The organism is Pseudomonas sp. NPDC077649, assembly GCF_044542855.1.
GTDB lineage: Bacteria > Pseudomonadota > Gammaproteobacteria > Pseudomonadales > Pseudomonadaceae > Aquipseudomonas.
This window is the reverse complement of sequence record NZ_JBITVF010000002.1, coordinates 357176-414846: the sequence shown is the minus strand read 5'-3', so window position 1 is coordinate 414846 and position 57671 is coordinate 357176. Positions and strand designations below refer to the sequence as shown.

The 57671-nt window shown below is 62.6% G+C and carries 33 protein-coding genes and 4 pseudogenes (1 of these 37 cut by a window edge); 16 read left to right on the top strand and 21 right to left on the bottom strand.

Annotated elements, in window-relative coordinates:
* On the top strand, nucleotides 1–9870 hold the 3' portion of the coding sequence (locus ACIGFL_RS08910; RefSeq protein ID WP_397496912.1) for a peroxidase family protein. It extends 771 nt beyond the left edge of the window; only the last 9870 of its 10641 coding nucleotides appear in the window; its start codon lies off the left edge, out of view; the stop codon is at nucleotides 9868–9870.
* 81 nt (nucleotides 9871–9951) lie between these two features.
* On the top strand, nucleotides 9952–10620 hold the full coding sequence (locus tag ACIGFL_RS08905) for a response regulator (RefSeq protein WP_397496911.1): 669 nt from the start codon (nucleotides 9952–9954) through the stop codon (nucleotides 10618–10620).
* A gap of 11 nt (nucleotides 10621–10631) precedes the next feature.
* On the opposite strand, the gene ACIGFL_RS08900 is transcribed toward ACIGFL_RS08905, so the two are convergent.
* Complete coding sequence (locus tag ACIGFL_RS08900; protein WP_397496910.1) at nucleotides 10632–12095, bottom strand: sensor histidine kinase; 1464 nt, start codon at nucleotides 12093–12095, stop codon at nucleotides 10632–10634.
* A gap of 566 nt (nucleotides 12096–12661) precedes the next feature.
* Here ACIGFL_RS08900 and ACIGFL_RS08895 point away from each other — a divergent pair.
* Complete coding sequence (locus tag ACIGFL_RS08895) at nucleotides 12662–19360, top strand: peroxidase family protein (protein WP_397496909.1); 6699 nt, start codon at nucleotides 12662–12664, stop codon at nucleotides 19358–19360.
* A 176-nt stretch (nucleotides 19361–19536) separates the two neighbouring features.
* Here the strand turns inward: ACIGFL_RS08895 and ACIGFL_RS08890 are convergent, their stop codons facing one another.
* Both ACIGFL_RS08890 and ACIGFL_RS08885 read right to left on the bottom strand, forming a co-directional pair.
* Nucleotides 19537–20715: a VWA domain-containing protein gene (locus ACIGFL_RS08890; RefSeq protein ID WP_021444878.1), complete on the bottom strand. Its 1179-nt coding sequence runs from the start codon at nucleotides 20713–20715 to the stop codon at nucleotides 19537–19539.
* Nucleotides 20716–20903: 188 nt separating this feature from the next.
* Nucleotides 20904–21749, bottom strand: a complete 846-nt coding sequence (locus tag ACIGFL_RS08885) for a MoxR family ATPase (protein ID WP_122108554.1) — start codon at nucleotides 21747–21749, stop codon at nucleotides 20904–20906.
* A 208-nt stretch (nucleotides 21750–21957) separates the two neighbouring features.
* Between ACIGFL_RS08885 and cysK the strand changes: the two genes are divergently transcribed.
* Nucleotides 21958–22932, top strand: coding sequence for a cysteine synthase A (gene cysK / locus ACIGFL_RS08880; protein WP_021444876.1), 975 nt, complete (start codon nucleotides 21958–21960; stop codon nucleotides 22930–22932).
* A gap of 66 nt (nucleotides 22933–22998) precedes the next feature.
* Here the strand turns inward: cysK and ACIGFL_RS08875 are convergent.
* A pseudogene (locus ACIGFL_RS08875) lies at nucleotides 22999–23586 on the bottom strand (DMT family transporter); the annotation flags it as partial.
* 723 nt (nucleotides 23587–24309) lie between these two features.
* Between ACIGFL_RS08875 and ACIGFL_RS08870 the strand changes: the two are divergent.
* A complete protein-coding gene (locus tag ACIGFL_RS08870) occupies nucleotides 24310–24528 on the top strand; it encodes a hypothetical protein (RefSeq protein ID WP_397496908.1) in 219 nt (72 codons plus the stop codon).
* 86 nt (nucleotides 24529–24614) lie between these two features.
* Entirely contained in the window at nucleotides 24615–25316 is a 702-nt protein-coding gene (locus ACIGFL_RS08865; RefSeq protein ID WP_397496907.1) for a hypothetical protein, read from the top strand.
* Between the two features lie 508 nt (nucleotides 25317–25824).
* Here ACIGFL_RS08865 and ACIGFL_RS08860 read toward each other — a convergent pair.
* Complete coding sequence (locus ACIGFL_RS08860) at nucleotides 25825–26364, bottom strand: recombinase family protein (protein WP_397496906.1); 540 nt, start codon at nucleotides 26362–26364, stop codon at nucleotides 25825–25827.
* 157 nt (nucleotides 26365–26521) lie between these two features.
* Here ACIGFL_RS08860 and ACIGFL_RS08855 point away from each other — a divergent pair, with 157 nt between their 5' ends.
* Nucleotides 26522–26806 carry a hypothetical protein gene (locus tag ACIGFL_RS08855; protein WP_397496905.1) on the top strand — a complete coding sequence of 95 codons (285 nt, stop codon included), beginning with the start codon at nucleotides 26522–26524 and terminating at the stop codon, nucleotides 26804–26806.
* Nucleotides 26807–27547: 741 nt separating this feature from the next.
* On the opposite strand, the gene ACIGFL_RS08850 is transcribed toward ACIGFL_RS08855, so the two are convergent.
* The 7 genes from ACIGFL_RS08850 to ACIGFL_RS08820 all read right to left on the bottom strand — a co-directional run bounded on the left by ACIGFL_RS08850 (nucleotide 27548) and on the right by ACIGFL_RS08820 (nucleotide 32968).
* Entirely contained in the window at nucleotides 27548–27835 is a 288-nt protein-coding gene (locus tag ACIGFL_RS08850; protein WP_397496904.1) for a hypothetical protein, read from the bottom strand.
* A complete protein-coding gene (locus tag ACIGFL_RS08845; protein WP_397496903.1) occupies nucleotides 27832–29979 on the bottom strand; it encodes a tape measure protein in 2148 nt (715 codons plus the stop codon). The genes ACIGFL_RS08850 and ACIGFL_RS08845 overlap by 4 nt, the downstream gene beginning before the upstream one ends.
* Entirely contained in the window at nucleotides 29976–30251 is a 276-nt protein-coding gene (locus ACIGFL_RS08840) for a hypothetical protein (protein ID WP_397496902.1), read from the bottom strand. The genes ACIGFL_RS08845 and ACIGFL_RS08840 overlap by 4 nt, the downstream gene beginning before the upstream one ends.
* Before the next feature lie 707 nt (nucleotides 30252–30958).
* Entirely contained in the window at nucleotides 30959–31288 is a 330-nt protein-coding gene (locus ACIGFL_RS08835; RefSeq protein ID WP_397496901.1) for a hypothetical protein, read from the bottom strand.
* 713 nt (nucleotides 31289–32001) lie between these two features.
* Nucleotides 32002–32490 carry a hypothetical protein gene (locus tag ACIGFL_RS08830; protein WP_397496900.1) on the bottom strand — a complete coding sequence of 163 codons (489 nt, stop codon included), beginning with the start codon at nucleotides 32488–32490 and terminating at the stop codon, nucleotides 32002–32004.
* Nucleotides 32490–32723 (bottom strand): hypothetical protein, encoded by a 234-nt coding sequence (locus ACIGFL_RS08825; RefSeq protein ID WP_397496899.1) that lies wholly within the window; start codon nucleotides 32721–32723, stop codon nucleotides 32490–32492. The genes ACIGFL_RS08830 and ACIGFL_RS08825 overlap by 1 nt, the downstream gene beginning before the upstream one ends.
* Complete coding sequence (locus tag ACIGFL_RS08820; RefSeq protein WP_397496898.1) at nucleotides 32720–32968, bottom strand: DUF2116 family Zn-ribbon domain-containing protein; 249 nt, start codon at nucleotides 32966–32968, stop codon at nucleotides 32720–32722. Before ACIGFL_RS08820 ends, ACIGFL_RS08825 begins: the two co-directional genes overlap by 4 nt.
* Before the next feature lie 531 nt (nucleotides 32969–33499).
* On the opposite strand from ACIGFL_RS08820, the gene ACIGFL_RS08815 reads away from it, so the two are divergent.
* Nucleotides 33500–33838 (top strand): hypothetical protein, encoded by a 339-nt coding sequence (locus tag ACIGFL_RS08815; protein WP_397496897.1) that lies wholly within the window; start codon nucleotides 33500–33502, stop codon nucleotides 33836–33838.
* Nucleotides 33839–33893: 55 nt separating this feature from the next.
* Here the strand turns inward: ACIGFL_RS08815 and ACIGFL_RS08810 are convergent, their stop codons facing one another.
* Together ACIGFL_RS08810 and ACIGFL_RS08805 are read right to left on the bottom strand one after the other, a co-directional pair.
* On the bottom strand, nucleotides 33894–35507 hold the full coding sequence (locus ACIGFL_RS08810; protein ID WP_397496896.1) for a recombinase family protein: 1614 nt from the start codon (nucleotides 35505–35507) through the stop codon (nucleotides 33894–33896).
* Nucleotides 35508–35560: 53 nt separating this feature from the next.
* Nucleotides 35561–35866, bottom strand: a pseudogene (locus tag ACIGFL_RS08805) (EamA family transporter); the annotation flags it as partial.
* A 211-nt stretch (nucleotides 35867–36077) separates the two neighbouring features.
* Between ACIGFL_RS08805 and aceK the strand changes: the two are divergent.
* Both aceK and ACIGFL_RS08795 read left to right on the top strand, forming a co-directional pair.
* Nucleotides 36078–37796: a bifunctional isocitrate dehydrogenase kinase/phosphatase gene (gene aceK, locus ACIGFL_RS08800; protein WP_397496895.1), complete on the top strand. Its 1719-nt coding sequence runs from the start codon at nucleotides 36078–36080 to the stop codon at nucleotides 37794–37796.
* A gap of 92 nt (nucleotides 37797–37888) precedes the next feature.
* Complete coding sequence (locus ACIGFL_RS08795; RefSeq protein WP_021444873.1) at nucleotides 37889–38023, top strand: hypothetical protein; 135 nt, start codon at nucleotides 37889–37891, stop codon at nucleotides 38021–38023.
* A gap of 39 nt (nucleotides 38024–38062) precedes the next feature.
* Here the strand turns inward: ACIGFL_RS08795 and ACIGFL_RS08790 are convergent, their stop codons facing one another.
* From ACIGFL_RS08790 to speB, 4 genes are all read right to left on the bottom strand, one after another.
* Nucleotides 38063–38791: an MBL fold metallo-hydrolase gene (locus tag ACIGFL_RS08790; RefSeq protein WP_397496894.1), complete on the bottom strand. Its 729-nt coding sequence runs from the start codon at nucleotides 38789–38791 to the stop codon at nucleotides 38063–38065.
* Nucleotides 38792–39212: 421 nt separating this feature from the next.
* A complete protein-coding gene (locus ACIGFL_RS08785; protein ID WP_397496893.1) occupies nucleotides 39213–40814 on the bottom strand; it encodes a 5-guanidino-2-oxopentanoate decarboxylase in 1602 nt (533 codons plus the stop codon).
* Between the two features lie 117 nt (nucleotides 40815–40931).
* A complete protein-coding gene (locus ACIGFL_RS08780) occupies nucleotides 40932–42326 on the bottom strand; it encodes a YjiH family protein (RefSeq protein ID WP_397496892.1) in 1395 nt (464 codons plus the stop codon).
* Between the two features lie 78 nt (nucleotides 42327–42404).
* Nucleotides 42405–43364 carry an agmatinase gene (gene speB, locus ACIGFL_RS08775; RefSeq protein ID WP_021442114.1) on the bottom strand — a complete coding sequence of 320 codons (960 nt, stop codon included), beginning with the start codon at nucleotides 43362–43364 and terminating at the stop codon, nucleotides 42405–42407.
* A 241-nt stretch (nucleotides 43365–43605) separates the two neighbouring features.
* Between speB and ACIGFL_RS08770 the strand changes: the two genes are divergently transcribed.
* The 5 genes and pseudogenes from ACIGFL_RS08770 to ACIGFL_RS08750 all read left to right on the top strand — a co-directional run bounded on the left by ACIGFL_RS08770 (nucleotide 43606) and on the right by ACIGFL_RS08750 (nucleotide 48545).
* Nucleotides 43606–45168, top strand: coding sequence for an EAL domain-containing protein (locus tag ACIGFL_RS08770; RefSeq protein WP_397496891.1), 1563 nt, complete (start codon nucleotides 43606–43608; stop codon nucleotides 45166–45168).
* A 10-nt stretch (nucleotides 45169–45178) separates the two neighbouring features.
* Nucleotides 45179–46078, top strand: a complete 900-nt coding sequence (locus tag ACIGFL_RS08765) for a LysR family transcriptional regulator (protein WP_397496890.1) — start codon at nucleotides 45179–45181, stop codon at nucleotides 46076–46078.
* An 84-nt stretch (nucleotides 46079–46162) separates the two neighbouring features.
* Nucleotides 46163–46474 (top strand): annotated as a pseudogene (locus tag ACIGFL_RS08760) (PAS domain-containing protein); the annotation flags it as partial.
* Nucleotides 46475–46786: 312 nt separating this feature from the next.
* A pseudogene (locus tag ACIGFL_RS08755) lies at nucleotides 46787–47761 on the top strand (methyl-accepting chemotaxis protein); the annotation flags it as partial.
* Nucleotides 47762–47936: 175 nt separating this feature from the next.
* Complete coding sequence (locus tag ACIGFL_RS08750; protein WP_397496889.1) at nucleotides 47937–48545, top strand: tRNA-uridine aminocarboxypropyltransferase; 609 nt, start codon at nucleotides 47937–47939, stop codon at nucleotides 48543–48545.
* Between the two features lie 136 nt (nucleotides 48546–48681).
* Here ACIGFL_RS08750 and ACIGFL_RS08745 read toward each other — a convergent pair whose 3' ends face one another.
* The 3 genes from ACIGFL_RS08745 to ACIGFL_RS08735 are packed head-to-tail and all read right to left on the bottom strand — an operon-like array spanning nucleotide 48682 to nucleotide 53582.
* Complete coding sequence (locus ACIGFL_RS08745) at nucleotides 48682–50034, bottom strand: HlyD family type I secretion periplasmic adaptor subunit (protein ID WP_021442109.1); 1353 nt, start codon at nucleotides 50032–50034, stop codon at nucleotides 48682–48684.
* A gap of 9 nt (nucleotides 50035–50043) precedes the next feature.
* Complete coding sequence (locus ACIGFL_RS08740) at nucleotides 50044–52194, bottom strand: type I secretion system permease/ATPase (protein WP_397497104.1); 2151 nt, start codon at nucleotides 52192–52194, stop codon at nucleotides 50044–50046.
* A 32-nt stretch (nucleotides 52195–52226) separates the two neighbouring features.
* A complete protein-coding gene (locus tag ACIGFL_RS08735; protein ID WP_397496888.1) occupies nucleotides 52227–53582 on the bottom strand; it encodes a TolC family outer membrane protein in 1356 nt (451 codons plus the stop codon).
* A 445-nt stretch (nucleotides 53583–54027) separates the two neighbouring features.
* On the opposite strand from ACIGFL_RS08735, the gene ACIGFL_RS08730 reads away from it, so the two are divergent.
* The coding region (locus ACIGFL_RS08730; RefSeq protein WP_397496887.1) for a retention module-containing protein at nucleotides 54028–57671 on the top strand (3644 nt) is incomplete at its 3' end.

Below are 57671 nucleotides of genomic sequence, written 5' to 3'. Positions count from 1 at the left end.
GTCGACCAGAACCAGACCTACAGCTCGCACGCCTCGCACCAGGTGTTCCTGCGCGCCTATGTGCTGGTGGACGGCCAACCCATGGCCACCGGCAAGCTGCTGACCAACCGCGACCTGGGGGCAGACGGCATCTTCGGCACCGAGGACGACGTGGAACTGGGCGGCATGGCTACCTGGGGCGTGCTCAAGGCCCAGGCCCGCGACGTGCTGGGTATCGAGCTGGACGATCAAGACGTCGGCCGGGTGCCGCTGCTGGCCACCGATCAGTATGGCAACTTCATCCGGGGCGCCAACGGCATGCCGCAACTGGTTACCGCCGGCGGCCTGGTCGAGGCCAGCCTGGCCGCACCGGTGGATGCCTCCCTGGCGCTGACCACTGGCCATGGCTTCCTCGACGACATCGCCCACTCGGCCAACCCTTTCAACAGTCAGACCGGCGCGCCGCTGGTGGCTGATGCCGATGGCGTGGCCGGGGTCAACGATGGCCTGGCCGGCACCTATGACGACGAACTGCTCGACGCCCACTTCATGGCCGGCGACGGCCGGGTCAACGAGAACATCGGCCTGACCGCCGTGCACCATGTGTTCCACGCCGAGCACAACCGCCTGGTCGAACACACCAAGGACGTGGCCCTGCAGGCCGCCGCCGACGGCGATATCGCCTTCCTCAATCAGTGGCTGCTGCAGCCGGTCGGCGCGATTCCGGCCGATCTGTCGACCCTGGTATGGAACGGCGAACGCCTGTTCCAGGCCGCCAAGTTCGGCACCGAGATGCAGTACCAGCACCTGGTGTTCGAGGAATTCGCGCGCAAGGTGCAGCCGCTGGTGGACGAGTTCCTCATCCCCAACGGTTACGACGCCACCATCAACCCGGCGATCATGGCCGAGTTCGCTCACACCGTTTACCGCTTCGGTCACTCGATGCTGACCGAGACGGTCGACCGGCTCGACCCGAGCTTCCAGAACGACAGCAGCATGGGGCTGATCGAGGCCTTCCTCAACCCGCTGGCGTTCAACGACAACGGCACGTTGTCACCCGAGGAGGCCGCCGGCGCCATCGTTCGCGGCCTGACCCGGCAACTGGGCAACGAGATCGACGAGTTCGTCACCAGCGCCCTGCGCAGCAACCTGCTCGGTCTGCCGCTGGACCTGGCGGCGATCAATATCGCCCGCGGTCGCGATACCGGCGTGCCGTCGCTGAACGAGGCGCGTGCCGAGTTCTATGCCATGACCGGCGATAGCCAGCTGCGCCCCTACACCAGCTGGCTGGACTTCGCCCTGCACCTGAAACACCCGGAATCGCTGATCAACTTCATCGCCGCTTATGGCACCCATATCAGCATCACCGGGGTAACCTCGTTGGCGGCCAAGCGCGCCGCGGCCATGGATATCGTGTTCGGCGGCGGGGCGATTTCCGACGATGAACGCATGGCCTTCCTCAACGGGCCGGCAGCCAGCACCGGGGTCAACGACATCGACTTCTGGATCGGCGGCCTGGCCGAGCAGATCATGCCCTTCGGCGGCATGCTCGGCTCCAGCTTCAACTTCGTCTTCGAGACGCAGATGGAGGCGCTGCAGAACGGCGACCGCTTCTACTATCTGGCGCGTCTGGACGGCCTCAACTTCCTCACCGAGATGGAGAACAACTCCTTCTCCAAACTGGTGATGCGCCATACCGACGCGGTGCACCTGCCGGCGGACATCTTCTCCACCCCGGGACTGATTCTCGAGGTGAATCAGGCCGCGCAGTTCAACGAAGGGCTGGGTAGCGCCGATCCGCTTGGCGACAACCCGCTGATCCCGCTGGTGATCCGCGACAACCTGGAAACCGCGGAGGTGGAAACCAACTACCTGCGCTACACCGGCGACGAACACGTGGTGCTCGGCGGCACCGCCGGCGACGACGTGATGATCAGTAGCCTGGGCGACGACACCCTGTGGGGCGACGGCGGCAACGACCGCCTGGAAGGCGGCGACGGCAACGACGTGATCGAAGGCGGCGCCGGCGACGACATCATCACCGACAAGGGCGGCGACGATGTGCTCAAGGGTGGCGATGGCAACGACGTGATCCACGGCGGAAACGGCTTCAACCTGATCCTCGGCGGCCATGGCAACGACTTCATCATCACCGGCGAGGACGTTTCGGAGGTCTTTGCCGGTACCGGCAACGACTTCATCCTCGGCGCCAAGGGCAACCTGCAGACCGCCGGCAACGAGGGCGACGACTGGATCGAGATCGGCACCCAGGACGGCGCGCCCGGCGACAACCTGGAGCCATTCTCCACCGATACCGTGAACGGCCATGACGTGTTCATCGGCGGCCCCGGCTTCGACGAGGTGATAGGCGAGGGCGGCGACGACATCATGGTCGGCTCCGAAGGCGCCGACCACTTCGACGGCAACTCGGGCTTCGACTGGGCGGTGTACAAGAACGATCAGGTCGGGGTGAAGGTCGACCTGATCGTCGACGACTTCGTCGAGCCGCCGGTGGCGCCATCCAATGCCGGTATCCTCGACCGCTTCGCCGAGGTGGAAGGCCTGTCCGGCTCGGCCTTCGGCGATATCCTGCGTGGCGACAACGCCGACGCGGCGCTGATCGCTCAGGCCGGCGCCCAGGGCAGCGTGCTGACTGCCGAGGGCATCGCCCGCATCGCCAACCTGCAGCAGATGCTCACCGAGTTCTTCGGCGGCGTGGCGCAGACCTCCTTCGGCAGCGGCAACATCATCCTCGGCGGCGGCGGCAGCGACGTGCTGGAAGGCCGCGGCGGCGACGACCTGATCGATGGCGATCGCTGGCTCAACGTGCGCATCAGCGTGCGTGCCGGGGTGGATGCCAACGGCAATCCGACCGGCCCGGAAATCGCTTCCTTCAACAGCATGAAGGACATGATCACGCTGATGCTCGACGGCGTTTACAACCCGGGGCAGTTGATGATCGTGCGCGAGATACTCGACAGCGCCGATAGCTTCGATACCGCGCTGTATGCCGGGCCGCGTGAGAACTACACGGTGACCACGCTGGCCGGCATGACCATAGTCACCGACAACGTCGGCGACGAAGGCACCGACCGCCTGCTCAATATCGAGCGCATCCAGTTCGCCGACAGCGCCCTGGTGCTGGTCGGCGGCCAGTTCGTCGAGGAAGTGCCGGGCACCGAACAGGGCGGCAATTTCTCGCCCACCGGCGCGCTGCAGATTCTCGACGTCAATGGCGACCCCGTCGCCGCGCCGGCCGTGGGCCAGCTGCTGCGGGTTTCCGCCGCAGGCATCGGCGACGAGGACAATGCCAACGGCCTGATCAACGGCCGGCCGGTCAGCTATATCTGGCAGTACGAGGCGGTGGCCGGCTCGGGCATCTTCCAGGATATCGTCGAAGAAGGCGGGGCGCGGCCGTCCACCCAGGATGGCGTTTCCTATCGCGTCAGCCCTAACCTGGATGGCCTGGCGATCCGCGTGATCGCCATCTACCAGGACGATAACGGCGTGATGGAACGGGTGGCCTCGGCGGCCACCGACCCGGTAGCGGGCGGTCAACTGCCGCTGCCGCCGGCCCCGTTGCCGGTGGAAAGCGAGGTGGCCAGCCCGGGCGATGGCCTGCGCCTGATTCGCTCCGACCTGCAGTTCATCCTCGACCAGATCATCATTGCCGAGCGCCATGCCGCCGGCGAGGAGCTGATGGACATCATCCCCAACTCGCGCCTGCCCTGGGGTCTGCGCACGGTGGATGGTTCGTTCAACAACCTGGTCTTCGGGCAGGAGCACTTCGGTGCGGCGGATCAGCCGTTCCCGACCACGACGACGCAGAACTTCATCAACGACCCCGATGGCGACACCATCGACTTCAACGGGCCGGGCATCCCGGGCGGTGAATTCAGCAACGGCAACTATGCCTACGATCCGGCCGATGTGACCGATCCGACCGCTCTCACCGCACCCTGGAACGTGGTGGATGCCGACCCGCGGATCATCTCCAACCTGATCGTCGACCAGACCATCACCAACCCGGCGGCGGTGCAGGCCTATGTCGATGCCGGTCTGGGTACCCTGGACGTCAACGGCGTGCTGCTGGATCTCAACGGCCAGCCGATTCCGGAGGGTATGCCGCTGTTTATCCCCAACAGCGCACCGGACGAGGGCCTGTCGGCCGGCTTCAACTCCTGGTTCACCCTGTTCGGTCAGTTCTTCGACCATGGCCTGGACCTGGTCAACAAGGGCGGCAACGGCACAGTGTTTATCCCGCTGCAGCCGGACGACCCGCTCTATGTCGAGGGCGGTTCGACCAACTTCATGGTGCTGACCCGTGCCACCAACCAGGCGGTGCTGGCCGGTACGGACGGTGTGCTCGGCACCTCCGATGACGTGCATGTGCATGTCAACCAGACCACGCCGTTCGTCGACCAGAACCAGACTTACACCTCGCATGCCTCGCACCAGGTATTCCTGCGCGAGTACGCCATGACCGACGAGGGCCCGGTGGCCACCGGGCGCCTGCTCAACGGCGCCGACGGCGGCCTGCCGACCTGGGCCGAGGTCAAGGCGCAGGCACAGGCGCTGCTGGGCATCATCCTGACCGATGCTGATGTGGTGAACGTGCCGCTGCTGGCTACCGACCAGTACGGCAAGTTCATCCCGGGTGCCAACGGCTATCCGCAGTTCGTTACTGGAGGAGGATTGGAGCCGGCTGGTCCCGGTGGCGTGGCGGTGCCCAACGATGTGGTTCGTACCGGGCACGCCTTCCTCGACGATATCGCGCATAACGCCAACCCCATCAACGGTCAGACGGGCGCGATGAAGACCGCCGATGCCGATGGTGCGGTCGGGCTGACCGATGATCTGGGTAACCCGGTGTCGTCCAATCTGTTCTTCGACGACGAGCTACTCGATGCCCACTTCATCACCGGCGACGGTCGCGGCAACGAGAATATCGGCTTGACCGCCATCCACCATGTATTCCATGCCGAGCACAACCGCGTGGTAACGCATACCAAGGACGTGGTGCTGGCCTCCAACGACCTCGATTTCATCAACCAGTGGTTGCTGGAGCCGGTGACAGAGCTGCCGACCAGCCCGGACGGCCTGGTGTGGAACGGCGAGCGGCTGTTCCAGGCCGCGCGCTTCGCCACCGAGATGCAGTACCAGCACCTGGTGTTCGAGGAGTTCGCGCGTAAGGTGCAGCCGCAGGTGGACGTGTTCTTCAACGCCACCCAGGTCTATGACAGCACCCTCAACCCGGCGATCATGGCCGAGTTCGCCCACGTGGTGTATCGCTTCGGCCACTCGATGCTGACCGAGACGGTGGATCGCTTCGACCCGAACTTCGTCTCCAGCGAACTGGGGCTGATCGAGGCCTTCCTAAACCCGCTGGCCTTCAACCAGCTCAGCGATGGTAACGGTGGCTTCGTCACCGTCAGCGCCGAGGAGGCCGCCGGTGCCATCGTCCGTGGTATGACCCGGCAACTCGGCAACGAGATCGACGAGTTCGTCACCGAGGCCCTGCGCAACAACCTGCTCGGCCTGCCGCTGGACCTGGCCACCATCAACCTGACCCGCGGCCGGGAGACCGGGGTGCCGTCGCTCAACGCGGCGCGTCAGGAGTTCTACAACATGACCGGCGATAGCCAGCTGAAGCCGTACACCAGTTGGGTCGACTTCGCCATGAACCTCAAACACCAGACCTCGCTGGTCAACTTCATCGCCGCCTATGGTACGCATGCGGCCTTGCAGGAGCTCGATGTCAATACCCTGGCCGAGAAACGGGCGGTGGCCTTCGCCCTGGTATTCGGCGGCACGGCGTTGATCAATGAGGGAACCGCCGAGGAACGGCTATTCGACGCAGATGGCGCCGGTGTCGACCGCATGGCCTTCCTGCATGGGCCTGCAGCCACTACCGGGGTCAATGCCATCGACTTCTGGATCGGCGGCCTGGCCGAGAAGATCATGCCCTTCGGTGGCATGCTCGGCTCCACCTTCAACTTCGTCTTCGAGACGCAGATGGAGGCGCTGCAGGACGCCGACCGCTTCTACTACCTGGAGCGTCTGGCCGGCCTGAACATGCTGACCGAGATGGAGAACAACTTCTTCTCGCGCATGGTGATGGCCAACACCGATGCCACCCACCTGCCGGGGGATATCTTCTCCACCCCGGGCTTTATCCTCGAGGTGGATCAAGACAGGCAGCACACTGGGCTGGGGCTCGACGGCCGCGCCGATCCGGACAGCGGCGACCCGCTGCTGCCGGAAGTGATGCGCGGGACGAACTTCCTGCGATACAACGGCGACGAGCACGTGGTGCTAGGCGGCACGGACGGCAATGACACGCTGATCGGCGGTATCGGCGACGATACCCTGTGGGGCGACGCCGGCAATGACCGTCTGGAGGGCGGCTTCGGCAACGACCTGATCATGGGCGGGGCCGGCGACGACATCATCACCGACATGGGCGGCGACGATGTGATCCGTGCTGGCGAAGGCAACGACGTGATCCATGCCGGCAACGGCTTCAACCTGGTGATGGCCGGCCATGGCAAGGACTTCGTCATCTCCGGCGAGGACTCCACCGAGGTGTTCGGCGGTCCGGGCGACGACTTTATCCTCGGCACCCGCGGCAACGAGGCGCAGTTCGGTAACGAGGGCAACGACTGGCTGGAACTGGGCGGTCCCGACGGCAACGGCGGCGACAACTTCAACGAGTTCGGCCTGGACGACGTGATCGGCCACGACGTGTTCATCGGCGAGTTCGGCATCATCGACCGCATGGACGGCGAGGGTGGCGACGACATCATGTTCGGCAACGGCGGCGAGGGCGACCGCTACGTCGGTGGCTCCGGCTTCGACTGGGCAGGTTTCCGCGACGATCCGTTCGGGGTCAACGTGGACTTCCGTCTGCGCGCCTTCGACGAAACGCCGGTGGCACCATCGGATGTGTCGGTGCTAGCGCGTTTCGAGTTCATGGAAGGGCTGTCGGGTTCGCACCATGCCGACATCCTCAACGGCGACGACCGCGACGCCAACGCCATTGCCATGTCCGGTGCCTACGGCAGCGTGCTGAGCGACGACTATATGGACATGATCGACGGCTTGCGGGCGTTCATCAACGAGCTGGCCGACCCGCTGACCACCGCCGGTGAGGTCACCTCCTTCGGTGCGGGCAATATCATCCTCGGCGGCAACGGCAGCGACCTGATCGCCGGTAACGGCGGCGACGACCTGATCGACGGCGACATGTGGCTCAACGTGCGCATCAGCGTGCGTGCGAACAACGACGGTACCGGCGCAGAGATCGCCACCTTCAACAGCATGGTGCCGATGATCCCGTTGATGCTCAACGGCACCTACAACCCGGGGCAACTGGTCATCGTCCGCGAGCTGATGTCCGGCACGGTCGACCCGGACGACCTGGGGCAGTCCTTCGATACGGCGGTCTATTCCGGGCTGATGGCCGAGTACGAAGTGGTCGAGTGGGGCGATGGCCTGTTTGGCGTGCGTCACGTCGGCCTGGATGGCGTGGATGGCGACGGCGACGGCTTCCTCGATGTGGTCGGCGCCGATGGCGCGGACATGATCCGCAATATCGAGCGCATCCAGTTCAACGACCAGGCCATGGTGCTGGTGGCGGGCCGCAACGCCGAGGTGGAAGGCGTGCTGCGCATCAGCGACGGCTCGCCCAGCGTCGGCCAGGTGCTCAGCGTGTCGGCCGCGCTGGTGCGCGATGCCGACAATATCGGCGTCGGCAATCCGAACGGCGCCGTCACCGGCCCGATCAGCTACTACTGGCAGGTGGATGTCGAGGGCGACGGCACCTTCGCCGATATCGTCACGGAAAACATCGGCGGCGAGGCCGCCCGTGCCACCGGCCCGACCTTCACCGTGAGGCCGGAGTTCGAGGGCCTGGCCCTGCGCGTCAAGGCGATCTACAAGGACGCCCACGGCGTGCTGGAAACCGTGTTCTCGGCGCCGACCAGCCTGGTCGTGCAAGGTGGCGATCCGAACGATCTACCGGTGGGCAGCGTGCTGATCAGCAATATGGCGCCTTCGCTGGGCAATGAGCTCACGGCGATCAATGCCTTTACCGATGCCGATGGTCTCGCCGGCGTGGCGTTCTCCTACCAGTGGCAGGCCGGCACGGGCGGCAACTTCGCCAATATTGCCGGCGCCACCGGGGTGAACTTCACCCCGACCGTGGCCCAGGCCGGGCAGCAGATCCGGGTGGTGATCAGCTACACCGATAACGGCAATACCCTGGAGTCGCTGACGTCGGCGGCTACTGCGGTGCTGGCGGGCATCATGGTCATGACGACGTTCGGCGGCACCCTGACGGGAACTGCGGGTGCCGAAATCATGCTGGGCAGCGACGGGGACGACAGGCTCCTTGGCATGGGCGGGGACGATACGCTGGAGGGTGGCGCTGGCAACGATGTACTGATCGGTGGCACGGGCAACGACATCATGCGCGGTGGTGTGGGCAGTGACACCTACGAGGTAACCGAGGCGGGCGACCAGGTGATCGAGTTGGCCGGGGAGGGTTACGACACGGTATGGACCTCGCTGGCCAGTTACACGTTGACGGCCAACGTGGAGCGCCTGGCGTATGGTGGCATTGGCAACTTTACCGGAACGGGCAACGGCCTGGATAACTGGATTCAAGGTGGATCGGGTAACGACAGGTTGATGGGGGGAGCCGGGAACGACATCTTGGAAGGCGGTGCCGGCAACGATGTGCTGATTGGCGGTACGGGCAACGACATCATGCGCGGTGGGACCGGTAGCGACACCTATGAGGCGACCGAGGCGGGCGATCAGGTGATTGAGCTGGCCGGGGAGGGGTACGACACGGTATGGACCTCGCTGGCTAGTTACACGTTGACGGCCAACGTGGAGCGCCTGGCGTATGGTGGCGTTGGTAACTTCACTGGCACCGGCAATGCCTTGGACAACTGGATCCAGGGTGGAGCCGGCAATGATCGCCTGAACGGCGGTGCCGGAAGCGACATCTTGGAAGGCGGTGCCGGCAACGATGTGCTGATTGGCGGCACGGGCAACGACATCATGCGCGGTGGGATCGGTAGCGACACCTATGAGGCGACCGATGCGGGCGATCAGGTGATTGAGTTGGCCGGGGAGGGGTACGACACGGTATGGACCTCGCTGGCTAGTTACACGTTGACGGCCAACGTGGAGCGCCTGGCGTATGGTGGCATTGGTAACTTTACCGGTACGGGAAACGGTCTGGATAACTGGCTCCAGGGCGGAGCCGGTAACGACAGACTCAGTGGTAGTGCTGGTAACGACACCCTGGTTGGAGGGGGTGGCAACGATGTGCTGATTGGCGGTACGGGCAACGACATCATGCGCGGTGGTGTCGGTAGTGACACCTATGAGGTGACCGATGCGGGCGATCAGGTGATTGAGTTGGCCGGGGAGGGTTACGACACGGTATGGACCTCGCTGGCCAGTTACACGTTGACGGCCAACGTGGAGCGCATGGCGTATGGTGGCGTTGGTAACTTCACTGGCACCGGCAATGCCTTGGACAATTGGATCCAGGGAGGTACCGGCAACGACGTGCTGACCGGCGGTGCTGGCAACGACACGCTGGTGGGCGGTCTCGGCAACGACATCTTCGTGTTCGGACCGAACTTCGGCAACGACCGGATCACGGACTTCGATGCCAATCCTGCTGGTGGCCAGGATCTGCTCAATATCGCCGCACTGGGGATTACGGCAGCGACTTTCGCCGCTCGGGTGAGCATCGCCGATGCTGGCGCCGACACCCTAGTGACGGTCAACGGTGCGGACGGCGGCAGCATCCGCCTGGTCGGCGTCGCCGATCACACCACGGTCACCTCGGCGGACTTCCAGCTGGGTTGAGTCAGGGGCGAGTCCAGGGTGCCTGGCCTCGGCCCGGCACCCTGGGCGACAAGGGTATAAACCTTGAGGGGAGCATATTCGATGAGCGACAAGATCAAGGTGGGCATAGTCGACGACCACCCGCTGCTGCGTCAGGGGGTGGCCGCGACCCTGAACCGGGTGGAGGATTTCGAAGTGGTGGAGCAGGGCGGCTGCGCCGACGAGGCGCGGGAGATTTCCGCGCGCTGTCAGCCGGACGTGCTGCTGATGGACGTCAACATGCCCGGCGATACCTTCGCCGCGCTACGCGCCATCAGCAAGGCGCAGCCCAGGGTCAAGGTGCTGATGCTGACGGTGTCGGAATCTGAGGACGACGCCTATGCGGCGCTGGAGGGCGGCGCTCAGGGTTATGTGCTCAAGGGTGTCAGCGGGCCGGAGCTGATCCAGGCGATCCGTACCGTGGCCAAGGGCGAGACCTTTATCACCCCGGCGCTGGCGGCGCGTTTGCTGAGCAACTTCCGCAAGCATCGCAGCGAACAGCACGGCGCCGATCTCACCCACCGCGAAGAACAGATCATCCGCGAGGTCGCCAGCGGCCTGACCAATCGCGAGGTGGCGGCCAAGCTCGGTTTGAGCGAGAAAACGGTGAAGTACTACATGACCAACGTGATGCAGAAGCTGCATGCGCGCAATCGGGTCGAGGCGGTGGCGGCGGTGCGCCGTTACTGGGAAAGCCGCAAGACCTGGCATGTGGGCATCAGCACACCCTGACCCATTGACAGCTACTGGCGGCTATCGCCGCCGCGCAAATCGAATCTGGCCTTGACCCGGGTGCCTTGCCCGGGGGCCGATTCGAGGTCGAAGGTCCCGCCCAGCGATTCCACCCGATAGCGCATACCCGCCAGCCCCAGGCGCGAGCGGTGCGACCCCGTCGCGGCCTGGCGCGCCAGGTCGATGCCAGCGCCGGCGTCCGCCACCAGTACCTCCAGCACGCCTTGCTTGCACTCGGCGCTGACTCGCTGGCCCTGGCCGCCGGCATGGTGGAAGGCGTTGTTCAGCGCCTCCTGCACCAGGCGATAGACGCAGATCTTGTAAGGTAGGCTCAGTGTCGCCGGTAGTTCGCCGAGTTCGAGCTGCACCTTGGTTTCGCTGCGCTGTTCATGACGTTGCACCACCAGCTTGAGCAGCTCGTCCAGGCTCAGCTCGTTGATCTCCGGCAGCGCCAGGCCGCGTGAGATGCCGCGGATCTCGCGCAGGCTCTCCTGGGCGGCGCTACGGATGGTCTCTAGCGCGTCGCTTTCCCCCGCCTGGCAAAGCTCGGCGAGCTCGTCCAGACGCAGCAGGATCAGGGTCAGGAGCTGCGCCGGGCCGTCGTGCAAGTCGGCGCCCAGGCGTCTGTAAGTCAGCTCGTTGATGGTGGCGAACTCCTGGCTGGCGGTGCTGACCCGGCGTTGCAGCGCGGCGTTCTGCTGGTGCAACGTCTCCTGCTCACGCATCTGCTGGCGCAGGATCGCCTGCTGACGCTCGATGATGCGGTCGCCGCGGCGGACGATGAGAAACAGTAGCGCGAGCATGGCCAGGGTGGCCGCGGCGATGATCGCCCAGACCTGCTGGTGGATGCTGCCGATCTCGTGCTCCATCTCGTAGAACTCGCCGATGGCGATGATCCGCCCGCTGCCGAACTCGCGCAGCGGCACATAGGTTTCGTACAGCGGCCGGTCGAAGCTGCGCTCGTAGGCGTGCTCGTCGTGCTCCAGCGGGCTCAGGCGGGTGACCACTTCGCCCTGCATGGCGGCGGCGATGGGTTCGGCCGGATAGTAGTAGAAGGCCGCGTGTTTGCTGGTGCTGTAGACGTTGCTGCCGTCGGGTAGCCAGATCTTCACCGAGACGATATGGCTGTTGAGCGAGGTCTGGCTCATCAGCGCGTCGATGGCCTGCACGCTCTCGGGTTTCAGGCTGCGCGCGTTGGCCAGCTCCTGCACGTACTCGTCGAGATAGGCCTCCATGTAGATGGCCGCGCCTTCGCCCGCGCTCTGCGCCGCGGCGCGCTTGATCTGCTGGCTGACCAGGCTGCCAACGAAGACCATGCTCACGCCGAGGATCAGCGCCGCGGCGAGGACGAACTGCAGCGAGCGGTTCGATTGCCCCAGGCGACGCCACCATGACGAGGCGGATTCGACCAAAGTCCCATCGACGGCCTCGACCAAGGTCTTCGAATTTGATTCGACCTTTGCATCTATGGACATCGTCGTCGCTCCCCGATGCTTGCAACCAAGTGCTGAAAGATCCCCCGGTGGTTCCCGTACTACCGAGGTCTATCAACAAGCTAGTTCAGGATTCGCCTCGCAGGGTCGCCGAGACGTCGTTACCGACTCCCGTCAAGTCGGTCGAGTCGCGCAGACCGAGGTGCGAGGGCCGTTACAGCCGTAGCTTGATGGGGCTCAGGGAAGTGGGCCTCGGGCATTGCAAGCGTGGCGTCGGCGGCGGGATGCGGTGCAGGAGAGGGCACCGCGACCGTCGCACCGCGTCACCCGCGCCGGAGCGCAAGAACATGGACAGCAGTCCACGCCGCACTGAAGCGGCGACCTCATGCGGCACCGCCGGCCTGTGGCATTGCCACGGACCGCCCTAGCCACGTCCTGCGGCCCCGCAGCCGCCCGGGTCGAGCAAGCGCCAGTTGCGGCTCGATCCCCCTGCACCGATCCAGACACTCTTCTGCCTGCGCTTAGCCACGCCGTTGCAATGTTGCCGTATGCATGTGGTTTTTCTGACGCATTCGTCAGTCGCACTCACATCGAGGGAGCACAACAAAATGGCCGTCAATACAACCCAATCCGATCTGGAATTCATCCTCCAGCAAATCAAGATCGCCGAAGCCCACGCCGCCGGCGCCTCGCTCTACGACCTGGTCGGCAACCCGCTGCTGCCCTATGGTCTGCGTACGGTCGACGGCACCTACAACAACCTGGTGCCTGGCCAGGAGTACTACGGCTCGGCCGACCAGACCATGCCGCGCCTGTTGGAGCCGGAGTTCCGCGATGCGGAAACCGGCATCGACGGCGCCGGCGCGCCCCCCGGCTTCCCCGGTTCGGGCACCCAGACCAGCTATGAACAGACCAGCGGCTATGTGGTGGATTCGCAGCCGCGGGTGATCAGCAACCTGATCGTCGATCAGAGCCTGAACAATCCTGCAGTGATAATGGCCGCGCTGGAATACGCCGGCTCCAGCGACGTCTTCGGCGATGCGCAACTGGTGGCGTCGGCCTGGGCTGCCCTGAAGGCGGCCGAGGCGGCAGAGCAGGACACCCTGGCGGCGCTTGAAGCCAGCGAAGCCAACCTGCTTGTTTCTGCCGAAGCGGTGCTGGCTGCACACGCGGCGGTAGTCGACGCCCAGACTCAGGCCGATGCCGATGCCTTGGCGCATGACGAGGCGCTGGCGCTGGTGACGGCCGCGCAGGCGGATCAGGCGCTGGCCCAGGCGACATTGCTGGAAGCGTTCAACACCAATGGCGACGTCATGACCGCGCTGGCCGCATACAGTGATGCCGTGGCCGTCACCAATGCCGCGGTGCAAGCCGCTGGGCTGCTCGGCGAGATCGCCACCGCTTCGGCCGCAGTGGCAGCGTCTGCCATGGATGACGTCACAGCTGCGCTGGCACAACTGCAGAGCGATACCGACGCTCGCGATGCCTTGCTGGAGGCGCTGCCCGCGGCGAAGGCCGCCGAACTCGATCAATTGCTGGCCGACCTGGGCATCGTCATGGACAACGGCAGCGTGCTGGTGCCCAACCTGGCCCCGGACGAGGGTTTGAGCGCTCCTTTCAACGCCTGGATGAGCCTGTTCGGCCAGTTCTTCGACCATGGCCTGGATCTGGTCAACAAGGGGGGCAGCGGCATGGTGTATATCCCGCTGCAGCCGGACGATCCGCTGTACGTCGAAGGCTCGCACAGCAACTTCATGATCCTCACCCGCGCCACCAACCAGCCGGGGCCGGATGGCATTCTGGGCACCGCCGACGACGTGCGCGAGCATGTCAACCAGACCACCCCCTTCGTCGACCAGAACCAGACCTACACCTCGCATGCCTCGCACCAGGTGTTCCTGCGCGAATACATGCTGCACGATGGTAAGCCGGTAGCCACCGGGCATATGCTCGACGGAGCCAACGGGGGGCTGGCCACCTGGGCCGACATCAAGGCGCAGGCGCGCGAGATGCTCGGCATCGACCTGACCGATGCCGATGTCGGCAACGTGCCGCTGCTGGCCACCGACCCCTATGGTCAGTTCATCCGTGGCGAGAACGGTTTTCCCAAGCTGGTGATGGCCGGCCCGCCGCCCTATGAGGTCGAAGGCAACCCCGACAGCCCGATCTCCACCGCTGGTGCCGCCCGTACCGGCCATGCCTTTCTCGACGATATTGCCCACAGTGCCAATCCGTTCAACTCCAATGGTTCCATGAAGGTGGCCGATGGCGATGACGAAGTCGGCCTGGGTGGCCCGCCTGTTGCGAATCCGGATTTCAACCCCGGTTTGCCAGTAGGTCCTGGCAATCTGCCGACACTGGCGCAATACGACAACGAACTGCTCGACGCCCACTACATCACCGGCGACGGTCGCGGCAACGAGAACATCGGCCTGACCGCGGTGCACCATGTGTTCCACTCCGAGCACAATCGCCTGGTCGAGTCCAACAAGCAGACCATTCTCGCCAGCGGCGATCTGGCCTTTATCAACGAATGGTTGCTGGTACCGGTGAATGAGGTGCCGGGTAGCGCCGATGGGCTGATCTGGAACGGCGAGCGGCTGTTTCAGGCCGCGCGCTTCGTCAACGAGATGCAGTACCAGCACCTGGTGTTCGAGGAGTTCGTGCGCAAGATCCAGCCGTTCACCGACATCTTCATGGTGCAGCCGGATATCGAGATCGACGCGGCCATCGTCGCCGAGTTCGCCCATGTGGTGTACCGCTTCGGCCACTCCATGCTCAACGAAACGGTGGATCGGCTGAGCTTCGACATGCAGTCCAGCGACATCGGCCTGATCGAGGCCTTCCTCAACCCGGTCGAGTTCGGCAGCGCCGATGCCGATGTCATGGCCGGCTCGATCATCCGCGGCATGACCCGGCAGACCGGCAACGAGATCGACGAGTTCGTCACCGGCGCCTTGCGCAACAACCTGGTGGGGCTGCCCCTGGACCTGGCGGCGATCAATATCGCCCGCGGCCGCGACACCGGCGTGCCGTCGCTCAACAGCGCGCGCGAGCAGTTCTTCACCGCCACCGGCGACAGCAACCTCAAGCCCTACGTCAGCTGGACCGACTTCGCGCTGAACATCAAGAACCCGGCGTCGATCATCAACTTCATCGCCGCCTACGGCCAGCACGACAGCATTCTCGCGGCCGATACCGCCGAAGCCAAGCGCGCCGCCGCCACCTTGCTGGTGATGGGCGGAGCGGGTAGCCCGAGCGACCGAGTCGACTTCCTCAACAGCAGCGGAACCTGGGCCGAGCGAGAGTCAGGCCTGAACCTGGTGGACTTCTGGATCGGCGGCCTGGCCGAGCGCAAGATGCCGTTCGGCGGCATGCTCGGCTCGACCTTCAACTTCGTCTTCGAAGTGCAGATGGAGAAGCTGCAGGACGGCGACCGCTTCTACTACCTGTCGCGCACCCAGGGACTCGACCTGTTGGGGGCGCTGGAGGCCAACTCCTTCGCCTCGCTGGTGATGGCCAATACCGACCTCGGCCAGCCGGGTTCCTCGCACCTGCCGGGCGATCTGTTCGCCTCGGTGGACCATATCCTCGAGCTGAACCAGGCGCTGCAGATCGGCGGCGACCCGGTATGGGACGATCCCATCATGCAGGCGCTGACGCCCATGGTGGAACGTGGTGAGGGTTACCTGCGCTACAACGGTGAAGCCCATGTGGTGCTGGGGGGCAGCGAAGGCAACGACACCCTGATAGGCGGCATCGGCGACGACACCCTGTGGGGCGACGGCGGCAACGACCGCCTGGAGGGTGGCTACGGCAACGACATCATCCAGGGCGGCGACGGCGACGACATCATCACCGATATCGGCGGCGACGACATCATCAAGGCCGGCGGCGGCAACGACGTGATTCATGGCGGCAACGGCCTCGACCTGATCTTCGCCGGCGACGGCCATGACTTCGTTATCGGCGGCACCGACGGCAAGGAGATCCTGGGCGGCACCGGCAATGACTTCATCCATGGCGGCGACGGCATCGATTCGCTGTTCGGCGGCTCCGGCGACGACTGGGTGGAAGGCGGCGGACGTTTCGACTACATCGCTGGCGACAACGGCGACATCTTCTTCGAGAGCCCGATCCGCGGCCACGACGTGCTCAACGGCGGCCAGGGCGACACCGACTACGACGCCGACTCCGGCGACGACATCATGTTCGCCGGCGCCGGTATCCAGAAGAATATCGGCATGTGGGGCTTCGACTGGGTAATCCACAAGGACAGCACGGTGTCCGCCTACTCGGATCTCAATCAGATGGTGTTCGACACCGAGCCGCTGAAGGTGCTGCGCGACCGCTTCAGCCAGGTCGAGGCGCTGTCGGGCTGGGATCTGGACGATGTGCTGCGCGGCGATGATCGTGCCAACGATCCGGACGCCGAAGCAGAGCGGCAGATGGACGAGAACAACTTCCTCAGCCAGGCTGGCGTGGATCGCATCAACGGATTGCGCGAGCTGCTGGACTACCTGGTTCCTCAGAAGCCGGAGCCGCTCGTACCCGGACGTCTGGATGACATCGTTGCCGAGGTCGATGCGCTGCTTGCGTCTTTTATGGGGGATACCGGGTCGGGCCCTCTGAGTCAGCTTGAATTCCTCTTCGCCTTCCTGGAGAACCCGCAGGAGACCGAGGTGGGAAATCTCGTCGAGGCGTTGCGCGCCGAAGTCGATTTCTTGCTGGGCGGCACGGCCAGCCTGGGCAACCTGGGAGCACTGGTCACAGGGCTGACCGAGGTGGTGGCCGCGCGGATCACCGACCTTTCGGTCGAGGACCTGCAGGCTGTTACCAGTGGTCTGACGGAGGCGTTGGCTAACCTGATTGCCGCGGATTTGGAGTCGGCGATTGCCTTCAACGCCGGCAATATCCTGCTAGGCGGTGGCGGTAGCGATGTGATCGAGGGGCGCGGCGGCGACGACTATATCGACGGCGCGGCTTGGCTCAACGTGCGCATCAGCATTCGCGACGATCAGGGCAACGAGATCGGTACGACCGACGGCATGACCAAGGTTATCACCGACAAGAGCGGCATCCTGGCTGGCACGTCGGACAACCTGACCCTGGATCAGGCCATGTTCAGCCGCCTGCTCAACCCCGGCCAGTTGCATATCGTCCGAGAAATTCTCTACAGCAAGGATGAGAACGATATTGACACCGCCGTGTACTGGGGACTGGCGGAAGAGTACGACATCATCGAGAACTTCGATGGCACCTGGACCGTTGCCCATACTCGCTTCGCTGGAGGCGGTGGCACCGTGACCACCTTCGACCCGCTCGATCCGGATGGCCTGCACACTACGCGCCGAGTGATGTCGGACGGCACCGATACCCTGCGCAATATCGACGTTCTGCGGTTCGCCGACCGGGAGGTGTGGTTGGTGGATCGACCGGCCGAGGGTAGTGTGACCATCAGCAACATGGCGCCCAGCGAGGACGAGATGCTGCTGGCGGCCGCCATCGTCAGCGACCCCAACGGCAGCCAGTTCGCCGTGCTCAGCTACGCCTGGCAGGCGCTGGTGGCCGGCGAGTGGGTGCAGGTCGGCACGGGGCAGAGCTTCCAGCCCGGCGATGCCGAAGTGGGCTTGCCGCTGCGCGTGGTGGTCAGCTTCAACGATGATCTGGGCAACCCCGAGGTGTTGATTTCCGAAGTCACCGAACCGGTGCTCAACGTCAACGACGCGCCCACCGGGCTGCCGCAGCTCAGCAACGCCTCGCCCAGCGTCGGCCAGGTGTTGATCGCTTCCGCCGCGCAGATCGCCGATGCCGACGGCATAGTTGGCGTGACCTTCGCCTACCAGTGGCAGGCCGGTAGCGGCGATAGCTTCAGCAATATCGCCGGCGCCACTGCGCAGTCCTTCACCCTGACGGCGGCTCAGGCCGGCCAGCAGGTGCGGGTGCAGGTCAGCTACACCGACAACCGCGGCACCTTCGAGTCGTTGACCTCGGTGGCCACTGCCATTGTGGCCAGTGCGGTGATCATGGGCACCAGCGGGCCCGACACGATCAGCGGCACGGCAGCGGATGATCACATCATGGGGCTCGGTGGCAACGACCGCCTCAGCGGCCTCGGTGGCAACGATATTCTGGATGGCGGCGCCGGCGACGACATCCTGATTGGCGGTGCGGGCAACGACATCATGATTGGCGGTACCGGCAACGACACCTACGAGGTGACCGAGGCGGGCGATCAGGTGATCGAGCAGGCCGAAGAGGGGTACGACACGGTATGGACCTCGCTGGCCAGTTACACGTTGACGGCCAACGTGGAGCGCCTGGCGTATGGTGGCATTGGCAACTTTACCGGTACGGGAAACGGTCTGGATAACTGGATTCAAGGTGCATTGGGTAACGACAGGTTGATGGGGGGAGCCGGGAACGACATCTTGGAAGGCGGTGCCGGCAACGATGTGCTGATTGGCGGTACGGGCAACGACATCATGCGCGGTGGTGTCGGTAGTGACACCTATGAGGTGACCGATGCTGGCGATCAGGTGATTGAGTTGGCCGGGGAGGGGTACGACACGGTATGGACCTCGCTGGCCAGTTACACGTTGACGGCCAACGTGGAGCGCCTGGCGTATGGTGGCGTTGGTAACTTCACTGGCACCGGCAATGCCTTGGACAACTGGATCCAGGGTGGAGCCGGCAATGATCGCCTGAACGGCGGTGCCGGAAACGACACCTTGGAAGGCGGTGCCGGCAACGATGTGCTGATTGGCGGTACGGGCAACGACATCATGCGCGGTGGTGTCGGTAGTGACACCTATGAGGTGACCGATGCGGGCGATCAGGTGATTGAGTTGGCCGGGGAGGGTTACGACACGGTATGGACCTCGCTGGCCAGTTACACGTTGACGGCCAACGTGGAGCGCATGGCGTATGGTGGCGTTGGTAACTTCACTGGCACCGGCAATGCCTTGGACAATTGGATCCAGGGAGGTACCGGCAACGACGTACTGACCGGCGGTGCCGGCAACGACACGCTGGTGGGGGGGCTCGGCAACGACATCTTCGTGTTCGGCCCCAACTTCGGCAACGACACCATCATCGGCTTCGACGCCAACCCGGCTGGCGGGCAGGACCTGCTCAATATCGCGGCCTTCAACCTGACCGCGGCGACCTTCGCCAGTCGGGTCAATATCGCCGATGCGGGCAGCGATGTGCTGGTGACGGTTAACGGTGCGGACGGCGGCAGCATCCGCCTGGTCGGTGTGACCGACCACACCACCGTGACCATCGCCGACTTCCAGTTGGCGTGAGGCGGCGTGATCCCTGGCGTTCGGGTCACGCGCGGTAGGCCAGGGTCGGCGCCAGGTTTACTACGGCACGTCGCCTGCGGGGGCGGCGTTCCGTAGTTTCTTTGCCTCCAGTAGCAGAAACCCCAGCCTGGCTGGGGTTTCTTTTAGCGTTATGTGTTGATGCTTCGATCTGGTTCTTACTTGGACAGAAACTTCATGCCGTCTTCCAGGCCCTGCAGGGTCAGGGGGTACATGCGGTCCTCAATCAGCTCACGGACGATGCCGGTGGAGGCGGTATAGTTCCAAGTGTCCTTGGGGTAGGGGTTGATCCAGATGAGCTTCTTGTACTTCTCCATGAAGCGCTTCATCCACACGTAACCGGCTTCCTCGTTCCAGTGCTCGACGCTGCCGCCGGCCTGGGTGATCTCGTAGGGCGCCATGGCCGCGTCGCCGACGAACACCACCTTGTAGTCGGCGCCGTACTTGTGCAGCAGGTCCTGGGTGGCGGTGCGCTCGCTGGTACGGCGCATGTTGTTCTTCCACACGCTTTCGTAGATGAAGTTGTGGAAGTAGAAATATTCCAGGTGCTTGAACTCGGTCTTGCAGGCCGAGAACAGCTCCTCGCAGACCTTGACGTGGGCGTCCATCGAACCGCCGATATCCAGCAGCAGCAGGAGTTTCACCGTGTTGCGCCGCTCCGGGCGCATCTGGATATTGAGCAGGCCGCCGTCCTTGGCGGTGTGGTCGATGGTGCCGTCCAGATCCAGTTCCTCGGCGGCGCCTTCGCGGGCGAACTTGCGCAGGCGGCGCAGCGCCACCTTGATATTGCGCGTGCCCAGCTCGACCTGGTCGTCGAGGTTCTTGTACTCGCGCTGATCCCACACCTTGACCGCTTTGCCCTGGCGCTTGCCGGCGTCGCCGATGCGGATGCCCTCGGGGTTGTAGCCGCCGGAGCCGAACGGGCTGGTACCGCCGGTGCCGATCCACTTGTTGCCGCCGGCGTGCTTTTCCTTCTGCTCTTCGAGACGCTTCTTGAATTCCTCGATCAGCTTGTCCAGGCCGCCCAGGCTCTGGATCTGCGCGCGTTCCTCGTCGCTCAGCAGGCGCTCGAACTCCTTGCGCAGCCACTCGTCGGGGATCATTGCCTCGATATGTCGGTCGAGGTTCTCCAGGCCCTTGAAGTAGGCGGCGAAGGCGCGGTCGAACTTGTCGAAGTGGCGTTCGTCCTTCACCAGGATGGCGCGCGACAGGTAGTAGAACTCGTCCATGTCGGCGAACACGACGTTGTGCTTCAGCGCGTTGATCAGGTCGAGCAGCTCGCGCACCGACACCGGCACCTTGGCCGCGCGCATTTCGTTGAATAGATTAAGCAGCATGGCTGCGCCCTCATGTCAGTTCTGGCCGGGCTGCTGCGCGTCGGCCATGCGGCGTTGAAAGCTCGCTGCCCATGCTCACGTACTGCAGTACGCTGCGCTGTTCAGCTCGTTTTCGCCTTGCCTGGCTCTAGCTCGCGAGCCCTGTATCGAGTGGGTTGCGCGCCAGTCGACGCGCAGCAGCCCGATTTTTACCGAGAAGCGCGGCGTGCCATAAAGGCCAGGCGTTCGAGCAGCATCACGTCCTGCTCGTTCTTCACCAGGGCGCCGGCCAGCGGCGGGATGGCCTTGGTCGGATCGCGCTCGCGCAACACCGCCTCGCCGATATTGTCGGCCATCAAGAGCTTGAGCCAGTCCACCAGTTCGCTGGTCGAGGGCTTCTTCTTCAGCCCCGGCACCTTGCGCACGTCGAAGAACACGTCGAGCGCCTCGGCCACCAGCTCACCGCTGATGTTGGGGTAATGCACGTCGACGATGCGCTTGAGGGTGTCGCGGTCGGGGAAGGCGATGTAGTGGAAGAAGCAGCGGCGCAGGAAGGCGTCCGGCAGCTCCTTCTCGTTGTTCGAGGTGATGATGATGATCGGGCGCTGCTTGGCCTTGATCGTCTCGTTGGTTTCGTAGACGTAGAACTCCATCTTGTCGAGCTCCTGCAACAGGTCGTTGGGGAACTCGATGTCGGCCTTGTCGATCTCGTCGATCAGGAGGATCACCCGCTCGTCGGCCTCGAAGGCCTCCCACAGCTTGCCCTTCTTGATGTAGTTGCGAACGTCGTGGACCTTGTCGGAATCGAGCTGCGAATCGCGCAGGCGGCTGACCGCATCGTACTCGTACAGGCCCTGGTGGGCCTTGGTGGTGGACTTGATGTGCCAGGTGATCAGCTTGGCGCCGAAGGCCTCGGCCAGCTGCTCGGCGAGCATGGTCTTGCCGGTGCCCGGCTCGCCCTTGACCAGCAGCGGGCGCTGCAGGGTGATGGCGGCGTTGACCGCGAGCTTGAGGTCGTCGGTGGCGACGTAGGACTGGGTGCCTTCGAACTTCATCGGAAAATCCTCGAACGGTAACGCGCGGGGCCGGCCCGCTGCAGAGATTCAGACGGTGACTATAACGCGCAGGCCCGGCGGCTGTGAACGTGGACGCGGTATTCAGTCACTGAATGGCGAGTCACCCGGCTTTCGGTCTGCTGGCTGGACGGCGCCGGGCGGCAGGCATAGGCTTGAGGCTTTTCCCGTCATGCCAAGGACTTCCGACATGAGCCGCATCTTTGCAGACAACGCCCAGGCCATCGGCAACACGCCGCTGGTGATGATCAACCGCCTGGGGCCGAAAGGGGTCACTATCCTGGCCAAGATCGAGGGGCGCAACCCGGCCTACTCGGTCAAGTGCCGCATCGGCGCCAGCATGATCTGGGACGCCGAGGAGCGCGGCGTGCTCAAGCCGGGCATGTGCATAGTCGAGCCGACCTCGGGCAACACCGGCATCGGCCTGGCCTTCGTCGCCGCCGCACGCGGCTACAAGCTGCTGCTGACCATGCCGGCGTCGATGAGCCTGGAGCGGCGCAAGGTGCTCAAGGCCCTCGGCGCCGAGCTGGTGCTGACCGAGCCGGCCAAGGGCATGAAGGGCGCCATCGAGAAGGCGGCCGAGATCGCTGCTTCCGATCCGGCCACCTATTACATGCCGCAGCAGTTCGACAACCCGGCCAACCCGGCGATCCACGAGAAGACCACCGGCCCGGAAATCTGGCGCGACACCGATGGCGCCATCGATGTGCTGGTGGCCGGCGTCGGCACCGGCGGCACCATCACCGGGGTGTCTCGCTATATCAAGCAGACCCAGGGCAAGCCGATCCTCTCGGTGGCGGTGGAGCCGATCGGCTCGCCGGTGATCAGCCAGACCCTGGCCGGTGCCGAGGTCAAGCCGGCGCCGCACAAGATCCAGGGCATCGGCGCCGGCTTCGTGCCGAAGAACCTCGATCTGGCGATGGTCGATCAGGTCGAACAGGTGGCCGACGACGAGGCCAAGACCATGGCCCTGCGCCTGATGCGCGAGGAGGGCATCCTCTGCGGCATCTCCTGCGGTGCGGCGATGGTCGCCGCGGTGCGCCTGGCGGAGAAGCCGGAGATGCAGGGCAAGACCCTGGTGGTGATCCTGCCGGACTCCGGCGAGCGTTACCTGTCGTCTATGCTGTTCGACGGGCTGTTTACCGAGCAGGAGCTGCAGCAATAGTCATACCGCCTTACAACAAAGCCGCCCTCGGGCGGCTTTTTCGTAGGGTACGCCGTGCGCACTGCCTCAGGTTCTGGCCATGCTCGGCCTGACCACCAGCCATAGCGCCACGCCGATCAGCGCGCAGCCCGGCAGGTAGTCCCAGCTCAGCGGCTCGCCCAGCAGCAGGGCGCCCCAGAGCACGCCGAACGGCGGAATCAGAAAAGTGGTGGTGCTGGCCTTGATCGGCCCGATATCGGCCAGCAGGCGGAAATACAGCACGTAGGCGAAGGCGGTGCAAAGCAGGCCGAGGCCGGCCAGCGACAGCCATACATTCGTTCCGCCCCAACTGGGCGGCGCCTGCAGCGCCAGGCTGCCGGCGAACAGCGGGGCGAGGAACAGGCTGGCACCGACCAGGCTGGCGAAGGCGGTCAGGCGGTTGTCCAGGCCGCCCTGCTGGCCGATCCAGCGGCGGGTGAGGAAGCCAGCGAAGCCGTAGCAGGTGGTGGCCACCAGGCAGGCGGCGGCGCCCAGCAACAGCTCGAGGTCGAAGGCCACCGGCCCGGTACGGGTCAGCACCGCCACGCCGAGCAGGCCGAGGAACACCCCGGCGGCCTTGCTCGTGGTGATGCCCTCGTGGAAGAACAGCGCGCCGATCAGCACGCCCATCAACGGGATACTATCGGCACAGGTAAGATTGACGACAAACAGCACTATCGTTCCCGATAGATATGGACGTGCATCCATATATCAACGGGAAGGCACCAAATAGGCCGCTGGCTGCGTTTTCTGCACTAGGGGATACCCAAGGGTGCCCTAAAGGGCTGGGGAGCCTTGTAGGCCCTCCCAGGAGCTTCCAGCGCTACTGGGATTAACGGCGCATGATTATCCTGCGGATGGGGAGACGTGGCACACAGCCACAGGCGAAGGGGAACAGCGAAAGCTGTTATATTATTACATATACTCAAGAGTTATATAATCTCAGACGTATAAGTCTTAATAGTTATACCCCTGTAAAATATATTATTAAGAATAATGCTTAAGTAATAATAACTACTATCTAACTGACTCACTACGTTCGCATGAGTTAGATGATAATATATATTAATTAATAGTTACTCTTGATAACTCCGTTATCGGTGCAAGAGCATCGCTCAAGCTCCCTCGACTTCGCCTCGGTCGCTTTCGCTCTATTATCCAGGGATTGACTTTTCTGTCAAGACCATTCGTCGTATTTTTCTGTTCAGTGCAAAACTCATCAGGTAACCTGATGGGCTGTAGCCCCACAAGGCTCTTGACAGCCCTGGCTGGTTCGTGCACAATGCACCCCCTCAACACAACCAACCCCAGAACGGGGAGGAATACTTATCGACAACGAACTGACACAGGAGAACTACAATGACCAACGTTATTCAGCTGCAACCCCGCCTCGATCCGAATGGCGACTTCCTGCCCCCGGATATCACCACGCTACCCGAAGCCCTGGCACACATCGAACTAATCGAAGGTGAGCTTATGGCGCACATCGTAGACAATGCGAAGCTCAGAGAATCCCTTGCTGAAGTGACAGCCCAAAGGGACGAGCTTGCACGAAAAATAATTCCCTGCCCCCGCTGAGCGGCTGTGCACTGTGGCAAGCGTCTGGTGTGTTGGGGTGCGAAATATCGTAATACTGGCTGCACACCAATACAGGAACGAGTCGCATGGATGAGGTGTGGAAGAGGGAGAGGCGTAGGCAGGAGGCCGAGCAGTGGCGAAAAAACCGCATGCGCCTCAACTGGCCGATCCACAAGCTAATCGCGGTAAAAGCGCTGAACGAGTTCAAAGATGCAGCGCGGCAGGATCGGCAAGCTTACGTGGTGGCCAATGGGCAAAAGCGGCACGCGGGCGAACTCGGTTGCGACTTCGTGGGGCGGGAAGAGATTGGCCTAGAGGTGCCAGGCTCTACGGTGAGTAAAACGATTGAGCGAGGCCCAAGAGGGGCGAACAAGATTCAATCGAATTACGAGCGTGGGGCGCGCCTGGTCATCCAATACAACGAGTGGCGCGGGATCATTCAGGCATGGTGCTTCCTGCCTTGGATCGGAGCTGGTGCACAGCCTCGGGCAGACCACGACAAAGACATACTATTGTTTTACACCTACAACCCGGACGACTTAACAAGAGATCGTGTCATCAAGCTTGTTAAGCAGACGCTGACGATCCAGCGGGTTGTTAGCTGTGCTGTCCATGCATCGTGGTGGGATGTCCGAAAGTTTCGATGGTGGAAATACGTGGATGACAGAAATCGTAAGGGAATAGGTGGAAGGAATTTCAACCTCCTAACGGTCTGGCGGACAACGATAATATCCGCCGCTCTGGCGGGTATCGCGGCACTGGAGTCGTTGATAAGCCTTTTTTCTTGACGCCTACTCAAGAAATCCCCACTCCCACCCCGCCCGCTGGGAATCCTTGCAGATCGTATGAATGCTGGGTTGTAGCTGAGAAAAATATCACAGCAGCTCTACTGCTGAGCTACAGGAATGGGGAGCGATCTACTACGACCATCCAGAATGTAGTCACTGCACCACAGAAGGCGAGAAAACCCACAAAGCAAGCGCCGGCTGTGGCTACTAAGGAGTCTGCCGAGGCCAATATGTAGACCAGCAGCCAGGATGGCCAGGCGAGGAGGGCAAGCATTACCGCCCACTTGATGAGCCGGTAAAGGACGTTCGGGCGTTTCTTCATAGTGCGACCTCTGCGGTTGGCGAGCTGTTTAACACAAACGCCAGGGGCCTACCCTGAACGGCAGGAATCGGGAAGTATCTGCACGTCACAGGACGCTCTATAAGGCGATTACAGCGTGTTTTGACTGAGGTGACACACCGCCAGCATGAGGCACAGAAAGCCCCGCAACGGGGCTAATTGGTGGCCTTACGCACGCATTGCACGCTGAACAGTGGACAGCGATACATTCAACTTCTCAGCAGTCTTACGGAATGATGAACCAGCGGCAATCTCTGCACGAATAGCTTCGTCGTCAATGGTTTTAGCCCGACCGGTGTACACACCTTTAGCCTTGGCCTTGGCGATACCTTCCCGCTGGCGCTCCTTGATCATGCTACGTTCGAACTGAGCTACTGCACCCATCATGGACAGCATCAGGTGCTGAGTGGGGTTGTCGTCGCCAGTGAACAACAGGTTCTCTTTGTGGAACTGCACATGCACGCCCTTGGCGTTCAGCTCTTGCACCAGAGACAGCAGGTCAGCCAGGGAGCGAGCGAGGCGGTCGATGGAGTGGACGTGGATGCGGTCACCCTCTCGCACGTAATCGAGCATGGCAAGGAGCTGGGGGCGGTCGGTGGTGGCGCCGCTCACCTTGTCAGTGAAGACCTTGTCCAGGGCGATGCCATCAAGCTGACGAGCAGTGTTCTGATCAACCGAACTAACGCGAACGTATCCAACCTGTGCCATACCATGCCTCTGTATTCATTTGGGTCTAGATGCAAGCATGATAGATGTATTCATTGATCAAGGCAAGTCAAATGAATACGGAATTGAGGTGGGTCGTGTATTCACCGGCAGGCGGTCGTATGAGTACACTTCAATGAACACAACCAAGGAGAGCGTCATGCACACGGAATACAAATTGACGATTGCTGGTGTAGCGGTAGCAGCGGGAAGGGCTGAAGGTGTGGAACCGCAAGAGATAACCAAAGGGAACCACTGGATTGAGGTACTGCGAGACCTAGGAGGCAAGGCAGGGGTGGTGATACTGTACGATGGTGGTGTGTACCACCCGGCCAGCGATGGCTATGTGGTTGCTGATCAAAAACAGATTGATGCAGTTATCACACGAGAAACACTAGGCGGCGTAGGTGCTGAACCTATCAGCGTGAGAGTGATTAAGTTGTAAACACGAATACAGACAGCTAAGCCCGACCATGTGTCGGGTTTTTTATTGGTTCTCAAATCTCTATTGACGAATGCGGTAGATCGTGAATGCACGTCTGTGCAGCATGGGCGTCGACGCTGTGCGTCTCCCTGTGGCTTGCGGAATGTTTGGCTTCGTTTCGACTTCAATCGTCGATTTGTGAAAAGAGCGAGGGAAAAACGCTCTTGTTAAATTCTGTACACGTGCATATAGCGTATTTGCTGGGCTCCAACAAAAGCCCCAGCTCGATTAAGAGCCAGGGCATCTGTTAATGGCTGCTTTTTAACCACTTTAAAAGGACGTTTTCGTCCTCATTCATCCACACCATACAACTTGCGGACTGGCACCAAGCGGGGACGGCCTACAGGTTTTGGAACTGCTAGAGGCATGCCCTTAAACAGCATGGCGGGGTGTACCCACACACCAGATTCAAGTTGTACGGCTGGGGGCTGTTCTGATAGCCACTTTGCTGCAGCAGCGAGCGCATTGGACGCTAGGGCGTCTGAGGTGTCAACGCTAGCGTTGTGTTCCTGGGGGTTCATAATCTTTTCCTTTAATAGATTGGGGATTGTCGACGCTGTGCGTCTCCTCTGTCACGTAACGTGACGCAGATAGAAAGGCTGTGGGAATGTTTTCCTCTTGAGAGAATGTTTTCCTTCTTGAAGAAAGTGGACATTTCACAGCCTAGCTGTGTGTGCTCGAACCCGCGTAAGTGCTGGGCTCTCAGCGTTGGATGTTGCTGTCGTTGATCTGAACATCGTGGCTGCCTGTGCGAATGTTCAGGCTTGGAGGGCTGGCGCATAACATCGGAGATTGTAAGATTCCCAGCACCCTGGAAAGCTGTTCACTTTGAATGTCATGCTTGAGGATGAACGCAGCCTCAAGACTGCGTTGGTTATCCTCGATAAGTGTTAGACGTTCGTTGAAGTTGTTTGTAGCAACAACGGCTATGACAAGAGCGCCAGCGAATACCACGCTTTGTGCAAATTGCAAGATTTGGATAATAGTCATTTCTTCGTTTGCACCAGATTGGTTTTAGCTGTGTCAAGCTTTCCAGTGAACATAGCGTCGAATGACTTCTTAGCCATATCTTCAACCTGTAGTTCCAGTTCCTTGGCGGCACGCTTAACATCGTCTGCACTAGATGCATCAATAGCGACATGTGCAGTGACTTGAACAACTCTAGTTGTGTTGGTCGTGCTGTGGTCGTTGATGATTGATTCTGGAGAGCGGAACTCTCCTAGTGGAGATATAAAGTTCTGTGGGAGCTTCATTAGTCCTTGCTCAAGCTTTTGCAGGAACTCGGGAACTTGTTGTTCCCGTTGCTCTTGATTTAACAAGTAGCCTGGAGCTTTATCAGCAGTGACAGGGATTCCCTGTTTAACTTGAACGTCTGTAAGCTTGCGTTTGGCTTTAGCCAAATCCTTCTCTGCACGTTGCAAAGCTGGGTGATCGGGCTGTGCCCACTTCTCGATACTCTCAACTTTATCTTGCTTGGCCTTAACATCCGCTTCTAGCTTCGATACTTCTGGAGTTTTGAAGTAGAAGTTTAGGACGCTGGCTGTTGCCTTCATTAGAGCTGTATCGAAGATTGCTAGAGCTTCTCTAACAGGCTTCATTGCCTCTACAAGTTCACGCTCTGCCGCGATACGTTCATGAATGCTTGCCTTCAGAGCTTCAGATTGGTCTATTTGCACTTGTTGAATGATCTTGTCATTCTCTAAGCGTTGCTTGGCTGCGTCGATGCTTTGCTGTTGTATTGCAATAATGTCCGCGTTATCACGAACGAAATTGGCCATACCCTGATTAAAATCAGCTGCTGTAATCTTGGCATCTGTAACAGCCTGCTTGAACCATCCGGCTAACTCTTCGGGGGCTCCCTTGAAGCCGAATCTATCTGCAGCGGCTTGGCGGATTGGTGTTGCCAGTAGTGGGGCAGCATCAAACAAATCGTTAACGTCTGCACCCTCTGGGCGGCCTTTGGCTTGGATTTGTGAGAGTTGGTATGCGGCGCGCTCTTGGCGTGTCTTGTCCATGCCAGCACCACGGAAAGCGGCCTGCTGTAGCTCATACCCTGCGGCGGCTTGTTCTAGAGACTTACCAAGGCTCACTTGCTGAAGGACGTATTTCCGGAAATCTTCCAGGGCGACTTTATCAACTGACGTTCCGTATTTATCGCCAATCTCAAAGAATCGATCTTTAACAAACTTAACGTTGTCCGGGTTTTTGCCACCAATCTGACGAAAAATATTCTCGTACTGTTCAGAGGATGAAACGCGGTCTTGCACTTGATCCAAGCGTGCTTGAAGGGCGTACAAGGCTGTAGCTACACCAGCAAGGCCGGCGATTATCGGGTGGTTACGAGCCACGGCCAGAGCATCAAAGCCAAACCCTGCACCTACGTTACTCTTGTTGGCTTCCCATGCTTGGTGGCGCTGCTGGGCCCACTGGAAACGCTGCTGGGATTGCTGGAATCGTGTTTCCTGGCGCTGGGCGGCTGTTTGCTGGCGCTGTTGCTGCTGTGCCTCTCGGCGTTGCTGCTGGGCTCTGCGTTCGTTGTCTCGGCGTACCTGTCTAGCGCCTGCGGCTCTCAGTTGCTGGAGCTGCATTTCTGCACGCTGTAGGGCGGTCATCTCTCTCAGCTCTTTGGTTTTGAGAGCGTTGGTTTTGGCCTGCTGGGCTTCCAAGAGTTTTTCGAGGCGGGCTTGGCGAATCTTGGCCTGTTCCAGGGTGATGGCGTTCTTCTGGCGTACACCATCCGCCTTGAGCTGAGCTTGCTGGGCTCGGGCTGCCTTCTCTGCCAGTATGGCCTGCTGTTGCTGTGTACGCAGAGTGGCTGTCTGGAGTGCTTGAGATTCTTTCTGGCCTGCAAACTGGAGCTTCTGACCTTGAAGCTCAGCGGCGAATGTCGCCTTCTTGGCACGGGCTAGGGCAACTTCAAGCTTGTGTTCCCTCATACGGGCGTTATGCGCCTGTGCTGCTGTCTGGGACTTCTCTGCCTTGGGTTTGATGCCGAGCTTAATCTCGGCCTTCTTAGTCATGGCATCCATCTTCTGTGCCACGCGGTCTAACATTTTCTCAAACTTGAGAAGGGCTGAATAATCGGCTTCAAACCTCAACTTACCGACTAGGCTTGCAATTACTTTATCGCTCATGTAGGGCTTCCGTTAAATTGGTCTGCGATTTGTTGAATGAATCGGGCAGCCTGGGTCAGGGGGTATCCCTCGACGGAGCAACGTTTAATAACGTCCGTAGTTAACGATTCAAGATCGGCGTATGTGCTGCCATGTGGTAATGGAAATCCGTCCGGCTTTGCAGCCTTCAGAATCTCCGGTGTAACCTGCCGAGAGGTCATCTCGGCTATGTCGAATGTTACTTTCTTCGGCTTGGCCAGAAGACTGGCCATAAGCGCTTCTTTATGAGACATAAATATTTTCCTGTGTTCGGATGAGTTGAGTTGGCACGAATAGCGAAAGCTATTGCACGATGGTCTGCTAGTAGACAATTGGAATTGAAAGGGGTTATTGCACTGTCTGTTTGTGAGAGGAGGAACGACGAACAACAGACAAGCTATTTGCACCACAAGATGATAGCGGCAACATCAAGAGCGAAGCGATTGTGTTGACTTCATCTTACTTTGACCGTGGACTGTCAGTAGGATCGGCAGTGGTGCGAAGGACGAAGGGCGTAGCACTATCTGGTATTCGGGAGGAGGAACGACGACCTACCAGATAAACGATATTGCACACTCAAGCAGAGCTTGAAGATTCTTGCACCCACAATGCGGAGCATTGAATAGTAACGAGCTTCCAGCTCTGCGGCAGACGACGAAGGTCTGCAGTAGACAAAGGACGTAGTACGAAGTAATCAGAGAACCCAGCTTCTGCTCTTGCTTTGGTGCTATTCTTATAAGCTATTCTTGTATCTATTTTTATTATTCTTATTGTCTGCCAAAATGGCACATTCGAAAGTGACAAAATGGCAGAATGGTAAGTGACAAAATGGCAGAATGGTAAGTGACAAAATGGCAGAATGGTGGAGGGGTGATCTACCAAAGTGACAAATTGTCACTTACGTGGCGGGGTAGGTATCTGTGAGATACCTGTAAAAGTATCTGTGAGATACCAACCCCTGTCAGAATGGCTCGTCGATATCATCCGCACTGGCGTAGCCGTAATCACGATCATCGTAGTCTGCATAAAATTCATCCGGCATATCGAACGATATGTGTGCAGGTTGTGTTTTGATGAACTTATCTAACACAGCTCCAGCCCCGTGGCTTGTGGTGCTAACGTCCTGCTGTGTGCCATACGATCCAACGACAGGCCCGAAAATATCCTCATCATCATCGCTGGCAGGCTCATCTGCTGGCGCCACCTGCACAATGATCGGTCTTGCCTGTGCAATCTCTGGTTCATCTTGCAAACAATCAGGTTCATCGTTAGCTGCTGGCTTGGCCTTCACTACGACAGGGGCCTCCTGTGCAATTTCCAGGGAGTGGGGGAGCTGCCACACGCACCCCCCCCCGTTTACGATCCTTGATCAAGTATCCATGTTGCTCGAACAGCTCCATGGCTCTGATCACTGTCCGCGTAGATGTGCGGCATGCCTTGGCGATACTCGCCTGTGATTCGTGGTATCGGCTACCCTTCCCGACGTAACTGTCATAACTGCACTTCATCCATTGGAAGATCACGAGTTGAGTTAGGTTGAAGTCCAGCACCTCACTAGTAGTACGGGATACGAAGCCAGGAGCTTGCAGAAGGTGGTGAGGGATCATCAGGAAAGGGGTTGTGGTGTGTTGTGTTTTAGCGTGTGTTGCGTTGGTCATCAGTTTTGTTCTCCATTTGCGGAACTAGGGATTTGAATTTGTTTGTAATCAGAACTTGCACGGCATGGGTTGGTGAGTCAGTTCCCGTAGCCTGCATAATCTGAAGTAACAGTCGTGTGCTGTTCTCGTTTAGTACGATTTTCATCTGTTGTCCTCGGTGGTTGGGGGCGACGTTATGCCGCCCGTTTGTGAGATACACGGCAGAAGTAAGAACAGAAAACATCGTCTTTAGTGTGGGGTTCGCCACATTCCAGGCAATCCCTCTCGGGCTGTTCTCGTTCAGGCTGCCGCCAAGATTGAATCTTGGCACGATGGCGGAAAGTTAGTTCTTCGTATCGACGAGACATCAAGCAAACTCTCCAAGAGTTTCGCGGGCTTCCGCTTCAAACTTCGTTTTAGCTTTCTCAGCTGCTAGCTGTGCTTTTCGTTCTTGCTCGCGCTTCTCTCGTTCCATGCTCTCTTGAACGATGAAGTCAAGGTGCTGTTGATATAGGCGTTTACGCTCGGCGTGGTACTCGGCAGTTACTTCAGCTGTGATAAATTCTATGTCTTCGCGCTGGAGTTGCTCAGGCTTCACCACATAGAACGAATAAAACCCCGTCCCGTTCATCATGTGAGCATTTACCGGAAAACTCTCGTGTAGCGTGTAACCAGCACTAATCTTTTCGGCGTAGGCATGTAGCATCTGTGTCGGCGTATCTACAGAAACGTATTCCACTGCACCGCGTTGGTTATGCGTGTGTTCTCGGTTCTTGTAAAAGCTCAGATGGTTTTCAATAAGTTTGTCTAGCGCCTCTTGGTCGAACTTGTGCTTCATTGTTGATTGTGCCGTCATTACGCAGCCTCCCCAGCAAATGCAACATACTCAAGGCCAGCGAATTCATTAACCATCGGCGGCATTCCGTGTTGAGCGTGGAAAACGTTAATGTGCGTGGTCATAACTTCGACTAGCTCAAGCAGGCCGTTGATTGTGTCTACAGCTTGGTCTAGTTCAACTTGTAAACGGACACTGTGCGCTAGTTGATCGGCTAAGGCGTGGCGTAGGTAGTGGATGGTTTGATCTTTCATTTTGCATCTCCTGTGTTTTGGTTTTGGTTTGTTGTTCGTAGGGCGGCCAGTTCAGCGGCTAGGCTGGCAACTGTTTGTTCGATACGTTGAAGGGCTGTCAGCTCGGTGGCCTTCTTGGCTTTCATCTTTCGACGGTAGCGAGCGCTGGCGCACTTATTTGAACAGAGCCGATGGTTAGGGCGGTTGGCCTGGATTGGCGTCCCGCATTCAATGCAGTGTGTTGCGTGTGTAGTTTCGTTAGACATAGGAATATCGTCCTCGGTAAAGTGGTGATTTGTGGTAACCATTGATTTGAGTAAAAAGAGAGCACCGGGAGGGGTGCTCTAGGATCAAACACAGGAGGGCCTACAGCGTAGGCTGGCGTTCGATATGGATAGGTTGGGGTTACAACTTTCGCCCCACTGCCCATTTGCCGTGGTAGTCGAAGTAGGCGCTTGCAGTATTGCGCCCAGCTGGGCGAAAGCTGTAACCCCGAACAGGAGGAGTAGTTGCCACATTCGACAGTCTGTGTGGCAGGCAGAGCCCCTCAACCACCGACCTAGAGAACGGTGCTGTCAATTTGAATTCGGGGATGTACTGGGTGCCTGACGGCAGGGGTGAAGCTAGGAGGGGGGAGTAGGAGAATAATCTTCCCCCTACTCTCTTATATCTTAAACCCGAAAATCGATTCTGTCAAGCATTATTTAACCATTTTCAAACATTTTTAACGTTAGGATGTTGTGTGATGTGTGAAGCTGGTTTAACGTCATGTCTCCAACACACGGGAGGGCGCCGAAATGGCACGACCAACGTACACCGAGCAAGACCGCAAGGCACTGGTAGCTGAGTTCAAGGCAAGCGGGTTGAGCGTTAACGCATTCGTCAAATCTAAAGGGGGCAACCCGTCTCAGCCTGCTTTAACACGCTGGATTGAGGCATACGGGGAGAAGGGTGGGCCTAAAGGCGGTGTGGCTGCTGGGCCTGTGAATGCTGGGTCGATCTTGAAGAAGTACCGTCATGAGCTGCTAGAGGGTCGCAAGAGTCTGGAGCGGCGGAAGGCTGATTTGCTGGCGCAGGTTGAGGGGATTGACCTTGAGGTGATGGAGATTGACGAAGCGTTGAAAAAGCTAGACTGACAGGCGCCAGAAACGATAAGCCCCGCACTATGGCGGGGCTTTTGTTGGGTGCTGGTCACAGCTTCTCTATGGTGTCGAGAGACACGCTCTCTCCGGTGGCATCGTCTATCAACTGGCCGTTGCGGTAAGCCAGGGTTCTGGTTGGTGCCTGTTCCAGCTCGGCCATCTGCTGGGCTTGCTCTGCGAAGTGCTGGGCGTTGGGGACGGGAATACGAATCTCGGCGTCACCCTGGAAAAAGACATAGCTGTTGCTAGGGCGGTTTACGTGACTGTACCGGAAAACCTGCGTGGCGCTGTCGCTGCCGAAACTGGGTTCATGCACCGCGATCATCTTGTCATCGCAATGGATGGCATACCCGACCCCCTGAAGTAACGCGTTCAACTTCTGCGGATCATCATCGAGATAATCGTTCTCGGCCTCTATCACGTCATCCAGGGTGAGCGGGGCGGGGGATGCCTTCAGCAAGGCTTGCTCATTCTCCAGGGCGGTTATCTGCTGAGATACTGCGGCCAGCTTTTCACGGATGGCAGGGAGGTTGCCGAACTCTGCCAGGGCTTCCACCAGATCAGCGGATTTTCGGTGCAGCTCCCGAAGCTCTCCGTCCACTTCGATGACACGTTTCTCAGCTTGGGTGAGGTTCTGGCTCTGGGCGGCTCTCTGGAGAGCGCTGTGGGACGTGTGGGCGCGGATATGGTCTAGCACCGCATACGGGATGCTGCGCTTATTGGAACATCCTGCGGCGCCTAGTCGGTGGCGTGACATGCAAGTCATTGCGAGGGGGCTATGGGGAACCTTCAGCACTCCAAAATTGGCACCACAGCGACCACACTTGACCAGACCGGAAAGGAAGTATTGGCTGCTGGCGCTCTTGGGCTTGTACTGAGATTCCAGACGCTTCTGTACCCTGAACCACAGATCAGGAGTCACCACGGGTGGGTATACACCGTCAATCTCTCCCCAGCGACCGAGGGCGGTGGGATTCCGAAGCCAGCGCTTCACAGTGGAAGCGTTGACTGTCTCTAGCAGGGGATGCTTGCCACGGATACGCGCCATGATACGGCGTTCTCCCAGCCCTGCGGCGTAGTCTTCGAAGCACTGCGTTATTAGTGGAGCAAGGTCGGGAATGAGCTGGCCAGCTTCATCAATCCACAATGTAGCGCGACGTTTGGCACCCTCCCCAGCAGCAGCCTTAACCCGTTTCCGCTGATAGGCATCCTTCACACGTCTCGACAGTGCATCACTGTACTGCCATGCCTGCTGACACTTGGCGACCAACAAGAACAGGTTGCTAGACCGAGCGGGGGTGCTGTCGTAGATCAACCCATCGTCCAGACTGACAAGGCGAACGCCTGCACTCGTGATGCTGGTTAACAGGTTCAGCATCGTGTCGGGAGGGAGGCGGCCAGCTCGGTCGATAGCCTCAATCAAGATACTGTCACCCGGCTTGATTTCCCCAGACTTCACAGCGGCCAGGAGCCTGCCGAATGCGTTTTCGAGGTGATCACCCTTGAAGCCTGAAACGCCTAAGTCTTCGAAACGTAGATCGGACAGGGTGTGGTCTGGGTGGGCCTTCAGCCACTCGGCCACCATATCCCGCTGGCGCGCCAGGGAGGCACCGTGTTTTTGCTGGTCACTACTGAATCGCACATAACTGAAGGCGGCGGGCACTGTGGTAGCTCCTGATGATGGTCAGGGCTCAATCATAACACTGCGGAATTCTTCGGCGTCGTCGCATTGAAGATCGCTGAGTAGCCGGCCGGCAGGATCAGCGCAGCCAGGCAGTACATGGCCGACGGCAGGCCGGCGTTGATCACCCCGAGCAGCAGGCAGGCCCTGAGCTTGCCGCGAAAATCCCAGCCCACCCGCATCAGCAGCAGAAAGGCGAGCAGGCCGAGGGCGCCGAAGCTGGCGCGGAAGAAGGCGGTGGGCATGCTGCCCAGCACCGGCGCGGCGACGCGCATGAACAGGAAGCTGGCGCCCCAGATGGCGGCGAGCAGCAGCAGGCGGAGCAGGTCGGCGGTACGCAAGGCGGGGCATCCGGCAGGTGGGGAGCGAGAGTGTTGCCGGCTGCCGCCGTTCTGGCAATCCGCATCGCGCTTTCGAACGAGGCCTGTGCCAGCCCGTCGCCCGGATGAAATTAGGGAGGACTTGGGCGATAGTCCCCGGATTGCATCCGGGCTACGTTTTGCCGGCTTTGCGGCTAAGCTCGCTTCACTCATTTCCTTGCGAGGCACTTCCATGGCGCAGCAATGGCCGGCCGGCGAGATCGCGCAGCTGATCCTCGACGGCTTCGACGACTACCGCGAGCACTTTCGCCAGATCACCGACGGCGCCCGCGCGCGCTTCGAGCTGGCGCAGTGGCAGGAGGCGCAGCGGGCCTCGGCGGCGCGCATCAACCTGTACGAGGACAAGGTCGGCGAGACCCGCGATCGCCTGCAGCAGGTCTTCGACGAGGTGCTGCTCGAGGTCGGCCAGTGGCCGCTGGTGAAGAGCGCCTATATCGCCCTGATCGACCTGCGTTTCGACGACGAGCTGGCGGAAACCTGGTTCAACTCGATCTTCTGCAGCCTGTTCAGCCACGACCTGATCAGCGACGGCTGCATGTTCGTCCACACCACCCGGCCGTCGCTGCGCAGCCACCCCGGCGCGGCGCAGACGCGCAGCTACCGCCCGGCCGGCGAACTGGCGGACATGCTGCGGGCAATCTTCGAGGATCACCGTTTCGACGTGGCCTACGAGGACCTGCCGCGCGATCTGCAGCGGCTGGAGCAGCAGTTGCGCGCCAGCCTGCCGGATTGGGTGTGCAAGGACCCGGAGCTGTGCATCGAGCTGTTTTCCTCTGTGCTCTACCGCAACAAGGGCGCCTACCTGGTGGGGCGCATCTACACCCGCGACGAGCAGTGGCCGCTGGCGATCCCGCTGCTGCACCGCGAAGGTCACGGCATCCAGGTCGACGCGCTGATCACCGACGAGGCCGAGGTGTCGATCATCTTCTCCTTCACCCGCAGCTACTTCATGGTGGATGTGGCGGTACCGGCGGAGTTCGTCGGCTTCCTCAAGCGCATCCTGCCCGGCAAGCACATCGCCGAGCTGTACACCTCGATCGGCTTCTACAAGCACGGCAAGTCGGAGTTCTACCGCGCGCTGATCGGCCACCTGGCGACCAGCGACGACCGCTTCGTCATGGCTCCCGGCGTGCGCGGCATGGTGATGAGCGTGTTCACCCTGCCGGGCTTCAACACCGTGTTCAAGATCATCAAGGACCGCTTCTCGCACGCGAAGAACGTCGACCGCAAGACGGTGATCGAGAAGTACCGCCTGGTGAAGAGCGTCGACCGCGTCGGGCGCCTGGCCGATACCCAGGAGTTCGCCGATTTTCGTTTCCCCAAGGCCAAGTTCGCGCCCGAGTGCCTGGCCGAGCTGCTGGAGGTGGCGCCCTCCACCGTGGTGCTCGAAGGCGATACCGTGCTGGTGCGCCACTGCTGGACCGAGCGGCGCATGACCCCGCTCAACCTCTATCTGGAGAATGCCAACGAGGCGCAGGTGCGCGAGGCGCTGGAGGACTACGGCCTGGCGATCAAGCAGCTGGCGGCGGCGAATATCTTCCCCGGCGACATGCTGCTGAAGAACTTCGGCGTCACCCGCCACGGTCGCGTGGTGTTCTACGACTACGACGAGATCTGCTTTCTCACCGAGGTGAACTTCCGCCACATCCCGCCGCCGCGCTTTCCCGAGGACGAGATGAGCTCCGAGCCCTGGTATTCGGTGGGGCCGACGGATGTGTTTCCCGAGGAGTTCCCGCCTTTTCTGTTCGCCGATATCAAGCAGCGCCGGCTGTTCAGCCAGTTGCACGGCAACCTGTACGACGCCGACTACTGGAAGGGGCTGCAGGAGGCCATTGTTCAGGGCAAGGTGATCGACGTGTTTCCCTACCGGCGCAAGAGCCCGGTCGCTTGATCGGGATCAGTTGAATTCGCCGGCGGCGGGGCTAGGCTCAGTACAGGAGCCGTCCGGCTCCATCTCTCATGAACGTGGCAGGAGGTCGTACCATGCTCGCCAAGCTGCAACATCATCTGCACGCGCTGCTGCTGGCCTTCGGCTGGGGCGCACCCCGGGCCCAGCCCCTGCGAATCGACCCCGCCGAGCAGGAGCGTCTGCGCCGCGAGGCGCGCCAGCGGCGCTAATCCCTTCGTCCTGGGCGGTGCGTGCGGCCCCGCGGCACCCTACAGGGCGTGGCGGGCGAACCAGGCATCCAGGAGTGCGCGCATGCGCTCGCCGGAGAAGCTGGGAAAGTGCCCGCCGTGCACGACACGCACCGGCAGTTCGCGCAGGCGCGCGAGGCTGCGTGCGTAATCTTCCAGATTGGAATGGTAGGCATCCTCGATCAGCGGGCCGTCGTAGAGGATGTCGCCGGAAAACAGCGTCTGCGTCGCCGCTTCCCACAGGCTGATACCACCGGGCGAATGGCCGGGCGTGTGCAGCACCTGCAACACCCGATTGCCCAGATCCAGCACGTCGCCATCCTCGATCAGACGGGTGGCCGGCGCCGCCTTGACCCGATACTCGGCGTAGCACAGCGGGCAATCCGGATGGGCCTCGAACATTTCGTCGCCGACGAAGGCCGTGGCCAGGGTATTGGCGCCGGTCGGTGCGGCGAGTATCTCGGCCTCGGCCGGGTGCACCAGGCGCTCGGCGAATTCGTGATGGCCGGCGATATGGTCGAAATGGGTATGGCTGGCCACCGCCAGCAGCGGCTTGTCGGTGAGCCAGGGCAACTGCTCGCGCAGGCTGACCAGGCCCGAGCCGGAGTCGATCAGTGCGTCGCGCTCGCGGCCCTGCACATGCCACATGTTGCAGCGGTAGAAGGGGCGCACATAGGGCTCGTGGATCAGGCGCACGCCGTCATCCAGGCGGCGTACCTCGAACCATTGATCGCGCGTGACGATTCTCATGGCTGTTTCCTCAAACCGAGCTGCGCACGGCTCCATAGGGTATCGCGGGGCCGGCTAGATCGTGCGCACCGATCAGCCTCGAATTGCATCCGCGCTGCGAGCTCGCTGCTGCCGATCAGATAATTGTAGGAGCCAGCTTGCTGGCGATCGGTGAAGGATGGCAGCCACCGCTCCAGTTGGCTTGCCGCATTTCCTCCATCCGTGGAGGTCACCAGCTGGTTCATACGGGGGCTGCGTCAGGCCTGCTGCGCCCGCGGCAACAGCGCCCAGCGGCGCAGCTGTCGGTCGGGACGAACGCTGACAGCCGCAGATGAGGATGCCGGTGACCACCGGGCTGGGGCCCGGCCAGAGGGCGATGGTGCCGTCGTCGGTTCTTGTGCTGATGGCCGTAGCCCGGATTGCATCCGGGCTACGGGGTGGTTCAAGGATGGAAGGGCGCTTGCTCCAGCACTTCGATGATCAGCGGGCGGGCGGTCGGCGCGGTGCGCAGCAGCTCGGCCAGGTGCGCGTGATCGCGCGCGCGTTCGGCGGCGCAGCCGAAGCCGCGGGCGATGGCCAGCAGGTCCGGGGTGTAGATATCCACGCCAAGCGGTTCGATATCGCGGCGCTGCATATAGCGCTTGATCTCGCCGTAGCCCGAGTTGTTCCACAGCAGCACGATGATGCCGACGCCGGCCTCCACCGCGCTGGCCAGCTCCGGCAGGGTGAACTGCAGGCCGCCATCGCCCATCAGGCTGATCACCGGGCTGCCCGGCTCGGCCAGCTTGGCGCCGATGGCCGCCGGCAGGCCGTAGCCCAGGGTGCCGTAGCCGGTGGAGGCGTTGAACCAGCGCCGCGCGCCGTCCAGTTCCACCAGGTGGTTGCCGCTGTACACCGTCTGCGTCGAGTCGCCGACGAAGCGCGCCTCGGGCAGCACCTCCAGCACTGTGTCGAACAGCTGACGGTAATGCCCCCAGCCGGCGAAATCCTCGGCCAGCTGCGCCTGCACGGCGGCCGTGCGGCGGGCGCCGGGGCTGTCGGCGCGTGGCTCGCAGGGGTTGAGCTCGGCCAGCAGCATGCGCATGGCAAGGCGCGCGTCGCCCTGGATCGCCAGGTGCGGGGCGAAGTTGCGTTGCAGCTGCTGGGCGTCGATATCCACGCGGATCAGCGCGCCGCCCAGTTTGAAGTTGCCGTCGAACACCACGTCGTAGTCGGTCTCGCCCAGCTCGGTGCCGATGGCCAGCACCACGTCGGCCTCCAGCGCCAGCTGGCGCACCGGCAGCAGCGACTGGTTGCTGCCCAGCAGCAGCGGATGATTCGGCGGCAGCAGGCCCTTGGCGTTGATGGTCAGCGCGGTCGGCGCGTCCAGGCTGGCGGCCAGGGCGCGGGCCTCGGCCTGGGCGGCCACGCAGCCGCCACCGAGCAGCAGCAGCGGGCGCTGGGCGTTCTTCAGCAGGGCGGCGGCGTCGCGGATCAGCGTGCGATTCGGTGCCGGGCGCTCGACCCGCGGCCTGGCCGCCAGGCGCATATGGCTGGCATCGGCGGTGATGATGTCCAGCGGCAGCTCGATATGCACCGGCCGCGGACGCTCGCCCTCGAACACGGCGAAGGCGCGGGCCAGGACGCCGGGCAGCTCCTCGACGCTCATCAGGGTATGGCTGAAGGCGGTGACCCCGGCGGTCATGGCGCGCTGGTTGGGCAGCTCGTGCAGGTAGCCCTTGCCCAGGCCGAGGCGCGCGCGCTCGTTGACGCTGGAGATCACCAGCATGGGGATCGAATCGGCGTAGGCCTGGCCCATGGCGGTGAGGATATTGGTCATCCCCGGGCCGGTGATGATGAAGCACACCCCCGGCTTGCCGGACACCCGCGCATAGCCGTCGGCCATAAAGCCGGCGCCCTGTTCGTGGCGCGGGGTGATATGGCGAATGCCGCTGTGCGGCAGGCCGCGATAGAGCTCCACGGTGTGCACGCCGGGGATGCCGAACACGGTGTCGACGCCCCAGGCTTCCAGTTGCTTGACGAGAAATTCGCCGCAGGTGGTCATGTTGAGAATCCTTCAATGGCGCTGATCGCGCTATGCAGGGTGGACAGGGCGCGGCCTGGTCCACCGTCACTCGCCCAGAGGCGGACAAGCCGTTGGCATGTCCGCCCTGCGGGACTGTTAACCGACTATCCAGTGCGCCATCAGCGCGATGATCGGCAGGGTGATCAGGGTACGGATGATGAAGATCATGAACAGCTCGAGGATGTTCAGCGGCAGCTTGGCCTTGATGATCAGCACGCCGACTTCGGACATGTAGATCAGCTGGGTCAGCGACACGCAGGCCACCACGAAGCGGGTCAGTTCGCTCTCGATGCCCTTGCCCAGTACCGCCGGCAGGAACATGTCGGCGAAACCCACCAGCATGGCCGGCGCGGCCTTGGCGGCTTCCGGCAGTTGCAGCAGCTCGAGCAGCGGCACGATGGGCGCGGACAGCCAGTTGAAGATCGGGGTGAACTCGGCAATCGCCAGGGATACCGTGCCGATGGCCATCACCAGCGGCAGCAGGCCGAGCCAGATGTCCACCACGTTGTGCACGCCGACTTTGATCATCTGCGCCGGCGAGGGGTTGGCGTTGGCGCGTTTGACCGCCTGAACCAGGCCCCAGCGCAGCAGCGAGGTGCCGGCCGGCACGTCTTCCTTGATCTGCTTGCCGACGCCTGGCATGTACTCGTCCTTTTTCCACGACAGCGGCGGGATGCGCGGGGTGATGATGGCGGCGGCCAGGCCGGCGACCACCACGGTGAGGTAGAAGGGCACGAACAGGTGGTCGAGCTTCATGAAGCTGGTGATCAGCAGGCTGAAGGCGATCGAGGCGATGGAGAAGTTGGTGGCGATCACCGCCGCTTCCCGCGCGCTGTAGAAGCCCTTCTGGTACTGCTGGGCGGTGATCAGCACGCCGACCGTGCCGGAACCGAGCCAGCTGGCGATGGCGTCGATGGCCGAGCGCCCGGGCAGGCCGAAGATCTTGCGGAACAGGTTGCGCACCAGGGTGCCGATGAACTCCATCAGGCCGTAGTCGGTGAGCAGCGGCAGGATCAGCCCGGCGACCAGAAAGAAGGTGATCAGTACCGGAGCCAGGTCCTTGAGCACCACGCCGCCGGTGTTGGCGTTCCAGATCCATTCCGGGCCGAACTGCCAGAAGGTCATGGCCGCGAACAGCGCGCCGAGCACGCGCAGGCCGAGCCATAGCGGGCTGAGGTTGAACATCTCGTTGAGGGCGTGGCGCTCGGTGAGCCACTTGGGTTTGAGCAGGCTGGCGAACAGGCCGACCGCGGCGGAGAACAGCAGCAGGCCGGTGGCGATGGCCGGCAGCCAGTCGCTCAAGCCGGCCTTCAGCGCATCGGCCATCACGCCCAGGCCGATGGTGACCTTTTCCTCGTAAACGATGGGCGTGAGGAACAGCAGCACGCCGAGCAGCGAGGGGATCAGGAAGATCAGCAGCTGGCGCAGGTTGTAGGAGGTATCGGCCGGTGGCTGGTCGTCCAGCAGTGGCATGGCTTCTTCACGATTCATCTGGGCACCCTAGTTGTTGTTGTATGGATGTACCGGGCGCCTCGCGGGGCACCCGGGCGGAGCAATAAAAGCCGGCGGTCAGCGGCGCTGAACCCCCGGAAGCACACACAGCATTTCGTAGAGCAGGTTGGCGCCGAGCAGCGAGGTGTTGCCGGTGGTGTCGTAGGGTGGGGAGACCTCCACCAGGTCGCCGCCGACCAGGTCCAGGCCCTGGCAGCCGCGGATGATCTCCATCGCCTGGATGGTGGTCAGCCCGCCGATTTCCGGGGTGCCGGTGCCGGGCGCCCAGGCCGGGTCGATGCCGTCGATGTCGAAACTCAGGTACACCGGGCCGCCGCCGACCTTCTCGCGCACCTCGGCCATCAAGGGCTCCAGCGACTTGTGCCAGCACTCCTCGGCCTGCACCACGCGAAAGCCCTGCTTGCGGCTCCAGTTGAAGTCCTCGGCGGTGTAGCCCTGGGCGCGCAGGCCGATCTGCACCACGCGGTCGCAGTCCAGCAGGCCTTCCTCGACGGCGCGGCGGAAGGTGGTGCCGTGGGCGATCTTCTCGCCGAACATCTCGTCGTTCACATCGGCGTGGGCGTCGATATGCACCAGGCCGACCTTGCCGTGCTTCTTGTGGATGGCGCGCAGGATCGGCAGGGTGATGGTGTGGTCGCCGCCCAGGGTCAGCGGCTTGATGCCGTATTCGAGGATCTCGTCGTAGGACTCCTCGATGATGCGCACGGCCTCGGCCATGTTGAAGGTGTTGATCGCCACGTCGCCGATATCGGCCACGTTCAGCGAGTCGAAGGGGGCGGCGCCGGTGGCCATGTTGTAGGGGCGGATCATCACCGACTGGGCGCGAATCTCGCGGGGGCCGAAGCGGGTGCCGGAGCGCAGCGAGGTGCCGATATCCAGCGGCACGCCGACGAAGGCGACGTCGAGCTCACGTTTCTCTTCGATCTTCTGGATATGCGGCAGGCGCATCATGGTGGCGATGCCGCCGAAACGGGGCATTTCGTTGCCGCCCAGGGGCTGATGAAAAACCTTGTCCATGGGAAGGCCTCACGGTTGTTGTGGTTGTAGGAATCGTTGGTCGGATTCTTGGTCAGCGCCGCTCCGGGAAAAATCGGCAGGGGCAAAAACTTAGTTCAGAGATTTCTAAACTAATCGCCCGGCACTAGACTGTTGCACCTGCTCTCAGGCACGTCGTTGACAGCTGCTAGGCTGAGTGCAACGGCGCGTCGGCCATATGGCGTATCGCGCTTATTTTGGAGCTCGCGGCGAGGAGGCCTGGATGCCGTTAACCGCTTACCGCACCCATCGTTCCCGAGTGCGACTGTGCGCCTCTCTCGCCGTGGGGATGCTGCCGGTTGTGCTCGGCCTGATGTTTCTGTACGCGCAGGCCGGAATCGTGCTGCGCGACATCAGCCGCACCAGCGCCGCCGACGCCGTGCGCCAGATCGACCTGATGCTCGACAATGCCAGCCAGGCCGCCGGCGAGGTATTGCCGCAGGTCGGCAGACCCTGCGCGGAGGTCGAGCTGGTGCTGCGCGAGCAGGTCGCCACCGTGCCCTTCGTGCGCTCGGTCAACCTGCTGGATGGGGGACGGCTGTACTGCTCATCGCTGTTCGGCGCGTTCGAGGAGCCAGTCGACTCTGCCGCCTACGTGGCCGGTCGGCTGCGGCTGCTGGCGGGCAACCCGGTCACCCCGAATCATTCGTTGCTGGTGTATCGCGATGTCGTGGACGAGCGCGGCGCGCTGGTGGCGATCGACGGACGTTACCTGGCCAACGTGCTGCAGTCGGTGGATCGCGGCGCCTTCATGCAATTGCTGGTGGGTGAGCAGTGGATGCCGCGCAGCGGACTGGTGCGAGCGGGACGCCTGCCGGAATACCCCGTGGCTCGGGTCGCGCTGAGTTCGACGCGCTATCCCTATCAGGTACGTGCGGCGTTTCCCGGAGGTGCGCGGCTGAGCTACATGGGCGAGCAATATCCGGTGCTGTACCTGCTGCTGGGGCTGCTCGGCGCGCTGGCCGGCGTGGGCAGCCACTGGCTGCTGGCGCGCTCCAGCTCCCCCAGCATCGAGTTGCGTCGTGCGCTGCAGGCCGGAGAATTCATTCCCTATTTCCAGCCGCTGGTGCGCAGCGGTTCGCAGCAGTGGATAGGCGCCGAGGTGCTGATGCGCTGGCAGCACCCGCGCGAGGGGCTGGTGCGCCCGGATCTGTTCATTCCCTTGGCGGAAAGCTCCGGCCTGATCGTGCCGATGACTCGGGAACTGATGCGGCAGACGGCGGAGCTGCTGGCGCCGGTGGCGGATCGACTCGGCGGCGGGTTTCATATCGGCATCAACATCGCAGCCGCTCATTGCCGTAGCCGCGAGCTGGTCGAGGACTGCCGCAACTTTCTCCAAGCCTTCGTACCGGGGCAGGTGGTGCTGACCCTGGAGCTGACCGAGCGCGAACTGCTGGAGCCGGATGCCTTCACCGATCAGCTGTTCGCCGACCTGCACGAGATGGGCGTGAAGATCGCACTGGATGACTTCGGCACCGGCCATTCCAGCCTGAGTTACCTGCACAAGCTCAAGGTGGACTACCTGAAGATCGACCAGAGTTTCGTCGCCATGATCGGCAAGGATGCCCTGTCGCTGCACATTCTCGACAGCGTGATCGACCTGTGCGCCAAGCTGCAGCTGGAGGTGATCGCCGAAGGGGTGGAGGACGAGCAGCAGCTGCGCTACCTGGGCAATCGTCGCGTGGACTATCTGCAGGGCTACCTGTTCGGTCGGCCCTTGCCGGCGGCCGAATTCCTCGCCTGCGCGCTGGACGATCCGGCTGCTTCCGTGCAGCTGCCAGGGTAGACTGCCTGGCATGACGCCTCTCACCTCGCTACCCGATCTCAAGCTGCTGCGCATCTTCGCCTGCGTGGTACGCCACCAGGGCTTTGCCGCCGCGCAGCAGGAGCTGAATCTGTCCACCTCGGCCATCAGCACCTATATGAGCCAGCTGGAGACGCAACTCGGCCTGGTGCTCTGTCATCGTGGTCGCGGCGGTTTCAGCCTGACCAGCAAGGGCGAGCTGTTCCACCAGGAGACCTTGCGTCTGCTCGGCGAGCTGGAGGGCTTCGAACGCTACTCCGCCGCGCTCAAGGGCGAGCTGCGCGGCACCCTCAATCTCGGCGTGCTGGATTCCACGGTGAGCGATCCGGCGCTGCCGTTGGCCGAGGTGATCGGCGCCTACAGCCAGGAACATCCCGGCGTGCACCTGCACCTGTCGGTGATGAGCCCCTACGAGCTGCAGCTGGCGGTGCTCGACAACCGCCTGGATCTGGCCATCGGCGCCTTCTCCACGCGGATGAACGGCCTGGTCTATCAGCCGCTGTACCGCGAGCAGCACTGGCTGTACTGCAGCGAACGGCATTCATTGTTCGAGCAGCGGCGCATCCCCGCCGAGGTGATCACCCAGCAGCGCATGGTCGGCCGCGGCTACTGGAGCCAGGCGGAGCTGGCGCGGCACGGCTTCAAACACAGCGCGGCGACGGTGGAGTCGATGGAGGCACAGCTGATCCTGGTGCTGTCCGGCGCCTATATCGGCTACCTGCCGGAGCATTACGCGCAGCCCTGGGTCGAGCAACAGCGGCTCAAGGTGCTGCTGCCCACCACCTTCGGCTACCAGGCGCCGTTCTCGCTGATCCTGCGCCGCGGCCGCTCGCGCGAGCCGCTGATCCAGACCTTCCGCGACCTGCTCAAGACGCAACTGAATCAGACCTGAAACAGGCTCGTCCGATTATCTTTGCCATGCTCAATGGCGGCGCCTGGCGCCGTGATTGCCCTGTGCTAGTACTTATTCATACGTATGTCTCAACCTTCATTCGACAGGGATGCCACGATGCGCCAGAACCTGCCTGTGACTCAGCGGGAAAGGACTTTTCCCGCCGCCGAACGCCTGATCTCCACCACCGACCTCAACAGCAAGATCACCTACTGCAACGATGCCTTCGTCGAGATCAGCGGCTTCACCCGCGAGGAACTGATCGGCCAGCCGCACAACCTGGTGCGTCACCCGGACATGCCGCCGGCGGTGTTCGGCCATATGTGGGAGACCATCAAGCAGGGCAAGCCCTGGATGGGCATCGTCAAGAACCGCTCGAAGAACGGCGACTTCTACTGGGTCAGTGCCTATGTCACGCCGATCTACGAGAACGGCCGCATGGCCGGCTACGAATCGGTGCGCTCGCTGCCGAGCGAGGCGCAGAAGCGCCGCGCCGAAGCGCTGTATGCGCGGCTGCGCAGCGGCAAGCCGCCGGTGCCCAAGCTGGAATCCTGGACCTATGACCTGCTGCGTTCCTGGCCGCTGATCCTCGCCGGTCTGGCGATTCTCGGCGCGCACTGGCTGCTCAGCGGGCCCTGGCTGCTCGGTTTTATCCTCGCCGCCCTGTTCGCCCTGGGCTCCTACCAGCTGTACCGCACCCGCCAGCTGATCCGCCGCACCCTGGACGAACACCCCAAGGCCTTCACCAGCGCTCTGGTGGCGCTGACCTACAGCGACAACCGCGGTGCCCAGGCGTTGCTGGACATGGCCATGATCAGCGAGGAGGCGCGTCTGCAGACCGCCTTGACGCGCCTGGAGGATGCCGGGGTCAACGTCAAGAAGCGCGCCGCGCAGTCCGCCGAACTGTCGCGCTCCGGCGCCGCGCTGCTCGACCAGCAGCGCGCCGAGACGGACCAGTCGGCCACTGCCATCAACCAGATGGCGGCGACCATCCAGGAGGTGACGCACAACGTGCAGAGCACCTCGCACGCCGCCGAGGAGGCCGACCGCCTGGCCAAGGAGGGGCGCCAACTGGCGGTCGGCAGCCTGGACTCCATGCGCCACATGGCCCAGGCGGTGACCGATATCGGCCAGGCGGTCAACGAGCTGGCCAACTCCACCCAGTCCATCGGCAGCGTCGCCGACGTGATCACCTCGATCGCCGAGCAGACCAACCTGCTGGCGCTCAACGCCGCCATCGAGGCGGCGCGCGCCGGCGAGCAGGGCAGGGGCTTCGCCGTGGTGGCCGACGAGGTGCGCTCGCTGGCCTCGCGCACCCGCCAGTCCACCGAGCAGATCCACCAGATCATCGCCGACCTGCGCGCCGGCGCCGAGCGCGCGGTGGTCACCGCCGGCAAGGGCGAGGACATCTCGCGCGGCAGCATGCAGAGCGTGGAGTCGGTGCGCGATGCGCTGGAAGGCATCAGCGCGGCGGTGACGCGCATCACCGGCATGAGCCAGCAGATGGCGGCGGCGTCCGAGCAGCAGAGCCATGTCGCCGAGGACATCAGCCGGCAGATCACCCGCATCGCCCAGCTCTCCGACCATAGCGCCGGGCAGGCGCACCAGGGCGCGGAAATCAGCCGCGAGCTGGAGCAGATGGCCGACTACCTGCACAGCCTGGCGGAGCGTTTCAACCGCTGAAGCGGGATTGGGCGATGCCCTGGGGTGGAAAACCGCGAAGCGCTGTCCACCCCGGGCCCGCTTGCCGGAGTCGGCGTCTGGTAGCCCGGGTGCAATCCGCCGACTCTTCCCCGAATTGCATCCGGGCTAGGCGCCTGTGCTGCCTGGCGCCGCGCTTCGTGGCACACTGCGCGGCATGCCTCGTCCGACCTGCCCCCGCTGCCTGCGCCCGCTCGGCCATTGCCTGTGTGTGCTGATCCCCGCACTCGATAGCCGCACCCGCCTGCTGATCCTGCAGCACCCCAGCGAAACCGCGCACGCCCTGAATACCGCGCGGCTGGCCGCCCTGGGCCTGCGTAACGCCGAGCTGCGGGTGGGCGAGACCTTCGGAGAATTGCCGCAGCTCCTGGCGCAACCGGGCTACCGCGCCTGCCTGCTGTTCCCTGGCGAGGAGGCCGTCGAACTGACCGCCCAAACGCAGGGCGAGCTGCCGCTGTTGCTGGTGGTGCCCGATGGCACCTGGCGCAAGGCGCGCAAGCTGCTGCACCTGAACCCGGCGCTGGCGAGCTTGCCGCGGGTCGCCCTGCCGGCCGGGGCGCAATCGCGCTACCGCCTGCGCAAGGCGCCGGCCGAGGGGGCGCTGTCGACCATCGAGGCGATTGCCACGGCGCTGGATGTGCTGGAGGCTCCGTGCAGTTTCGCGGCGCTGCTGCGGCCGTTCGAAGCGCTGATCGAGGGGCAGATCGCGGCGATGGGCGAGGAGACCTTTCGCCGCAATCACGGGCAGGGCGGCCGCAAGCCGTAGGCGTTGCGTGGCGGGAACCCAGCAGGCACTCGCTGCCTGCAAGAGCGGGCTTGCCAGCGATACGTCACGATCCCGGAAATCGCAAGGCATCGCCGGCAATGACTAGGCGTCCCCCCGGCTCTTGCGGGGTGTTCGATCAACGTTCGCGCATGGCCTCGGAGCGGGCCTTGAGCACCGGCTTGAGCAGGTAGGCCAGCACGCTCTTCTCGCCGGTGATGATGTCCACCGTGGCAACCATGCCGGGGATGATCAGCAGCGGATTGTCCTCGCTGCCCAGGTGGCTTTTGTCGGTGCGCACCTGGATCAGGTAGAAGCTGTTGCCTTCCTCGTCGGTGATGGTGTCGGCGCTGATCAGCTCAAGGTTGGCCTTGAGCCCGCCGTAGATGGTGTAGTCGTAGGCGCTGAACTTGACCATGGCCTTCTGCCCGGGATGCAGGAAGGCCACGTCCTGCGGGCGCACCTTGGCCTCGATCAGCAGGCTGTCGTCCAGCGGCACGATCTCCAGCATGTCGTTGCCCGGCTGCACCACGCCGCCGATGGTGTTGACCTTGAGCTGCTTGATCACCCCGCGCACCGGCGACACGACGGTAGTGCGAGTGACCTTGTCCTGGATGGCGACGCTGGTGGCGGTGATCTTCTGCAGTTCGGTGCGCAGCTCGTTGAGCTCCTTGAACGCCTCGGCGCGGAAGCTCAGCTCGGACTCCTCCATCTTGCTCCTGATCTCGCTCATCGCCGCCTCGGCGCGGGGAATGGCCAGGTTGGTCGCCTCCAGCGAGCCGCGCACCTCGACCACGCTGCGGCGCAGACGCAGCACCTCGACCTCGGAAATCGCCCCGGAGGCTACCAGCGGCTGCGACATGTTCAGCTCCTGCTGCAGTAGGCCGAGGCTGGAACGGTATTGCTGGGCCTTGGAGCGGAATTCGGCCAGCTCCTGCTCCTTCTGCCGCAGCTGTTCGCCGAGGGTGCGCTGCTCGCTTTTCAGGCGCTGCTGGCGCGAGTGGTACAGCGCCAGCTGGTCTTCGGCCAGCTGCGGCGCGTCGCGGGTGATCTCCTCGGGCAGCTGCGGTTCGCGGCCCTCGGCCTCGGCGCTGAGGCGTTCGAGGCGGGCGATCAGCGCCAGGCGATCGGCTTCGGTCTCGCCGCGGTTGGAGAGGAAGCGGGTGTCGTCCAGGCGCAGCAGCACGTCGCCCTTGTTCACCACCTGGCCCTCGCGCACGAAGATCTCGCTGACGATGCCGCCTTCGAGGTTCTGGATCACCTGCACCTTGCTCGAGGGAATCGCCTTGCCCTCGCCGGTGGTGACCTCCTCGAGCACCGCGAAATGCGCCCAGAGCAGCGCGGCGAGCAGGCAGGCGCTGACCGCCCAGACGGTGGCGCGGGTCAGCCAGGGCGAATCCTCGAGGATGGCGCCTTCCACCTCGGGCATGAACTCGGTGTCCTGGCGCCGCTGGCGCAGGCTGCCGAAATAGTCGCGCAGGCTGTGTTCCATGCTCGCCTCCTAGCTCGGCGAGGGGCCGACGCGGCCCTTGCGCAGTGCTTCGATCACCGCGTCCTTCGGCCCGTCGGCGACCACGTGGCCGTTGTCCAGCACGGCCAGGCGGTCGACCAGGCTGAGCATCGAAGCGCGGTGGGTGATGAGGATCAGGGTCTTGCCCTGCACCCACTTGTGCAGGCGCTGGCGCAGCAGGTCCTCGCTGGTGTTGTCCATGGCGCTGGTGGGTTCGTCGAGCACCAGGATCGGCGGGTCGAGCAGCAGCGCGCGGGCCAGCAGCACAGCCTGGCGCTGGCCGCCGGAGAGCAGCTGGCCGCGTTCGCCCACCGGGCGGTCGAAGCCTTGCGGGTGCTGCCGGGCCAGGTCGATCACCCCGGTCAGTTCGGCCACTTCGAGCATGCGCGCGTCGCTGACGTAGCGTGCGCCGAGGGTCAGGTTGTCGCGCAGGCTGCCGACCAGCAGCGGCAGGTCGTGGGCGACGTAGCCGATCTGGTGGCGCAGGTCGGCGACATCGAGCTGGCGCAGGTCGAGGTTGTCCAGCAGGATCTGCCCCTCGTCGGCGCTGTAGAAGGCCATGATCAGGCGCGCCAGGGTGCTCTTGCCCGAGCCGCTGCGGCCGATGATGCCGAGGTGTTCGCCGGCGGCCAGGTGCAGGCTGACGTTGCTCAACGCCGGGGCGCTCTGCCCCGGGTAGCGGAAGCTGACCTGGCGGATGTCCAGGGCGCCCTTGAGCTGGGTGCGCTCCAGCGGCCGCTGCTTGTCCTGGCGCTCCTGCGGCAGGGCCATCAGCGCGTCGGTGCTGGTCATGGTCAGGCGCGCCTGCTGGTAGCGGGTGATCAGCCCGGCGATCTGCCCCAGCGGGGCGAGGATGCGGCTGCCGAGCATGTAGCAGGCAACCAGTGCGCCGACGCTGAGGTTGCCGGCGATGATCGCGTAGACCCCGGCGACTATGGTGGCCATGCCGGCGAACTGCTGGAGGAACAGGGTGCCGTTGGTGGCCAGCGCCGAGAGGAAGCGTGCGTGGCTGTCCAGGCGGGTGAGGGCGCCGTGGGTCTTTTCCCACTGGTGCTGGCGTTCGCTCTCGGCGCCGCAGGCCTTGAGGGTCTCCAGGCCGCCGAGGGTCTCGATCAGCAACGCCTGGCGCTGCGAGGCCAGTTGCAGGCTCTTCTCCACGGTGTCGCGCAGGCGCATCTGGATGATGAAGGCGAACAGCGCGGTGAGCGGGAAGGCCAGCAGCGGGATCAGCACCAGCCAGTCGCCGATCAGCCAGATCACCAGGATCATCAGGAAGGAGAAGGGCAGGTCGATCAGGCTGGTCAGGGTCACCGCGGTGAGAAAATCGCGCAGGCCCTGGAAGTCGTGGATGCTCTGGGCGAAGCCGCCGACGCTGGCCGGGCGGGCCTTCATCGCCATGCCGGTGATGCGCTCGAACAGGGTGGCCGAGAGCACCACGTCGGTCTTCTTGCCGGCGGTATCGAGCAGGTGCGCGCGCAGCACCTTGAGCAGCAGCTCGAAGCCGGTGCCGATGAGCAGGCCGACGGCCAGCACCCAGAGCGTGGCGGTGGCCTGGTTGGGCACCACGCGGTCGTAGGTCTGCATGACGAACAGCGGCACCATCAGGCCCAGCAGGTTGATCAGCAGGCTGGCCAGCAGCGCATCGGCGTAGAGCCAGCGCGACAGCTTGAGGGTGTCGCGGAACCAGGCTTCGAGGCGCGGCACCAGCGGCGTGCGTGCCTCCTCCAGCTCGTGCCGCGGGCGGGCGAAGAAGGCCTGGCCGCTGTACTCGGCGGCCAGTTGCTCGCGTGCGACCCACTGTTCGCCGCCGTCGGCCTCGCACGGCAGGATCTGCGCCTGGTCGTTCGCTCCCCATTGGCGCAGCACGGCGCTACGGCCGTCCTTGAGCAGCAGCAGCACCGGCAGGTTGAGTGCGGAGATGCTGGCCAAGTCGCGAAACAGCAGGCGCCCCTGCAGCCCGGCACGCGCGGCGGCGCGCGGCAGCAGATCGGCGGTCAGGCGCTGCTCGGGCAGGGGCAGGCCGGCGCTCAGGCTGCCGCGACTGACCGAGCAGCCGTGCAGCCGGCAGAGGATCAACAGGCCGTCGAGCAGCGGATCGTCGTGGCTGAGCCGCGGATCGCTGGCAGGCCCTGGCCGTTCCATGGTGGTCAAGTTCTACTACTCCTGCGCCGGGACTACTTCATTTCCGGCAGGCGCGCCTCGCTCTTCACCTCGGTGAGGGCTACAGCTTCTGCCGGGACTACGACCTGTTGCTGACGCAGCAGATCACCCATTGCGGCAATCACCCGGTACATCGAGAACTCCTCGGCGAAGCGCACCTCGCTGTAGCGGCGGTTGGCGGTGAACAGTTCGTTCTCGCTGTCGAGCAGGTCGAGCAGGGTGCGTTGGCCCAGGCTGAACTGCTGCTGGTAGGCCTCGCGCACCCGCGCCGTGTAGTCCGCGTAGTCGCGGGCTTTGGGCGTTTGCAGGCGGGCGTTTTCCATGGCGTTCCAGGCCAGCGAGAGGTTCTCGTTGAGCACCCGCAGGGCGTTGTTGCGGATGTCCATGGACTCGTTGATCTGGTGCGCTGCCCCCTGCAGGCGGGCCTTGTCGCGCATGCCGTTGAATAAGTTGTAGTTCATTACCACGGCGGCGCGCCAGCCCTTGTTGTGGCCCTCGTCGCCCTGGATGTTGTCGCCGGCGTTGGTCGCCAGCTCCAGGTCAAGACGCGGGTAAAAGGGCGCCTTGGCCACTTCGTACTGCTTCTCGGCGGCGTTCACGTCGGCTTGCGCCGACTTCAGGAAGGGGTTGTTGTCCATCACCGTCTGCCGCGCGGCCATCAGGTCGGCCGGCATGTTGCCGCGGATGGTGGCGGGCGATTCGAGCTGATCGGGCAGGCGGCCGACGGCGCTGAAGAAGTTGGCCTCGGCGTCGGCCAGGTTGACCTGCTCGGTGTAGAGGTTGTTCTGCGCCAGGGCCAGACGGGCTTCGGACTGATCGAGGTCGGCGGTGCTGCCGACGCCCTGCTGGCTGCGCAGGCCGATCTGGTCGTGGATGCGCTGGTGGGCCTGCAGGTTGTTGCGGGCCAGTTCGACCATCTCGCGGCGCATCAGTACGTCCAGGTATACCTCCACCGTGCGCAGGGCCAGGCTCTCCGAGGTGCCGAGCAGGCGATAGGCGCGGGAGTTGACCACCGACTCGGTGCGAGCCACCTCGTTGGGGGTGTTGAAGCCGTCGAACAGCATCTGCCGCAGGCGCAGTTGGGCATCGTTGTACGTCAGGGTTTCCTTGTTGTGGTCGCCCAGTGCGCGGGTGGTGGGACTGTCGGTCTGCTCGCGGCCATAGCCGACCAGCAGGTCGACGGTCGGCAGATAGCCGCCCTTGGCGATCTTCATATCTTCATCCGACGAAAGGCGACTGTTGGCGGCGGCATGAATTTCCGGGTGGTTGTCCAAGGTGCTCTGGATTGCTTCGGTCAGGTTCATGGCTTGCGCCTGGCTGCAGGCAACCGCCAATAGCATGGCGCTCCATAGGGGGTTGAGTGTGCGCATTGGCGTATCTCCTTACGAATGTTCTTATCCTGTCGCCAAAAAAATGGCTTTTTTGCCTGGTAAACCGTTTCAGGCTTGTAACATCACAGCTAAGAACAACTTTTGGAGAAGCTAAGAAGAATTTTTCACAAGGCTTATTCTGAAAAAGTCTTATGTTCTCTGCGAAAAGCAGCACATTGTTTGATCTTAGAAGCCGCGTATTTGGTGCCTTTCTATGGCTTGCGTGGCTAAAACAGACGGTCAAGCACCGACAGGGCGGGGATTCATCTGATGGAGTAGTTCGACGCGGGCTGTAGTGACATTTTTTTGTCAGTAGCGGTTTAGGTTTTTTGCGCCGTTCCATTTCAGTCAGCTGGTTTGACCTCACCTCACGCTCGAAAAGGTGTCTTGGCCCATTTGGCAATACGTGTCGACGGTGGTCGGCAGCTGTAGTGAGGATGGAATCATGGCTACTCTAATTGGTGTCGTCAGCCAGGTTGTCGGCGAGGTTTTTGCGGTAGCGAGCGATGGATCGCGCCGGCCACTCAGTGAAGGCGATCGGGTCTATGCGGGCGAGCAGCTCGTGACCGGCGCCTCTGGCGCCATCGCGGTAGCCCTGAGCAACGGTCAGCAACTGACCCTGGGTCGCGACAGTAGTTTGACGCTCGACGAGCAGATGCTCGCCGCCAGTCCTGCCTCACAGGCCCCGAGGGCCGATGCAGCGCCTCCCGTTCCCAGCGACAGCGACCTGACCGACGTCGAGCAACTGCAGGCGGCGATCGAGGCCGGCGTCGACCCGACCCTAGAAGGCGAAGCCACCGCGGCCGGCCCGGGGGCCGGCGGTGGCGGCGCAGGCGGCGCCGGTGGCGGTCACTCCTTCGTGCTGCTCGGCGAAGTCGGCGGCGCGCTCGATCCGGTGATCGGTTTCCCGACGGCCGGATTCTCGGGAGGTCCCGAATTTCCCGATCCTGAGCCTGAGGTGCGTGCGGATCCCGAGCCGACTCCGGAGACGCCCAATTTCATTCCCGACATTGATGTCGAATACCAGAACTTCGTTGGCGCGGTGACCACCGGCCCGGCGCTAGTCGACGAAGCCGCCCTGGCTGACGGTAGCAATCCATCCAGCCCGGCCGAGCAAGCCTCGGGGCGTCTGGTCATCAACTCGCCGGACGGAATCTCCTCCGTGCAGATTCAGGACGTGAACGGCAACTGGATCGATGTCACCAATGGCGGTGAGGTACAGGGCAAGTACGGCATTTTGACCGTCGACGCGGCGGGCAACTGGGTCTACACCCTGACCGGCAGCACCCTAGATCATGACAATCCCAACGGCACCGGTAGCGCCGACCAGGTCGGCGAGGGTTTCCTGGTGCGGATGTTCGACCTCGATGGCGATGTTTCGCCGACCGTGTCGCTGGACGTGTTGGTCAGCGATGACTCTCCCAGCGTCAGCCTGGCTGATCGCGAGTTGAATGCACTGGTGGTCGATGAGAGCGACCTGTCGGTGAACGATCAGGGCAGTTTTGCCTCCGCCTTCGAGTTCAATCTCGGTGCGGACGGTGGGGTGGTGGCCTTCAGCTTGAATGTCCTGAGGCTGGACAGCGGGTTGATCGACACGTTGACCGGGCAGGGAGTTGAGCTTCACCTGAACGGTAATGTCGTGGAAGGCTGGGTGGGTGGCGATGCCGGTATGGTCGCTTTCCGCATCTCGGTTGCCGATGACGGCAACGTGACTTGGGATCAACTGCGGGCTCTGCGTCATGACGATCCGAATGACACGAATGAAGCTGTCACCTTGGCGGGTGGATTGATTCAGCTGGTCGCTACCGCGACAGATGGCGATGGTGATTCAGCCTCTGCCTCCCTTGATCTGGGGGGGCTCCTGATTGCTCGCGACGACGGTCCGTCGATTGGCGTAGTGACTGGTGCGAACACCAGCCTGGTGGTGGATGAAACCAACCTGGCGGTGAACGCCAGCACCGACATTTCCGGTGCCTTCAACGGCGCGTTTGGCGCCGACGGGGCAGGCAGCCTGGTCTACAGCGTCAGCACGGTGAACGGCACCGACAGCGGCCTGGTGGACACCGCCACCGGGCAGGGCATCTTCCTGTTCAACACCGCGACCGGCGTGGAAGGCCGGGTAGGCGGCGTGGGCGGTCCGGTGGCGTTCAGCGTGACGCTGGCCGGTAGCACGGTGACCCTGGATCAGGTGCGGGCGGTGGTGCATCCGACGGCCGATCCGAACGAGCCGATCAGCCCGGCGGCAGGCAGCCTGAGCCTGGGCGCGACCATCAGCGACGCCGATGGCGACAGTGCCAGCGCCAGCCTGGACCTGAGCGGTTCGCTGGTGTTCCGCGACGACGGTCCGTCGATTGGCGTGGTGACCGGTGCGAACACCGGCCTGGTGGTGGATGAAACCAACCTGGCGGTGAACGCCAGCACCGATATTGCCGGCGCCTTCAACGGCGCGTTCGGCGCCGACGGGGCAGGCAGCCTGGTCTACAACGTCAGCACGGTGAACGGCACCGACAGCGGCCTGGTGGACACCGCCACCGGGCAGGCCATCTTCCTGTTCAACACCGCGACCGGCGTGGAAGGCCGGGTGGGCGGCGTGGGCGGTCCGGTGGCGTTCAGCGTGACGCTGGCCGGTAGCACGGTGACCCTGGATCAGGTGCGGGCGGTGGAGCATCCGACGGCCGATCCGAACGAGCCGATCAGCCCGGCTACGGGCAGCCTGAGCCTGGGCGCGACCATCACCGACGGCGATGGCGACAGTGCCAGCGCCAGCCTGGATCTGAGCGGTTCGCTGGTGTTCCGCGACAACGGGCCGTCGGTGAGTGTGAACGCGGTGGTGCAGCTGGACGACGATGCCCTGGCCGGTGGCAACCCGGGCGGTGTCGGCGACGACCCGGACGGGGTCAATGTCAGCGGCACCCTGGGGCACAGCTTCGGCGCCGACGGCGGTTCGCTGGCCTGGCTGACCAGTGGTGCGCCGGCAGGCTTCAGCTATGAGCTTTCCGGTACCAGTCTGCTGGTCAAGCAAGGCAGCGTGACGGTGCTGACGGTGACGCTGGATAGTGCGACCGGCGCCTATACGGTGACGCAGAACGCGCCGATCATGCATGTATCTGGCGACAATGAGAACAACCAGCTGTTCACCCTAAGCTACCGGGTGAGCGATGGTGACGGCGACACCGCTGACGGCACGCTCCAGGTCAATGTCGACGACGACACGCCGGTTGCGAATGACGACGGCAACCTGGCGAATCTGGCCGAGAATTCCTCGGGTGTATCCATAGGCACGGTAGCGGGGCTGTTGAGCAACGACAGCTATGGTGCCGACGGGGCGGGCACATCGGCGTTCGTCATCGCTGTGGGCGACAAGGGCGGTACGGTGACGATCGATGGGGACGGCAACCTGATCTACACCAACACCACGCTGAATGTGGTGAATGGTGAGACCGAGGTCGAAACCTTCACCTACACCATCACCGATGGTGACGGCGATACGGCGACGGCGAGCTTCACGGTGACGCTGAGCGACACTGGTGTGAGCAACGTGGCGGCCAGTGCCAACCTGCTGGCGGACGATGACGACGCGACGAACCCGGTAGCGGTAGGTAACCCGGGTGGTCCGGGCGATGACAACACAACCTTGAGTGGCACCATTACCTATACCTTGGGTGCGGACGCGATCGGCAGCGTGACGCTGTCGACGGCGGGCAACGCCACCGGCCTGCAGACGCTGAGCGGGCAGAGTGTGGTGACCACGTGGAGCGGCGGCGTGCTGATCGGCTATGTGGCGGGCACAGATGCCAATGTGGCGGCGAACCAAGTGTTCACCATCACGGTGTCCAATGTGGGCAACAGCAGTGCCGACTACACGATGGTGCTGATCCAGCCGGTGAAGCATGCGGTGAGTGGTACGGAAGACAACACCACGCCGTTCGCCGTGAATGTGCTGGTGACGGACGCCGATGGCAGTACAGGCACGACCAGCTTCACGGTGGTGATCGACGACGACACGCCGGTTGCGAATGACGACGGCAACCTGGCGAATCTGGCCGAGAATTCCTCGGGTGTATCCATAGGCACGGTAGCGGGGCTGTT

What these genes read in the sequence shown, in the direction of transcription:
- ACIGFL_RS08905 (WP_397496911.1), top strand. Translation starts at nt 9,952, where the DNA reads ATGAGCGACAAGATCAAGGTGGGCATAGTCGACGACCACCCGCTGCTG.
- ACIGFL_RS08900 (WP_397496910.1), bottom strand. Translation starts at nt 12,095, where the DNA reads ATGTCCATAGATGCAAAGGTCGAATCAAATTCGAAGACCTTGGTCGAG.
- ACIGFL_RS08895 (WP_397496909.1), top strand. Translation starts at nt 12,662, where the DNA reads ATGGCCGTCAATACAACCCAATCCGATCTGGAATTCATCCTCCAGCAA.
- ACIGFL_RS08890 (WP_021444878.1), bottom strand. Translation starts at nt 20,715, where the DNA reads ATGCTGCTTAATCTATTCAACGAAATGCGCGCGGCCAAGGTGCCGGTG.
- ACIGFL_RS08885 (WP_122108554.1), bottom strand. Translation starts at nt 21,749, where the DNA reads ATGAAGTTCGAAGGCACCCAGTCCTACGTCGCCACCGACGACCTCAAG.
- cysK (WP_021444876.1), top strand. Translation starts at nt 21,958, where the DNA reads ATGAGCCGCATCTTTGCAGACAACGCCCAGGCCATCGGCAACACGCCG.
- ACIGFL_RS08870 (WP_397496908.1), top strand. Translation starts at nt 24,310, where the DNA reads ATGACCAACGTTATTCAGCTGCAACCCCGCCTCGATCCGAATGGCGAC.
- ACIGFL_RS08865 (WP_397496907.1), top strand. Translation starts at nt 24,615, where the DNA reads ATGGATGAGGTGTGGAAGAGGGAGAGGCGTAGGCAGGAGGCCGAGCAG.
- ACIGFL_RS08860 (WP_397496906.1), bottom strand. Translation starts at nt 26,364, where the DNA reads ATGGCACAGGTTGGATACGTTCGCGTTAGTTCGGTTGATCAGAACACT.
- ACIGFL_RS08855 (WP_397496905.1), top strand. Translation starts at nt 26,522, where the DNA reads ATGCACACGGAATACAAATTGACGATTGCTGGTGTAGCGGTAGCAGCG.
- ACIGFL_RS08850 (WP_397496904.1), bottom strand. Translation starts at nt 27,835, where the DNA reads ATGACTATTATCCAAATCTTGCAATTTGCACAAAGCGTGGTATTCGCT.
- ACIGFL_RS08845 (WP_397496903.1), bottom strand. Translation starts at nt 29,979, where the DNA reads ATGAGCGATAAAGTAATTGCAAGCCTAGTCGGTAAGTTGAGGTTTGAA.
- ACIGFL_RS08840 (WP_397496902.1), bottom strand. Translation starts at nt 30,251, where the DNA reads ATGTCTCATAAAGAAGCGCTTATGGCCAGTCTTCTGGCCAAGCCGAAG.
- ACIGFL_RS08830 (WP_397496900.1), bottom strand. Translation starts at nt 32,490, where the DNA reads ATGACGGCACAATCAACAATGAAGCACAAGTTCGACCAAGAGGCGCTA.
- ACIGFL_RS08825 (WP_397496899.1), bottom strand. Translation starts at nt 32,723, where the DNA reads ATGAAAGATCAAACCATCCACTACCTACGCCACGCCTTAGCCGATCAA.
- ACIGFL_RS08820 (WP_397496898.1), bottom strand. Translation starts at nt 32,968, where the DNA reads ATGTCTAACGAAACTACACACGCAACACACTGCATTGAATGCGGGACG.
- ACIGFL_RS08815 (WP_397496897.1), top strand. Translation starts at nt 33,500, where the DNA reads ATGGCACGACCAACGTACACCGAGCAAGACCGCAAGGCACTGGTAGCT.
- aceK (WP_397496895.1), top strand. Translation starts at nt 36,078, where the DNA reads ATGGCGCAGCAATGGCCGGCCGGCGAGATCGCGCAGCTGATCCTCGAC.
- ACIGFL_RS08795 (WP_021444873.1), top strand. Translation starts at nt 37,889, where the DNA reads ATGCTCGCCAAGCTGCAACATCATCTGCACGCGCTGCTGCTGGCCTTC.
- ACIGFL_RS08790 (WP_397496894.1), bottom strand. Translation starts at nt 38,791, where the DNA reads ATGAGAATCGTCACGCGCGATCAATGGTTCGAGGTACGCCGCCTGGAT.
- ACIGFL_RS08785 (WP_397496893.1), bottom strand. Translation starts at nt 40,814, where the DNA reads ATGACCACCTGCGGCGAATTTCTCGTCAAGCAACTGGAAGCCTGGGGC.
- ACIGFL_RS08780 (WP_397496892.1), bottom strand. Translation starts at nt 42,326, where the DNA reads ATGAATCGTGAAGAAGCCATGCCACTGCTGGACGACCAGCCACCGGCC.
- speB (WP_021442114.1), bottom strand. Translation starts at nt 43,364, where the DNA reads ATGGACAAGGTTTTTCATCAGCCCCTGGGCGGCAACGAAATGCCCCGT.
- ACIGFL_RS08770 (WP_397496891.1), top strand. Translation starts at nt 43,606, where the DNA reads ATGCCGTTAACCGCTTACCGCACCCATCGTTCCCGAGTGCGACTGTGC.
- ACIGFL_RS08765 (WP_397496890.1), top strand. Translation starts at nt 45,179, where the DNA reads ATGACGCCTCTCACCTCGCTACCCGATCTCAAGCTGCTGCGCATCTTC.
- ACIGFL_RS08750 (WP_397496889.1), top strand. Translation starts at nt 47,937, where the DNA reads ATGCCTCGTCCGACCTGCCCCCGCTGCCTGCGCCCGCTCGGCCATTGC.
- ACIGFL_RS08745 (WP_021442109.1), bottom strand. Translation starts at nt 50,034, where the DNA reads ATGGAACACAGCCTGCGCGACTATTTCGGCAGCCTGCGCCAGCGGCGC.
- ACIGFL_RS08740 (WP_397497104.1), bottom strand. Translation starts at nt 52,194, where the DNA reads ATGGAACGGCCAGGGCCTGCCAGCGATCCGCGGCTCAGCCACGACGAT.
- ACIGFL_RS08735 (WP_397496888.1), bottom strand. Translation starts at nt 53,582, where the DNA reads ATGCGCACACTCAACCCCCTATGGAGCGCCATGCTATTGGCGGTTGCC.